This window comes from Streptomyces scopuliridis (assembly GCF_042790125.1).
In the GTDB taxonomy this organism is placed as follows: domain Bacteria; phylum Actinomycetota; class Actinomycetes; order Streptomycetales; family Streptomycetaceae; genus Streptomyces; species Streptomyces scopuliridis_A.
Genome location: NZ_JBHTZS010000018.1, coordinates 14,071 through 71,741 on the forward strand (window position 1 = coordinate 14,071; position 57,671 = coordinate 71,741).

Sequence of the window (57,671 nt, forward strand, 5' to 3'; positions counted from 1 at the left end):
GCGCGCTGCCTGTCTGGGGGCCCCCCCCCGGCCGGCGGGGGGTGTTGGCGCCCTACCCCCCCGCGGGGGGGGGGCCCCCGGGGGGGGCCCCCCCCCCCCCCGCTCGTGAATGTGAAGGTCCGTGAACTCCGTCGCCGCTGAGATCGTCTCCGTCGGGCTGCTGCTCGCCGTGCTGGCGTTCGCCGTCGTCCGGCCGCGCGGACTGCCCGAGGCCGTCGCGGCCGTGCCCGCGGCGCTGCTGGTCATCGTCCTCGGCGTGGTCTCGCCGGAAGAGGCCCGGACGCAGACGTACACGCTGCTGCCCGTCGTCGTCTTCCTCGCGGCGGTGCTGGTGCTGGCTCAGCTCTGTGACGAGGAAGGGCTGTTCACGGCGGCGGGCGATCTGGTGGCGCGGTTCTGCGGCGGCCGGCCGCGGCGGCTGCTGGGCGGGGTGTTCGCCGTCGCCGCCGTCATCACCGCCGTACTGAGCCTGGACGCCACGGTGGTGCTGCTCACCCCGGTCGTCTTCGCGACCGCCGCCCGGGTCGGTGCCCGGCCCCGGCCGCATGTCTACGCCTGTACGCATCTGGCGAACTCCGCGTCCCTGCTGCTGCCGGTCTCCAACCTCACCAATCTGCTGGCGTTCACGGCGAGCGGGCTCTCCTTCACCCGGTTCGCCGCGCTGATGGCGCTGCCGTGGCTGGCCGCGATCGCCGTCGAGTACGCCGTCTTCCGCCGCTTCTTCGCCGCCGACCTGGCCGCCGGGGCGCACCCGCCGAGGACCGAGGAGCGGCGCGAGGTTCCGGTGTTCACACTGGTGGTGCTGGGGCTGACCCTGGCCGGGTTCGTGGTCACCTCGTTCGCCGGGATCGAGCCGCTGTGGGCGGCCGTCGCCGGTGCGGCCGTCCTCGCGGCCCGCGCCCTGCGACAGCGGCGGACGACCCTCATGGGGCTGGTCAGGGCCGCCTCCCCGCTGTTCTGTCTCTTCGTCCTCGCGCTCGGCGTGGTCGTCAAGGCGGTCGTCGACAACGGCCTGGACACCGGGATCAGCCGGCTGCTGCCGGAGGGCTCGTCGCTCGCCTCGCTGCTGGCGATCGCCGCGATCGCCGCCGTACTGTCCAACCTGATCAACAATCTGCCGGCGATCCTGGCGCTGCTGCCGGTCGTCGCGCCCGCGGGGCCCGGTCCGGTGCTCGCCGCGCTGATCGGCGTCAACCTCGGGCCGAATCTCACCTATGTCGGTTCGCTCGCCACCCTGCTGTGGCGGCGCATCCTGCACGAGCACGACACGGAGCCCGCGCTGGGCCACTTCACCCGGCTCGGGCTGCTGACCGTCCCCGCCACGCTCGTCGTCTCGACCGTGGCGCTCTGGGGCACGCTGCAATTGATCGGAGGCTGACCGCTGTGACCGTACCCCCGACCGGTCCACCGAGGAACGATCCCGAGAAGGCCGTTCCCGAGAGGGCCGTTTCCTCGACGCCCGTTCCCGCGAGGACCGTTCTCGTCTGGATCACCGAATCCACCTGGCCCGCCTGTGTCGACGCGGCGCGCGAACGCGCCCCGCACGACGACGTGGTGCTGCTCCATGTCAGCGACGACGAGATCGCCGCCGCCGCCCACCAGGCCTATACGGGGCTGCTCGGCCGTGGCCACCGCCCGGACCGCGACCCCGGCGCCCGGCTCGAAGCCCTCTCGGGAACGGCCGCGGCCGACCTGCTGGAGGCCGCCGCGCACCGGCTCGGCCGGCCCTGCGAACTGCTCGACCACCACGGGCGCGTGGAGCACGAGGTGGTACGCGCGGCGGCCGGCGCGGCGCTGCTGATCTGCGCGCGCGACGGGGAGCGCGACCACCCGGGGCCGCACAGCCTGGGCCGGGCGACCCGGTTCGTGGTCGACCACGCGGAGTGCCCGGTGCTGCTGGTGTGGCCGTACGGGGAGCGGGGCGGGCGGGACTTCTGAACAGGGCCGGGCCCGGTGACGTTCTCAGGCCCCCGGTCACTTCCGCAGGGTGGGAGTGCCCAGCGCGACCGTGCCCGCGTCGCACGCCTCCGTGTCCGTCGCGGTGTACGAAATGACCAGCCGCAGCCCGTTCTCGACGGTGAGGGACGGCTTCCGCGGCTTGCCCAGCTCGATCTTCTCGTCGAAGAGGGACGTTCCGTCGAGCGTGATACGCAGCCGGGCGGTGTAATCGGCGCTGTTGTCGTCGATGCCCGCGACCAGATCGAGGGTCGACCAGGCGCGGCCGATATTGAACTCCATGTACCCGTCGCAGCCGGAGTCCGAGACGAACGCGTCGCTGTGGCCCTGGCTGTTGATCACCGTCTCTTTGACCGAGAACGCGTCGTCGTCGTCGATCTGCTGGAAACCGGTGAGCGATACCGAGTCGGCGCCGGCCACGCTCCCGGGGTCGGCCGACGCGTCGGGGCTGCCGCTCGCGGAGGGGTCCGGGACCGCGGGGTCGGCGGTCTCCGTCTCGGTGGCTGTCGCCGTGACGGTCTCGGTGACCGACGGCGCCCCGTTCCTCTGGTCGTCTCCCCCCGCCGACAGCGCCTGGACGCCGATCACGGCGAGCGCGACCGCCAGCGCGACCGTGAGCACGGCGACGGCCGGACGGCGCTTTCGGGGCGGGGCGGGGGTGATGACCAGCGGGCCCGGCCGGAGCTCGGGGGTGACCCGGCGGGGCGGTACGGCGTCCTGCACGGAGTGGACAGGGGGCGGCGCCGGGGTGGGCGGCGGCGCGGGGGCCGGCGCGGGCTTCGCGGGCGGTGCGAGTGGCGGCGGTGGTAGGGGTGGTGCCGGGGGTGGGGGAGCGGAGGTCACGGTAGGAGCGGAGGGCGTGGCCGAGGCGGAGGGCGTGGCGGGGCCGAGGGCGGAGGGCGTGGCGGGGCCGGGGGCGGAGGGTGTGGCGGGGGCGGAGGACGTGGACACCACCGCGTCCCGTACGTCCTTCAGCCACCCCGCCAGACTCTCCGGCCGCTGCTCCGGAGCCGTCGCGCAGACGGCGAGCACGCGCTCCTTGCGCTCCGGAGGGAGCGACGAGAGCTGCGGCAGCGCGCGTATCGCGTGGCGCAACTGCTCCGGGGTGTTCGGCGGCGCCTGGCCGCTCAGCAGGAAGTACGCGATCGCCCCGAACGCGTACCGGTCCGTCGCGGGCGTACGCCTGCCGTCGAAGACCTCGGGGGCGGCGTACCCCGGCGTGAACCAGACCTCCGCCGTCTCGTGGTCCGCCGTCAGCTTGCTCAGGCCGAAGTCGACGAGGGTGGCCTGACCGTGGGCGTCGACCATGACATTGCCGGGGGACAGATCGCCGTGCACGACCACACGACCCGAGGTCGTGGCCCGGCCGGAGTGCAGCCAGTCCAGTACGTCGGCGAGCTGGGCGAGCGTCGCCATCACCTCGCGCCGCTCGGCGGGCGTCGTGAGGGTCCGCTCGAACCGCCAGTCGCGCAGATCGACGCCCTCGACATGGTTCATCACCAGCGCGAGCGCCCGGCCCGACACGGTGGAGGCGCCACCGGGCCGGTGGATCGGCGCCCCCTCGAAGTGCTCCCGCACCCCCACGACGCCCGGCCGGTTCGCGAAGCGCAGCAGCTCCGCCTGCTCGTTCCACTTCGTGCTCAGCCGGGCGAACTGCCCGGGACTGAGCGCCGCCTTGGAGTCGAGCACCTTGACGACCACCGTCTCCGGCGCCCCGTCCAGCTCGAACTGCGCCCGGTACAGCACGGCTTCGCCCCCGCGCCCGATGGAGCTGAGCAGTCGGTAGCGGTCCGGCGCCGTGTCCGGTCCGATGTGGTGTGCCGCACTGTTCACCTGTCCCCCAGTCAGCGCGAGTTGCCCGGTAACCGGACGTATCCGGCGTTACGGCCGACCGCCAGCATGTCCAGCCCCGGACATCCCGGTCAACGAAGAGCCCGCGCCCGCTCTGCTTCCGCCCGGCAATCGCCCAGATCCCGCCCTGACGGGGTCCTTCGCCGCCTCTCGCCGTGCGTGGGAGGCGTCCTACTCAAAGTCCCGCGGGCCGCGGGACTTTGAAGACAGGCCCTAGACGAGGGCGTCTCCCCGACCCGTTGCGAGCCATGGCCGGATGGCGGCCGCGCGGGCGGGCCCGAGCCCGGCGGCGCCGTCGGCCCGCGCCCGCGGCTCCCCACCGACGTTCACTCCTCGGCCGACGCCGGGTCTTCTCGCGGACACCGGGCTTCATTACCGTCCCCGGCATGTCTCCGGAGATATCGCGCAGAAGAATGCTCGCCCTCGGCACCGGCGCCCTGGGTGCGGCGGCGGTGGGGTCCGTGCTGCCGCCGTCCCTTCAGGCCGCCCTGGCCGCCGAGCCGGCCGACGGCGGGATGCGGGCGATCAAGCATGTGGTGATCCTCATGCAGGAGAACCGCTCCTTCGACCACTACTTCGGCACGCTGCGCGGCGTGCGGGGCTTCGGGGACCGTAACGCCGTCGAGCTGCCGTCCGGGAAGCCCGTCTTCGAGCAGCCGGGGCCGCTCGGGACCGTGCTGCCCTTCCCCATCCGGGACGCGGCCGAGACGCAGAAGAAGGACCTCCAGTACATCGGGGACCTGGACCACTCCTGGAACGGCGGGGCCGCGGCCTGGAACAACGGGTGGATGGACCGGTGGGTCTCCGCCAAGACCGCCGCCACCATGGCGTACTACGACCGTCACGACCTCCCGCTGCACTACGAGCTGGCGGACACGTTCACGATCTGCGACGCGTACCACTCCTCCGTCCACACGTCGACGAGCCCCAACCGCAACCATCTGTGGAGCGGCTGGACCGGGTACGAGGCCGACGGGCGGCGGGCCGTGGGGAACGACGCCTACGACGAGGCCACCCACCCCGGCTATCCGTGGCCGACCTACGCCGAGCGGCTGGAGAAGGCCGGGCGGAGCTGGCAGACGTACACGGAGTGGGAGAACTTCACCGACAACAACATCGAGTTCTTCACCACCTTCAAGGACATCGCCCGCAAGGCGCTCACCAAGGCCCGCGCGCTGCCGGGTCAGCCGGGCGCGGCCGGCTTCACGTACATGGAGGCCTTCTACGCCGCCGTGCGCGACACCGAGGACACCGCCGAGCGCGAGCGGCTGCTCGCCGCGCTGGAGGAGGGCGTCGCCGCGCTGTCCCCGTACGAGCGGTCGCTCTTCGAGCGCGGGCTGCGGCGGGTCGAGAGCGGCACCCTGGCCGAGCGGTTCCGGGCCGACGTGGCCGCCGGGACGCTGCCCGAGGTGTCCTATCTGGTGCCGTCGGCCGTCGACTCCGAGCACCCCGGCTCGTCCTCGCCGATCGCCAGCGCCACGCTCGTCTACAAGGTGCTCGACGCGCTCGGCGCGCACCCCGACGTCTGGCGGCACACCGTCGTACTGATCAACTACGACGAGAACGACGGCTTCTTCGACCACGTGCCGCCGCCGGTGCCGCCCGCCGAGGGACCCTCCGGCTCCGCCGAGCGCTGGCAGGGCCGGCCGACCGGGCTCGGTATGCGGGTGCCGCTGCTGGTCGTCTCGCCCTGGACCGTCGGCGGCTATGTCTGCTCGCAGGTCTTCGACCACACCTCCGTGGTCCGCTTCCTGGAGAAGTGGACCGGGGTGGACGAGCCCAACATCACCGCGTGGCGGCGCAATGTCACCGGCGATCTGACCTCCGCCTTCGACTTCCAGCGCGGTCGCAGGCTGCCCGAGGTCGAACAGCCGGGCGCGATCCCGCCGTTCACCGGCCGCTGGCGGCCCGTACCGCCCGCCGAGCAGCGGATGCCCGTACAGGAGAAGGGCGTGCGCCCGGCCAGGCCGCTGCCGTACCAGACCGACGCGTACGGCCGGATCGAGGACGAGCGCGCGGGGCGGGTGCTCAACGTCGCGCTCAGCAACACCGGGCGCGCGAGCGCGCACTTCGCGCTGTATCCGTACGCCGGTGAGTTCGCGATTCCGCAGCACCGCGATGTAAGGGGCACGGCGCAATGGACGGTACCCCTTACCGGGCTGACCGGTGACGCGTACCGCTTCACGATCACCGGGCCGAACGGCTTCCGCCGCGAGTTCGCCGGACCGGTGGCCGGACACGGCGCGGAGGTCTCCTCGACCGTCGACCACCACGACCGCGATCTCCATCTCGAACTGCGCAACAGGGGCGATCAGTCGATCACGTTCACGGTGCGGCCCCTGGGCTACGTCGACGAGGCCGATCTCGACGGCTGGACGCGGCAGATCACGGTGAAGCCCGGCCGCAGCCGGACCGTCGTGCACTCGGCGGCGGACGCGCACGGCTGGTACGACATCGAGATCACCGCCGACGGCGACACCGGTAACACCGGTACCGACAACACGGGTACCGGGTTCCGCCGCCGGCTGATGGGCCACATCGAGAACGGGCGGGTGAGCGTCTCCGGTTGAGCGGCCGGAGCCGCTCTGAGCAGCGGCGACCGCCCCGAGTTCCCGTGCGCGGGGCACTGTGAGTAAGCCCACCAAACGGACAATCGATCACTATTCGCTGCGACAGTGAATCTCCCACGAGTGACCCAGGGAGCGATCCGTTGGCAGCCATCGCACGGTGGTGCATCAGGCACCGTCTCCTCGCCGTTCTCCTCTGGCTGCTCGCTTTCGGTGGTGTCTCGACCGCCGCGGGCGTGCTGGGCTCCTCGTACTCCAACGACTACGAGGCCCCCGGCACCGAGTCGGGCCGCGCCGCCCAGCTGCTCAACGACGGCTTCCGGGGGCTCGGCGGCGACGACAACACCATCGTCTGGCACGCCGACCGCGCCTCCGGCACCGGTCCCGGCTATGGATCCGTCCGTACGCCGGAGGTCAAGCAGCGCATGGGGGAGATGCTCGACAAGGTCGGGAAGCTGCCCGGTGTCTCCTCCGTGGCCGGTCCCTACGCGGCCGACGGCGCCGCGCAGATCAGCGCGGACGGGCGGACCGCCTACGCGCGGATCACCTTCGCGCAGCCGACCGACGAGATCCCCGTGTCGCAGGCCGAAGCGGTGGTCGACACCGCGAAGGCCGCCGCCGACGACGGGCTGGACGTACAGCTCGGCGGCAGCGCCGTCGCGCTCACCGAATCCACCACCGCGCACATCGCCGAGATCGTGGGCGTGGCCGTGGCCGCCGTCGTCCTCTTCCTCGCCTTCGGCTCGCTCGCGGCCAGCATGCTGCCCCTGGCCACCGCGCTGGTCTCGGTCGGCACCGCGTACGGGGGCATCGCGCTGCTCGGCCATGTGATGACGGTCGCCGACTTCGCGCCGATGCTCGGTCTGCTGATCGGCCTCGGCGTCGGCATCGACTACGCGCTGTTCATCGTGACCCGGCACCGTACGGGTCTCAAACGCGGCCTGAGCGTCCACGAGGCGGCGGTCAACGCGGTCGCGACCACCGGCAGAGCCGTCGTCTTCGCCGGGGCCACCGTCTGTATCGCCCTGCTCGGCATGCTGATCCTGGGGCTGAGCTTCCTCAACGGCGTCGCGATCGCCGCCTCGCTCACGGTCGTCCTGACCGTCGCCGCGTCCGTGACCCTGCTGCCCGCCCTGCTCTCGTACATCGGTACGCGGGCGCTGAGCCGGCGCGAACGGGCGCGGCTGGCCGCGCACGGGCCGGAGCCGGAACGGCCCACGACCTTCGCCGCCCGCTGGTCCCTCTTCGTCGAACGCCATCCCAAGCTGCTCGGCGCCGTGGCCGCCGCGGTGATGCTGATCCTCGCCCTGCCCACGCTCTCGCTGCATCTGGGCACCTCGGACCAGGGCAACAACCCCGCCTCCACCACCACCCGGCAGGCGTACGACCGGCTCGCGGAAGGGTTCGGCCCCGGCGTCAATGGCCCATTGACACTGGTCGCGCACCTGGACGGCGCCGACGACCGGCTCGCCATGGACCAGCTGCCCAGCACGCTGCGTACGACGGAGGGCGTCGCCTCCGTCGGCCCGATCACGTTCAACGGCAGCGGCGACACGGCCGCGCTCACCGTCGTACCCGACTCGTCGCCCCAGTCGCAGGACACCAGCGCGCTGGTCGACCGGCTGCGTACGGACGTGCTGCCCGAGGCCGCGGCCGGCACCTCCCTGGACGTGCACGTGGGCGGGCTCACCGCGAGCTATGACGACTTCGCGGACATCATCATCGGCAAACTGCCGCTCTTCGTCGGGGTGGTCATCACCCTCGGCTGTCTGCTTCTGCTGCTCGCCTTCCGGTCCGTGGGCATCCCGGTCAAGGCCGCCCTGATGAATGTGGCCGCCGTCGCCTCGTCCTTCGGGGTCGTCGTCGCGATCTTCCAGTGGGGGTGGGGGAGCGAGCTGCTGGGGCTCGGCAGCGCGGGCCCCATCGAACCCTTCCTGCCCGTGATCATGGTCTCGGTGCTTTTCGGGCTCTCCATGGACTACCAGGTCTTCCTGGTGAGCCGGATGTACGAGGAGTGGCTGGAGACGGGGGACAACCGGCGGGCGGTCCGCGTCGGCCTCGCCGAGACCGGGCGGGTGATCAACTCCGCTGCGGTCATCATGATCTCGGTCTTCCTCGCGTTCGTGCTGAGCGGCGAGCGGGTCATCGCCATGTTCGGGATCGCGCTGGCGGCGGCGGTCGCGCTGGACGCCTTCGTCCTCCGTACGCTGCTGGTCCCGGCCCTGATGCATATGCTCGGCGGCGCCAACTGGTGGCTGCCGCGGCGGCTCGACCGCTGGCTGCCGCGGATCAGTATCGAAGCGCCCGAACGGCACGGACATGCGAAGATCCCTGAGCCGCACGAGACCGAGGCCGACGAGACAGAGGACAGCGCGACCGAGGACCGCGTGCTCGTGCGGTGAACACCCGTAAACCTGTTCACTCGCACATAAGGGGCCCGATGTTCGCGATACCACTGGGGGACGGGGCGGAGCTGCGCCCGCTGGAACCATGGCGGGCCGAGGAGTTCCTCGCCCATATGGACCGCGCCAGGGATCTGGTCGACGAACACATCAAGCTGGCCGACGCCGTCACCGATCCCGTGTCCGCCCGCGCGCTGCTCACCTCGTACGCGGAGAAGCAGGCGGCCGACGGCGGGCGGATCTACGGGATCTGGCTCGACTCCACCCTCGTCGGCGGTGTGCTCTTCCGGATCTTCGACGCGGGGACCGGCAACTGCGAGGTCGGCTGCTGGCTCGAGCCCGCCGCGACGGGGCGCGGTCTGGTCACGCGCGCGGCCCGGGTACTGATCGACTGGGCGGTGGAGGAGCGCGGGATGCACCGCGTGGAGTGGCTGGTGTCGTCCGCCAACACCCCGAGCATCAAGGTCGCGCGACGGCTCGGCATGACACGGGACGGGGTGCTGCGGGAGAGCTATCCGCACCGCGGCGTACGGCAGAACACCGAGATCTGGTCGGTCCTGGCGTCCGAGTGGCGCGAGCGGGCGGACAGCGCCGGCTGACCTCGCGGCCCCTCGGCCCGGCCTCGCTGATCCCCTCTCCGATCCCCCGGCCCGGCCTCGAAACGGTTTTCGGCGGCGAGTTTCGGCGTTCTCAGGAAGTTCTCAGACGGGGCCCCTAGCGTGCGCCGTATGAACCCGACCCCCGAGACCGAGACCGCCACCCCCACCCCCACCACCGACCCGGAGACGGCCGGGACCGCCGCCTCCGGCGCCGAGGCGACGGCGGAGACCAAGACCGGCCCCAAGGCCGACCTCACGAAGGGGTCCGTCGCCGAGCACACCGACACGGACGCCACCCCGGCCGCCGGGACGGACGAGGAAGCCGACGACGTCGAGGACCTGGACGAGGAGCTCGCCGCGGCGAGCCGCCCGTCCGGTCTCGGTTCCGCGGCCGCCGCCGTCCTCGCCGTATGCCTCGGCATCGTCGCCCTCACCGGCACCTGGACCAGCCGGGTCCTCGCCGAGCGCCAGGGCCTGGTGGGACAGCTCAAGACCGGCCAGTCCGGCACCGCGGAGCAGCAGATCTCCGCGATCTACGGCGACGCCTGGCATGTCACCGCCGCGATCAACGGCGGCGTGGCCTTCGTGGCGCTGCTCATCGGAGTGATCGTGCTGGCCCTGCCGCAGCGCACCGGCTGGGTGCGGCCCGTCGCGCTGGCCGGAGCGATCCTCGGCCTCCTGGGGCTGCTGGTCTCCTTCGGCATGTACTTCGACCTGTTCGCGGCCCTGCCGACCGCCGCGTCCTGAGCCCGCTGGACGAGTACGTCCGACGTAGGTCCTGAGGCCCGCGCGGTGTCCCACCGCCGGGGCCTTAGGCCTCACGTAAGTCCCCACCGCTGTTTCTAAGGCATGCGGGCCCGTCAAGATGCGGCACTCTCCCGATGTGGCCGTACCCCCTGGGAGACGAAGGTAGAGGCATCACCAGACGCCAGAAACCTTCATCAGGGGGACCCGATGTTCGAGTACGAACTCCAGAAGATCAACGCGGCCGAGCTCATCCGCAAGGCCGAACAGCAGCGGCTCGTACGGGAGATCCGCACCGCCCGCCGGCAGGCGCGGCGAGCCGCCGGGAAGGACCGGGAGGGGCGGGTGAGCACCCGTCACGACCGGTTCGCGCGCGCGGCGTGACCCGATGGCCCTCCGCCCGATAAACAGTGCCGCGCTGTCAGACCCCTGTGCGATGCTCGGGCTCGTGGAGAACAGGTCAGTCAGCCCCGTGTTCGTCGGAAGATCCGCCGAGTTCACCGCCCTCACCGAAGCGCTCGCCCGCGCCACCGCGGGCGAGCCGCAGGCGTTGCTCATCGGCGGCGAGGCCGGGGTCGGCAAGACGCGGCTCATCGAGGAGCTGCACGCCGCGGCCTGTGCGGAGAAGGCGGTCGTGGCGGTCGGCGGCTGCGTCGAAATAGGCGCGGACGGACTGCCGTTCGCGCCCTTCTCCACCGCGCTGCGCTCCCTGCGCCGCCAGTTGCCCGAGGAGCTGAGGGCGGCGGCCGAGGGCCAGGAGGACGAGCTGGCCCGCATCCTGCCCGAGCTGGGCCAGTCGGACCGCGGCGCGCTCGGAGAGGACGGCACCGCCCGGCTCTTCGAGCTCACCGCGCGCCTGCTGGAGCGGCTGGCCGTGGACCGTACGGTCGTGCTCGTCCTGGAGGATCTGCACTGGGCGGACGCCTCCACCCGCCATCTCCTCGCCTATCTCTTCCGCGCGCTGCGCCGTGGCCGGCTCGTCGTGCTCGCCACGTACCGCGCGGACGACATCCACCGCCGCCACCCGCTGCGCCCGCTCCTGGCCGAGCTGGACCGGCTGCGCTCCGTCCGCCGTATCGAGCTCTCCCGCTTCAACCGCGCCGAGGTGCGGAGCCAGCTCACGGGCATCCTCGCGGCAGAACCGGACCCGGCCGTGCTGGAGCAGATCTTCGAACGCTCCGACGGCAACGCGTTCTTCGTGGAGGAGCTGGCCTGCTCCATCGGGTCGGGGTGCAGCACCGGTCTGAGCGACTCCCTGCGCGATCTGCTGCTCGTCAGGGTGGAGGCGCTGCCCGAGGACGCCCAGCGGGTCGCCAGGATCGTCGCCGAGGGCGGCACGACCGTCGAATACCGGCTGCTGGCGGCCGTCGGCCGGCTCGCGGAGGACGAGCTGATCGAGGCGCTGCGGGCCGCCGTCGGCGCCAATATCCTGCTGCCCACGGCGGACGGCGACGGCTACCGCTTCCGGCACTCCCTGGTGCGCGAGGCGGTCAGCGACGATCTGCTCCCGGGCGAGCGCTCCCGGATCAACCGCCGCTACGCCGAGGTGCTGGAGGCCGATCCCTCGCTCGTACGGGCCGATGAGCGCACCCCCCGCCTTGCCAGCCACTGGTACCACGCGCATGACGCGGCCAAGGCCCTCCCCGCGGTGCTGAGCGCCGCCGTGGAGGCGCGCCAGCGCTACGCGTACTCCGAGCAACTGAGGCTGCTCGAACGGGCCATGGAGCTGTGGGACGACGCCCCCGAAGAGGTACGCGGCACGCTCCGGCCGCCGGACGACGTCGAGGTCTATCCGGCCTGCGGCGGCGATCCGACATCCCCGCCGCTGCGCTATCTGGATCTGATGGCGGAGGCGACGGTCGCCGCCCGCTTCGGCGGTGAGCGCGAGCGCGCCCTGGCCATCTCCAAGAAGGCCCTGCGGATCCTGGAGGGCGAGGGCGGCGGGAAGGATCCGCTGCGCGCCGCCTGGTTCTGGATCCAGCGCTCCCGGCTGACGCAGGACCTGACGCGCGGTGACGGCTGGCAGGAACTGGCCACCGCCCAGGAGCTGGTGCGCGGCATGCGGCCGTCCGCCGTGCACGCGGAGGTGCTCGCCATGGTCGCGAGCTGGGGCGCGCTGCACCAGCCGGGCCCCGACAGCCTGGCCGCCGCCGACCGGGCCGTGGAGTACGCCAGGCTGGTCGGCGCCGAGCTCACCGAGCTGCACGCCCGCCTCACCCGCGGCTGGCTCACCGCCGACGCGGGCGGCGTCGAAGAGGGCATCGCCGAGATCTACGCGGCCCGTGACCGGGCCGTCGAGCTGGGCGCCGCCGGGATCCTGGGCCGGGCCAGCATCAATCTGCCGTCCACCCTGGAGAGCATGGGCCGCTCCGGGGAAGCGGTGACCGCCGCCGAGCAGGGCATCGCCTTCAGCCATCAGCGGGGGCTCGCCGATACGGAGGCGTGGGTACGGCACAACCTGGCCCACTCCCTCTTCTCCCTCGGCCGCTGGACCGAGGCGGACGCCGTCCTCGACAGCACGGTGGAGCTCGCCCAGTCCCACAAGGCGCGCGGTCTGATCGCCGGGCGCCGCGCCGAACTGGCCCTGGTCCGGGGAGACTTCGAGGAGGCGCAGCGCCAGGTGGGGCTGACCCGGAGCTTCTTCGGCACCCATGACTTCCAGCCACAGCACCTCATACCGCCGGCCCGGCTCGCGATGTGTATCGCCGCGCGGCGCGGCGCGCTGGCCGACGCGCGGGCCGAGTTCGAGCGGATCACCGAGCACGGCTTCCCGCCGGGGACGCGGCAGTACGCGCTGCCGTTGCTGTGCGCGGCTGCCTCGATCGAGGCGGACGCCAGAGGGCTGCCGGACGCGGACGCCGGACGGGCGGCGGTGCTCACGGCCATACGCCTCCACGCCAAGCGGATGCCCACGCTCGTGCCCGTCTGGCACGCGTACGGCCTCATGCTGGAGGCCGAGCTGGCGCGGGCGGAGGGCAGAGCGGCGCCGGAGCTGTGGGCGCGTGCCGTCGCCGCTTTCGAAGCGACGGAGCGGCCCTTCGAGCTGGCGCTCGCCCGGCTGCGCGGGGCCGCCGCGCTGCTGGACGACCACGCCGACCGCGCCGGAGCCGCCGACCTGCTCGTCCTCGCCCACACCGCGGCCCGCGGCCTGGGCGCGCGCCCGCTGACCGAGGAGATCGAACTGCTCGCCGGCCGGGCCCGGATCAGCCTCGCGCCGACGTCCGCCGGTATGGGTACGGCCGCCGGCTCCGACCCGGACCCGGCGCGCTCACTGGGTCTGACCCCGCGGGAACAGGACGTGCTGCGGCTGGTCGCCGCCGGTCACAGCAATCGCAGGATCGCCGAGGAGCTGTATATCTCGCCCAAGACGGCGAGCGTCCATGTCTCCAACATCCTGGCCAAGTTGGGAGTGTCGGGCCGTACGGAAGCGGCGGCCCTTTCCCACCGGCTCCGCCTTTTCCCCGACCAGGCGGCGTAAGGCCCGCGATCGCGCGCCGCGGGTCCCCGTTCCGTCACTCCTCGTGCTGGGCCGGCAGCCTTATCGTGACCTTTCCGGAGGCGAGATCTATCGGTCCCCGGCCCGGATCGCTGTCATCGGCATCGACCCGGGTCAGCTCCAGTCTCTTCCGTTCCTCGTCGGTGTGCTTGCGGCCCGGGGCGAAAAGCTCCTCGATCAGGTTGAACACGGACTGCTCACCCTCTTCACCACGCGTCGGCGCGTATCGCTACGCGACCTCCAGCAGGAGGATCCTGTCGTCCCCCGGCTTCGGTGTGCCCCGGCCATCCGTATTGCTGGTCGCCAGCCACACCTTGTCGCCGCCCGCCGAAAGCACTGTGCGCAGGCGACCGTACTGACCCTTCAGGAACGCCTGAGGGGCAGCCGCGGATTCCCGGCCCGCCAGGGGAATCCGCCACAGCCGCTCGCCGCGCAGCGCCGCCATCCAGATCGAGCCCTCCGCGTACGCGATACCGCTCGGCGACGCCTCGGCCGGCCGCCACTCGACGACCGGGTCGACGAAGCCCGGCTTATGGGCCTTTCCCTCCACCTCGGGCCAGCCGTAATTCCTGCCCGGCTCGATGAGATTCAGCTCGTCCCAGGTGTCCTGGCCGAACTCCGAGGCCCACAGCCGGTTCCCGGAATCCCAGGCGAGTCCCTGCACATCGCGGTGGCCCAGCGAATAGACGACCGAATCCGCCTCCGGATTGCCGTGCGCGGGCTCGCCGTCCGGAGTCATCCGGAGGATCTTGCCGGCCAGCGACTTCTTGTCCTGCGCGAGCGCCTTGTCACCGGCGTCGCCGGTGCTCGCGTACAGCATCTTGTCCGGGCCGAAAGCGATCCGTCCGCCGTCGTGGATACGGCCCTTCGGAATGCCGCGCAGCACCGTGTCGGGCGCCCCCAGCTGCTGCCCGGCCGGCTTCCTCTCGTCGTAGTACATCCGCGCGATGCGATTGTCCGACGTGGTCGTGAAATACGCGTACACCTGATGGTCCGAGGCGAACGAAGGGGAGAGCGCGATGCCCAGCAGCCCGCTCTCGCCCGCCGGGGAGACCCCGGGCACCGAGCCGATCACGGACTTCTCGCCGGTCTCCGCGTCCACCCGGGTGATCGTCCCCTTGTCGCGCGAGGACACCAGCAGATCACCCTCCGGCAGAGCGGCCAGGCCCCAGGGGGTGTTGAGCCCTTCCGTGACTGTGGACACCACCTTCACCGAGCCCTTGGCGGGCGCGGCCGACGGGCTCGGCGACGCGTCCTGCGGCGTCGCGGCGGCCGGGGCCGTCGTGGCGCTCCGGCCGGGCGCGGGCCCCGTACCGTCGCCGGAGGAGCACCCCGTCAACACGAGGAGGGCGACAGCGGCCCCAACGGCCGTCACTGCTGAACGTTGCACGGTTCGATCCCTTCGAAGGCTGCGATTCCCTGCGCTGATTCCCGTGTGCCGCACCGTTGCCTGTGCTCCACCGTTACCGCATCCGCCGCACCCGCCGCATCTGCCGCACCGTGGCTGTTCCTACCCCACGGCCGCGCTCAGTCCCATGATTCCCGTACCGGCGGCAGCTCCGCGATCTCGGCCAGATCGCGCGCCGTCAGCGTCAGCTCCGCCGCCCGCGCGTTCTCCACCGCCCACCGCTCCCGCTTCGTCCCCGGCAGCGGCACCACATGCCGCCCCCGGCTCAGCACCCACGCCAGCGCCACCTGCGCCGGGGTCGCGCCCTGCCGCGCCGCGATCCGCCGCAGCCCCACCACCAGTGGCTGGTTCGCCGCCATCATCTCCGCTGTGAACCGCGGATGCCGCGCCCGTACGTCATCCGGCTCGAAACCCTGCCCCGGCGTGAGCGTGCCGGTCAGGAAACCGTTGCCCAGCGGCATCGCCGCCAGGAACCCGATGCCGCGCGCCTCGCACCACGGCAGCAGCCGCTCCAGCGCCTCCGGCGACCACACCGAGAGCTCCGCCTCCACCGCGCTCACCGGAAAGACCTGCTGCACCCGCTCCAGCTGCCGGATCGTCGACTCGTGCAGATGCGCCCCCGATCTGCGCCGGGACGCGCGCGCCCCCACCGCGCACAACCCGAGCGCCCGCACCTTCCCCGCGGTCACCAGCTCCGCCATCGCGCCCCAGGTCTCCTCGACCGGTATCTCGGGATCGGCGCGGTGCAGCTGGTAGAGGTCGATCACATCGGTCTGGAGCCGCCGCAGCGAGGCATCACAGGCCCGCCGCACATAGCCGGGGCGGCCGTTGGCGACGATGTGCTGATCACCCACGAGCAGCCCGCACTTGGTCGAGACGAAGACGTCCGCCCGCCGCTGCCCGAGCACCCGCCCCAGCAGCAGCTCATTGGTGAAGGGGCCGTACATGTCGGCCGTGTCGAGCAGGCTCGTACCGGCGTCGAGCGCCGCGTGCACCGTACGGAGCGAACGGTCGCCGTGCTGCTGCGAGCCGGTGTAGGCCCAGTGCATCGGCATACAGCCGAGGCCGATCGCGCCCACTTCGAGCGCCGCCGCACCGATTGTCCTGCGCTCCAACGCCGTACCCCTCCTCGTGCCGCCCTCAAGCTAACCCCATCGCTCCGACACGCATCGCATAGCCTCCTGGCCATGACTTCTGACATATGGCTCCCCCTGCCGGCCGACGGGATCGAGGGACTCCCGGAGGGACCGCGCTACCTCTTCTGGGACGGCGGCGAGGAGTACCCCGCCGACCCGGCCGAGTGCGCCTTCTATGTCGTCCCGTACATGAAGGGACCCGAGATCGCGGTACGGCCGCTCGCCGCCATGACCTCCGTACGCGTCATCCAGACCCTGTCGGCGGGCACAGACCATGTGACCCCCGCGCTCGGCGCGCTTCCCGCCGGCGTACGCCTGTGCAACGCCAAGGGCGTCCACGAGGCCAGCACCGCCGAACTCACCCTGGCCCTGATCCTCGCCTCCCTGCGCGGCATCCCCGGCTTCGTCACGGGCCAGCGGCAGGAGGAGTGGCGCTCCGGCTTCTACCCGGCGCTCGCCGACAAGTCCGTACTGATCGTCGGGTACGGATCGATCGGCGAGGCCATCGAGGATCGGCTCACGCCCTTCGAGTGCGCGCGGGTGGTGCGCGTCGCCCGCTCCGCCCGCACCACGGAGCGCGGCGCCGTCCACGCGTTCACCGAACTTCCCCAACTGCTCCCCGACGCCGATGTGGTGATCCTCTCCACCCCGCTCACCGAGGGGACGAGGGGCCTGGCCGGAGCGGAGTTCCTGGCCGGGATGAAGGACGGCGCGCTGCTGGTCAATGTCGCGCGCGGAGCCGTCGTCGACACCAAGGCCCTGCTGGCCGAGACCGGGAGCGGACGGATCACGGCCGCCCTGGACGTCACCGATCCGGAACCGCTGCCCGCCGGCCATCCGCTCTGGCACGCCCCGGGCGTTCTCATCAGCCCCCATGTCGGCGGCTCCACCTCGGCGTTCCTGCCGCGCGCCAAGCGGCTGCTGGCCGGCCAGCTCACCCGGTTCGCCGCCGGGGAGGAGCCGCGCAACCTCGTCCTCACCACGGGCTGACTCCGAGCCCACGGACCGACCCCGAGCCCACGGACCGACCCCTGGCCAGCGGACCCACCCCGAGTCGCAGCACCCCGCGTCAAGATCCGGAAGACAACCGGCCACTCTCCGCAGCCGCCCGGACACCCTCGTGGCCGACAACTCCCCTGGTCGTCACAGAGAGTAGAAGAACTATGTCCCTGAGTGACGAGACTGGTGTATCGTCCCGATCTGGGGGCTGCGGCGCGCCTGGGGCGGCGCAGCGGAGCGAGTCAGATTGCGAGGGGGGCGACGGGCGATGTACGGCCAATGGACGAACGATCCGACGCGGCAGGGACGACGGCGGCGACCCCCGGACATCAGGGTCAACAAGCAGGTTCCCCCGGCGTTGACAGCGACACCCCCCGGGGTGCTCCGGTGAGCGCCGACGGTGTGCTCATCGGCAGGCGGACGGTCTCCGGCAGCGGCTCGGGGCTGGTCGCGCAGCTCCTGCTCGCCCTGATCTGCGGGGGCTACGCGGCCGGCGCGGCGCTGGGCTGGGGTTCGCCCGAACTGGCCCTGTTCATGGGCGACTTCGGGCTGAGCCTGGCGGCAGCGATCGCCGCGGTCTCCTGCTTCTTCTACGCACGCGGCCGGGGCAGCCGCTTCCGGCCCGCCTGGCTGCTGTTCTCGTTCTCCTCCGCGATGGCCTCCGGAGGGAACGCCGTCTGGGGCTGGTACGAGGTCATCCTCGACGAGCCGGTGCCCAGCCCCTCACTCGCCGATCTCTTCTTCCTCTGCTTCGCGCCACCCGCCATCGTAGGGCTGCTCGTGCTCGCCAAGCGCCCGGTCAGCAGGGCCGGCTGGCTCTGTCTGGCGCTCGACTCCTGGCTGATCGGCGGCTCACTGCTCACCCTCTCCTGGAGCCTCGCCCTCGCGCGGACGGCGCATTTCCAGGGTGAGAGCGTGACCCAGGCGGCGCTCTCCCTCGCCTATCCACTGCTCGACATCGTGCTGGTCAGCATGGTGCTCGCGCTGCACTTCCGGCGGGCCACGGGCAGCCGCTCCGCCGTCAACACCGCGATCGCCGCCCTCGCCCTGACGGTGCTGTGCGACGCCCTGTTCACCTCCCCGCTGCTGCGGGAGACCTATCGCTCGGGACAGTTGCTGGACGCGGGCTGGTTCGCCGGCTCGCTGCTCCTCGCGTACGCGCCGTGGGGCATGCGCCGTATCCCGGAGAGCCCGCCGCAGCCACGTCAGCCCCGTACCCCCAGCCGTCCGATCGCCGGCTCGCTCGCGGCGCTCACGCCGTATCTGGCCGCCGCCGTCTGCACACTGGGCATTCTCTACAACGTGATCGAGGGCCGCCGGGTCGACCGGGTGGTGGTGCTCACCGGCTGCGCGGTCGTGCTCGCGCTGGTCGTACGGCAGGGCATCATGCTCGTCGACAACATCGCGCTCACCCATGAACTGGCCCAGAAGGAGAACCACTTCCGGTCCCTGGTGCAGGGCTCCAGCGATGTGATCATGATCGCCGCGCCCTCCGGCATACTCCGCTACGTCAGCCCCGCCGCCACGGGCGTGTACGGCCGCGAGGCCGAGGATCTCGTCGGCGCGGAACTGGCCTCGATCATCCACCCCGACGACCTCGGCCGGGTGGTCCACGAAGTACGGCGCTTCCTGGCCGCGCCCCCCTCCGAGGAGCCCACGACCCGCATCGAGTGCCGGTTCAGATCAGGGACCGGCGACTGGCTCAATGTGGAGTCCACCGTCAACCGCCACCAGGGCGGGCTGATCTTCAACAGCAGGGACGTCACCGAACGGGTCCGCCTCCAGGCGCAGCTCCAGCACAACGCCGAGCACGACCCGCTCACCGACCTGCCCAACCGCGCCCTGTTCACCGAGCGCGTGCGACAGGCCCTCTCCGGCCGCCGTACGACCGATCCGGGCACGGCCGTGCTCTTCATCGACCTCGACGGCTTCAAGGGCGTCAACGACCGGCTGGGCCACCAGGTCGGGGACGAGCTGCTGATCCTCGCCGCCCACCGGCTCCAGGACTCCGTACGGGCCGGGGACACCGCGGCCCGGCTCGGCGGCGACGAGTTCGCGGCCATCGTCCTCGGCGACGGAAACGACGACAGGACCGCCCGGGAGCACCAGGTCCACGAGATCGCCGACCGGCTGCGCCTCAGGCTCTCGCAGCCGTACCGCATCGACGGCAACGATGTCCGGGTCGCCGCCTCCATCGGTATCGCCTTCGCGGAACCGGGCATAACCCCCACCGAACTCATGCGCAACGCGGACCTCGCCATGTACCGCGCCAAGGCCGCCGGGAAGAACCGCGTCGAGCTGTACGCGCCCCAGATGCAGGCCGACGTCGTCCGCAGGACGGAGCTGGCGACCCGGCTGCGCACCGCCCTGCACGACGGCGAATTCGCCCTGCTCCACCAGCCGGTGGTGCATCTCACCACCGGCCGGGTCTCCGCCGTCGCCGCCCAGGCCCGCTGGCGCTCCGCCCAGGGCATCCTGTTCACCCCCGCGGAGTTCCTGCGCGTCGGCGACGACAGCGACCGCACCGCGGAGCTCGGCCGCTGGCTGCTGGAGGAAGCCGTCTCCCATGCCGCGGAACGGGCGAGAATCGGCCATCCTGTGCCCGTCACCGTACGGCTCCCGGCCCGCCGGCTGCTCGACAAGTCCCTGCCGCCCGGCTCCATCGAGGCCCTGCTCACCCGCCACGGGCTGCCCTCGGGGGCCCTGACGATCGAGCTCTCCGACAGCGATCCGCGCGCCTCCCTCGACGAGCTGGAGCACCGGCTCGTCGCGCTGCGCCGGCTGGGGGTACGGATCGCCCTCGACGGCTTCGGCAGTGGTTACGCCGCGATCAGCGCCCTGCGCAGGCTCCCCGTGGACGTACTGAAACTGGACCGCGGTCTGGTGGAGGGCGTCGTGGAGTCCGCGCGGCTGCACAAGATCACGGCGGGTCTGCTGCGGATCGCCGGCGATCTGGGCATGCAGTCCGTGGCCGACGGGGTCGACGTCCCCGAGCAGGTACTCGCGCTGCGCGCCATGGGGTGTACGCACGGCCAGGGAATGGCCTTCTCCGGGCCGCTGGACGAGTACCGGCTGCGCCGTGCCCTGCTGGCGGGTACGTACCCCCTGCCGGGCAGCGCGGCCCTCCCCGTACTGACCGGAAGCGCACTGCCAGGAAGCTCACTGCCCGGAAGCGCACTGCCTGCCAGGCCTTCCCGGCCCTCCTCGGGTGACCGGATTCCGCACCCTTCGATGCCCCTCGATCCGCTCAAATAGTGAGACTCCCGTCCCACCCACTTGACAGCCATGGCGGGACGGAGGGAGGGTCAGTGCCATGCGCACCCGAATCCTCGTACTTGGAAAGCGCGTCGGCTGAAGCAGAGCCCGAACCGCTCTGCGAACCAACACCGACGCGCTCCCCTCGCCTGCCTCACGGCACGAGGGGTTTTTTGTTGCACCGGCACACCCCAAACCCTCGCAAAAACCCTCAGCCTCATCGAGAAGAGAATGCCGATGACCGAGCAGGCCACCGGGGCCCACCATCCGCAGCCGCGGGCCCGTAACGGCGGACCGTCCACCGCCTCCGTCGAGCACGTCACGGGCGCGCAGTCCCTCATCCGCTCGCTCGAGGAAGTGGGCGCCGACACGGTATTCGGCATCCCCGGCGGCGCCATCCTCCCCGCGTACGACCCGATGATGGACTCCACCCGGGTCCGCCACATCCTCGTCCGCCACGAGCAGGGCGCGGGCCACGCCGCCGAGGGCTACGCCCAGGCCACCGGCAAGGTGGGCGTCTGCATGGCCACCTCCGGCCCCGGCGCCACCAACCTGGTCACCCCGATCGCCGACGCGCACATGGACTCGGTGCCGCTGGTCGCGATCACCGGCCAGGTGGCGAGCAAGGCCATCGGGACGGACGCCTTCCAGGAGGCGGACATCTGCGGCATCACCATGCCGATCACCAAGCACAACTTCCTGGTCACCAAGGCCGAGGACATCCCGCGCACCATCGCGGAGGCCTTCCACATCGCCTCCACCGGCCGCCCGGGACCGGTCCTGGTGGACATCGCCAAGGACGCGCTCCAGGCCGAGACGACCTTCAGCTGGCCGCCCGCCCAGGACCTGCCCGGCTACCGCCCGGTGACCAAGCCGCACGCCAAGCAGATCCGCGAGGCCGCGAAGCTGATCACCCAGGCCAGGCGCCCGGTGCTGTACGTCGGCGGCGGCGTCCTCAAGGCCGGCGCCACCGCCGAGCTGAAGGTCCTCGCCGAGCTCACCGGCGCCCCCGTCACCACCACCCTGATGGCGCTGGGCGCGTTCCCCGACAGCCACCCGCTGCACGTGGGAATGCCGGGCATGCACGGATCGGTCACCGCCGTCACCGCGCTGCAGAAGGCCGACCTGATCGTCGCCCTCGGAGCCCGTTTCGACGACCGCGTCACCGGCAAGCTGGACAGCTTCGCGCCGTACGCCAAGATCGTCCACGCCGATATCGACCCGGCGGAGATCGGCAAGAACCGCACCGCGGACGTGCCGATCGTCGGCGACGCCCGCGAGGTCCTGGCCGATCTGGTCCAGGCCGTGCAGGCCGAGCACACCGACGGTCACGTCGGCGACTACACCGCCTGGTGGCAGGACCTCAACCGCTGGCGCGAGACCTACCCCCTCGGCTACGACCAGCCCGCGGACGGCACCCTCTCGCCGCAACAGGTCATCCAGCGCATCGGCCGGCTCGCCCCCGAGGACACGATCTACGCGGCGGGCGTCGGCCAGCACCAGATGTGGGCCGCGCACTTCATCGAGTACGAGAAGCCCGCCACCTGGCTGAACTCCGGCGGCGCCGGGACCATGGGATACGCCGTGCCGGCCGCCATGGGCGCCAAGGCGGGGCAGCCGGACCGTACCGTCTGGGCGATCGACGGCGACGGCTGCTTCCAGATGACCAACCAGGAACTCACCACCTGCGCGCTCAACAACATCCCGATCAAGGTCGCGATCATCAACAACGGCGCGCTGGGCATGGTCCGCCAGTGGCAGACCCTCTTCTACAACCAGCGCTACTCCAACACCGTCCTGCACTCCGGCCAGGACGCCGCCGAAGGACCCAACGGCGGCACCCGCGTCCCGGACTTCGTCAAGCTCTCCGAGGCCATGGGCTGCGTCGCGCTGCGCTGCGAGTCCCCGGACGAGCTGGACGCCGTGATCGCCAAGGCCAACGCCATCAACGACCGCCCCGTCGTGGTCGACTTCATCGTCCACGAGGACGCCCAGGTGTGGCCGATGGTCGCCGCAGGCACCTCCAACGACGAGGTCATGGCCGCTCTGGGCGTCCGCCCCGACTTCGGCGACAGCGCAGACGACTGAGCCGCGGAACGAGAGCCCGAGAGACCGAGAGAAGAGACCGACACATGACCAGGCACACGCTCTCCGTTCTGGTGGAGAACACCCCCGGCATCCTCGCCAGGATCGCCGCGCTGTTCTCCCGCCGCGGCTTCAACATCGACTCGCTCGCCGTCGGTGTCACCGAGCACCCCGACATCTCCCGCATCACCATCGTGGTCAATGTCGAGGAACTGCCCCTGGAGCAGGTGACGAAGCAGCTCAACAAGCTGGTGAACGTCCTGAAGATCGTCGAACTCGAGCCCGGCGCCGCGATCCAGCGCGAGCTCGTCCTGGTGAAGGTCCGCGCCGACAACGAGACCCGCTCCCAGATCGTCGAGATCGTCCAGCTGTTCCGCGCCAAGACCGTGGACGTCTCGCCCGAGGCCGTCACGATCGAGGCCACCGGATCGAGCGACAAGCTCGACGCCATGCTGAAGATGCTGGAGCAGTACGGCATCAAGGAGCTGGTGCAGTCCGGCACGATCGCCATAGGACGTGGCGCGCGGTCCATCACGGACCGCAGCCTGCGGGCACTCGACCGCAGCGCGTAGGCCCTGTCCGGCCTCGCCCGTCCCTCCCCGCCAGTCAGTACGCCCACCCCCTCCCGTTCCGTTCGTATGGCGAGACCGGGAGACCAGCTTCGACCGTCCCGCCGTACGGTGGAACGAGAGCTGCGACATTTTCGAAGCCGCCTGCACCCCAAGCAGCGCACACCAAGGAGAAGACCCAGTGGCCGAGCTGTTCTACGACGCCGACGCCGACCTGTCCATCATCCAGAACCGCAAGGTCGCGGTCATCGGTTACGGCAGCCAGGGCCACGCCCACGCGCTGTCGCTCCGTGACTCGGGTGTCGATGTCCGGGTCGGTCTGCACGAGGGCTCCAAGTCCAAGACCAAGGCCGAGGAGCAGGGCCTGCGCGTGGTGACGCCCGCCGAGGCCGCCGCCGAGGCCGACGTCATCATGATCCTGGTGCCGGACCCGATCCAGAGCCAGGTCTACGAGGAGTCCATCAAGGACAACCTGAAGGACGGCGACGCGCTGTTCTTCGGTCACGGCCTCAACATCCGCTACGGCTTCATCAAGCCGCCGGCCAATGTCGATGTCGCGATGGTCGCCCCCAAGGGCCCCGGCCACCTGGTCCGCCGCCAGTACGAGGAAGGCCGTGGCGTGCCGTGCATCGCGGCCGTCGAGCAGGACTTCTCCGGCAGCGCCTTCGCGCTGGCCCTCTCGTACGCGAAGGGCATCGGCGGCACCCGCGCCGGTGTCATCAAGACGACCTTCACCGAGGAGACCGAGACCGACCTGTTCGGTGAGCAGGCCGTGCTCTGCGGCGGCACCGCCGCGCTGGTCAAGGCGGGCTTCGAGACGCTGACCGAGGCCGGCTACCAGCCGGAGATCGCGTACTTCGAGTGCCTCCACGAGCTGAAGCTGATCGTGGACCTGATGTACGAGGGCGGCCTGGAGAAGATGCGCTGGTCGGTCTCCGAGACCGCCGAGTGGGGCGACTACGTCAGCGGCCCGCGCGTCATCACCGACCAGACCAAGGTCGAGATGAAGAAGATCCTGGCCGAGATCCAGGACGGCACCTTCGCCAAGAACTGGATGGAGGAGTACCACGGCGGTCTGAAGAAGTACAACGAGTACAAGAAGGCCGACAGCGACAGCCTGCTCGCGACCACCGGCGCGGAGCTGCGCAAGCTCATGAGCTGGGTCGACAACGAGGACGCGTAACACCGCGCGCGGACGGCCCCGGCCAGGGATGAGCCGGGGCCGTCCGGACGGAACGCCGACGCGGGACCGCACGTACGGGTGATCCTGCCGCCGGGGCGGAAAACGGCCCGGTGACAGCACTACACTGCACAACACATACGCGTCAGGCCCACAGCGTCGTGCGTCTTCCACGCGGCCAGAACCCTCCACCGCATGCGGCCGTCGGGACGGCCGTCCGCTATGGGACTTGTGAGGACTCACGTGAGCTCGAAACCTGTCGTACTCATCGCTGAAGAGCTTTCGCCCGCCACCGTCGACGCGCTCGGTCCGGACTTCGAGATCCGGCACTGCAACGGCGCCGACCGCGCGGAGCTGCTGCCCGCCATCGCCGACGTGGACGCGATCCTGGTCCGCTCCGCGACCAAGGTCGACGCGGAGGCCATCGCCGCCGCGGGCAAGCTGAGGGTGGTCGCCCGCGCGGGCGTCGGCCTCGACAACGTGGATGTCTCCGCCGCCACCAAGGCCGGCGTGATGGTCGTCAACGCACCGACCTCGAACATCGTCACCGCCGCCGAGCTGGCCTGCGGTCTGCTGGTCGCCACCGCGCGCCATATCCCGCAGGCGAACACCGCCCTCAAGAACGGCGAGTGGAAGCGGTCCAAGTACACGGGCGTCGAGCTGAGCGAGAAGACGCTCGGCGTCGTCGGCCTCGGCCGCATCGGTGTGCTGGTCGCCCAGCGTATGTCCGCCTTCGGCATGAAGATCGTCGCGTACGACCCCTATGTGCAGCCGGCCCGCGCCGCGCAGATGGGCGTCAAGCTGCTGACGCTCGACGAGCTGCTGGAGGTGTCGGACTTCATCACCGTGCACCTGCCGAAGACCCCCGAGACGCTGGGGCTGATCGGCGACGAGGCGCTGCACAAGGTCAAGCCGACGGTGCGGATCGTCAACGCCGCGCGCGGCGGGATCGTGGACGAGGAGGCGCTGGCCTCCGCGCTCAAGGAGGGCCGGGTCGCCGGCGCCGGTCTGGACGTGTACTCCAAGGAGCCGTGCACGGACTCCCCGCTGTTCCAGTTCGACCAGGTCGTCTGCACCCCGCACCTCGGCGCGTCCACCGACGAGGCGCAGGAGAAGGCGGGCATCGCGGTCGCCAGGTCCGTACGGCTCGCGCTCGCGGGCGAGCTGGTGCCGGACGCGGTCAACGTCCAGGGCGGGGTCATCGCCGAGGACGTACGCCCGGGGCTGCCGCTCGCCGAGAAGCTCGGCCGGATCTTCACCGCCCTCGCGGGCGAGGTCGCGGTCAGGCTCGATGTCGAGGTGTACGGCGAGATCACCCAGCACGATGTGAAGGTGCTCGAACTCTCCGCGCTCAAGGGCGTGTTCGAGGATGTCGTCGCCGAGACCGTGTCGTATGTCAACGCCCCGCTGTTCGCGCAGGAGCGTGGCGTCGAGGTCCGGCTGACCACCTCCAGCGAGTCCCCGAACCACCGCAATGTGGTGACCGTGCGCGGCACGCTCTCCGGTGGCGAGGAGGTCTCGGTCTCGGGCACGCTGGCCGGGCCCAAGCACCTCCAGAAGATCGTCGGGATCGGTGAGTACGACGTGGAGCTGGCGCTGGCCGAGCACATGATCGTGCTGCGCTACGAGGACCGCCCCGGTGTGGTCGGCACGGTCGGCCGGATCCTCGGCGAGGCCGGGCTCAATATCGCGGGGATGCAGGTCTCGCGGGCGGAGGAGGGCGGCGAGGCGCTGGTCGTGCTCACCGTCGACGACAACGTACCGCCGGCCGTGCTGGCGGAGATCTCGGAGGAGATCGGCGCGGCCTCGGCGCGCTCGGTGGATCTGACGGACTAGATCCCCAGCGGGCCCGGCCCGGTGGTCAGAGCCGGGCCGCCTTCAGGGCCATATGGAGAAGCAGCCGGTCCTCGCCGTCGTCCAGCTCCAGGCCCGTCAGCTGCTCGATCCGGGAGAGCCGGTAGTAGAGCGTCTGGCGGTGGATGCCGAGAGCCGAGGCCGTACGCCCCGCCTGGCCCGCATGGTCGAGGAACACCTCGGCGGTGTGGGCCAGTTCGGCGTGTACGGGGTCGAGCAGCGGCCGGATCACGGGGTCGGGCTCGGTGGGGAGCGCGGTCAGCAGACGGTACGGGCCGATCGACGTCCACCGCGCCACCGGTCCGAGCCGGGGCTGGGCGACCGACGCGCGGGCCGCCGACACCGCCTCGTGCCAGGCCGCGGGCAGCTCGGCCAGGCCGCGGCGCGGCGCAGAGGAGCCGGCGGCGGCCCCCGGGACCGCGTCCTCGCGCAGCCGGGCGACGGCCGCGAGGACGGGCGCGAGCGCGTCCGGTGAGCGGAGCCGTACGAGCAGGGCCAGGGTGTCCGCCCCGCCCGCGCCGTTCACCGGGCCCGTGGTCGAGCCGTTCGGACGCCCGCTCTCCGGAACGGTCGCCGGCCGGGTCTTCGGGATCGCACCGTACGGCAGTACACACAGCGCCGCCGTCCCCGGCACCGCCCGTACCCGTGGTTCCTCACCGCGCCAGGGCGCCACACACAGCACCACATGCGATCCGTCCGCGCTCGGCCCCAGCGCCGCGCGCAGCGCCGCCAGCGCCATGTCCCGCTGCCAGCCCGGCTCCGCCGTCAGCACGGCGCGCAGCTCGCGGGCCAGATCCGCGCCCGCCCGCACCTCGTCGGCGAGCAGATCGCCGATCCGTGAGGTCACCTCCATGGCCGCCGCGAGCCGGGAGGCGCTCGGTCCCGGATCGGAGTCGTCGAGCAGCCAGACATAGCCGAGCACCGTGCCCCGGTGCCGTACGGGCAGACAGATCCGGCCGCGGAAGACGCCCGCGTCCGGGGCGGCGGGGATCCGGACCGGTTCCGTCGCGCGCGTGATGCCGAAGCCCTCGAACCAGGCGCGGACCGCCGGGGTGGACTTCCTGGTCAGGATCGAGCGCGTCCTGACCGGGTCCATCGCCGTGTCGTCCTCGCTGTCGTGCGCGCCGAAGGCGATCAGTCCGAAGTCCCGGTTCTCCAGCGTCGCGGGGACACCGAGCAGCGCCGAGATCTCGTCGACCAGCTCCTGGTAATCGTCCTTCACTCGGACATTCTCCCACTGCTTTCAGACAGATGTCTGAGATCCGGGCCACGGATGCGTGACAGCTGTCGATGGCAGAGGGTCGGGCCGATCTTTAGGTTTCACAGTGGTTCTCCTCGCCGTACCGAACTGATCGCTTCTGTTTCGCGGATGTTCGGTCGCGGCTCTCTCGATCTCACCGTGGAGGTGCCCCGTGCTGGGTCCCGTGATCCTTGCCGCGTCGCGGAGCGACAGAATGCGCCGTGTCGTCTCGGCCGCGCCGGTCACCAAGCCCGTGGTGAACCGTTTCATCGCCGGTGAGTCGGTCGAGGAGACGGTCCCGGTGGTCGAGAGCATGGCCGGCCGTGGCCTGGAGGTCACCCTCGACGTCCTCGGCGAGGACATCACCGACCCGACCGAGGCGCTGGCCGCCCGGGACGCGTATCTGCGGCTGATCGAAGCCCTCGCCCCGCTGGAGCTGGGTGTCCGCGCCGAGATGTCGGTCAAGCTCTCCTCCTTCGGGCAGGCGCTGCCCGGCGGACACGACCTCGCGCTGAAGAACGTCACCGCCGTCGTCGAGGCCGCCGCGGAGATCGGCACCACGGTCACCCTCGACATGGAGGACCACACCACCGTCGACTCGACGCTCGCCATCCACGCCGAGCTGCGCGAGCGCTTCCCGCAGACCGGCGCGGTCGTCCAGTCGTACCTCTTCCGCACCGAGGAGGACTGCCGGGCGCTCGCCGAGGCCGGCTCGCGCGTACGGCTCGTCAAGGGCGCCTACAAGGAGCCCGCGTCCGTGGCGTACCAGGACAAGAGGGAGGTCGACCGGGCGTATGTCCGCTGCCTCAAGATCCTGATGAAGGGCCCCGGCTACCCGATGATCGGCTCCCACGACCCCCGCCTCATCGCGATCACCCAGCACCTCGCCCTCCGCGCCGGACGTAAGCTCGATGAGTACGAGTTCCAGATGCTGTACGGCATCCGGGAAGCCGAGCAGGACCGGCTGGCCGCCGAGGGACACCGGATGCGTGTCTACATCGCGTACGGCACCGACTGGTACGGATACTTCATGCGCCGCCTCGCCGAGCGCCCCGCCAACCTCGCGTTCTTCCTGCGTTCGCTGGTCAGCCGCGGCTGAGCCGCCGGCACCGAAACCGACCGCCCCTGACCTACTGATGAAGGAGACACGGCACCCATGGACGCTGTGACCCAGGTTCCCGCGCCGGTCAACGAGCCGGTGCACGGCTACGCCCCGGGCTCCCCGGAGCTGGCCCGTCTTGAGGTCAAGCTCAAGGAGCTGGCCGAGAACCCCGTCGATCTGCCGATGACGATCGGCGGCGAGAAGCGGATGGGCGGGGGCGAGCGCGTCGACGTCGTACAGCCGCACAACCACCGGGCCGTGCTCGGTACGTTCGCCGGTGCCACCCAGCAGGACGCCCGTGACGCGATCGACGCCGCCCTGGCCGCCGCTCCCGGCTGGCGCGCGATGTCCTTCGACGACCGTGCCGCGATCATCCTGCGCGCCGCCGAACTGCTCGCGGGACCGTGGCGCGAGACGCTGGCCGCCGCGACCATGCTCGGCCAGTCGAAGACGGCCCAGCAGGCCGAGATCGACACCCCCTGTGAGCTGGTCGACTTCTGGCGCTTCAATGTCAAGTACGCCCGTGACCTGCTCGCCGAGCAGCCGCCGGCCAACTCGCCCGGCGTCTGGAACCGGCTCGACCACCGGCCGCTCGAAGGCTTCGTCTACGCGATCACGCCGTTCAACTTCACGGCGATCGCGGGCAACCTGCCGACCGCGCCCGCGCTCATGGGCAATGTCGTGGTCTGGAAGCCGTCGCCGACGCAGACCCTCGCGGCCGTGCTGCTGATGGAGCTGCTGGAGGAGGCCGGCCTGCCCAAGGGCGTCATCAACCTGGTGACGGGCGACGGCATCGCCGTCTCCGAGGTGGCCCTGCACCACCGTGAGCTGGCGGGCATCCACTTCACCGGTTCGACCAGGACCTTCCAGCACCTGTGGAAGACGGTCGGCGGCAATATCGAGAAGTACCGCTCCTACCCGCGGATCGTCGGTGAGACCGGCGGCAAGGACTTCGTCGTCGCCCACCCGAGCGCCGACCGCGCGGTTCTCAAGACGGCGCTGACCAGGGGCTCCTTCGAGTACCAGGGCCAGAAGTGCTCCGCCTCCTCGCGCGCGTATGTCCCGGCGTCGATCTGGAACGACGGGTTCAAGGAGGAGTTCGCGGCCGAGGTCGACGGGATCGCCATGGGCGATGTCACCGATCTGTCGAACTTCATCGGCGCCGTCATCGACGAGCGCGCCTTCGCCAAGAACAAGGCCGCCATCGACCGCGCCGCCGCCGACCCGACGTGCACGATCGTCGCGGGCGGTACGTACGACGACTCCGTCGGCTACTTCGTCCGGCCGACCGTCATCGTCTGTACGGACCCGGAGAACGAGGTCTTCACGACCGAGTACTTCGGCCCGATCCTCGCGGTGCATGTCTACGACGACGCCGACTACGAGACGGTGCTCGCCCAGATGGAGTCCGTCTCGGCGTACGCCCTGACCGGCTCGGTCATCGCCGGTGACCGCGCCGCGGCGGCCGACGCGATGGAGAAGCTGCGCTACGCGGCGGGCAACTTCTACATCAACGACAAGTCGACCGGCGCCGTCGTCGGCCAGCAGCCCTTCGGCGGCGGCCGCGCGTCCGGCACCAACGACAAGGCGGGCGCCCCGCAGAACCTGATGCGCTGGACGCTGACCCGCGCCATCAAGGAGACGCTCGTCCCGCCGACGGACTACCGCTACCCGCACATGGGCTGACGGTCCGTCACGTCCCGCAGACTCCGCCCCCGTACCGGCCGCCCCCCTTCGCCGGCACGGGGGCGGCTCCATACCCGTGGGCACCGGTCTCCTGACAGAGTGGCGCCCATGACGGAATTCCTGCGCACCGCCCACACCTTCGAGCTCTCCCCGGCCGAACTCACCGAGATCCGGGCCCTGTTGGACGCCGCCTTCCGGGGCGGCTTCTCCGACGAGGACTGGGACCACGGGCTCGGCGGTGTGCACGCCCTCGTGCAGGACGCGGACGGCGCGATCCTCGCCCACGGCAGTGTGGTCCAGCGCCGGGTGCTGCACGACGGCCGCTCCTACCGCATCGGCTATGTCGAGGCCGTGGGCGTACGGCCCGACCAGCACAGACGCGGGCTGGGCGGCCGGGTGATGGCGGCGCTGGAGCGGGTGATCGACGGCGCGTACGCCGCCGGGGCGCTCTCCGCCTCGGCCGCCGGGGCGCCGCTCTACCGGGCGCGCGGCTGGCAGCCCTGGCCGCACCGGATCGAGGCGCTGGGGCCCGCGGGAGTGGTACGGCTGCCGGACGAGGAGGGCTCCACGTATCTGCGTCCGGCGGCGGGGCGGCCCCTGCCCGGATCCGCGTCGCCCGATGGCGGCGGAGCGCTGATCTTCGACTGGCGCGACGGTGATGTGCTGTAGGGCCTGTCCGGCGGGGGATTTCCGCAGGTCGGAGTGATCACCGTCTCAGATAGTAGGAAGTCCGAGTAATCGTGGAGACAGAGCGGTGATCCTCGCTTAGCTTGGAATGAGCCGAACGTCTCGCTCCATCGAGCGAATGGCGGTCGATGGCACGCGCCCCCACGCAGGCAACCCCTGCCGCGTATGCCCCCGCCCCTTCCGGCCGTGCCCCTCCCGGCAGTGCGCCACGCCGCCACGCCGCGTGGCTCAGCTATCTCAAGGAGTCGATCACCATGGCCGAGACGACTGTCCGCCGCCGTGTCCGTCACACCCCCCGTACCAGCGAATCCGACCGCAAGAACGCCGCCGCCGCCCTGCAGCGCGCTCTCGACCGCAGGGACAACGGCGGCTCGACCGGTCACTGAACCCGCGCGGGTCAGCGAATCCGCGCCGGCCACCGACGCGGGTCAGCGAATCCGCGCCGGCCACCGACCGACCGGCGGCGCGGACGTCAGCGCGTGATCGTGAAGTGGTCCACGCGCTCGCCGCTCTCGGCGAGCGCGGAGACCTTGAGCGCCGGGCGGTGCCCCGTCGTCACCTCGACGGCGAGGAAAGAGAACCCGGTGTAGCGCACGCGCGACCACTCCACGGTCTCGGTGGCCTTCGTGCCGCCCCGCTCCCAGTGGTACGAGGGCACGCTCTCGACATCGGCGACATGGCCCTCGTAACTGTCCGGCACCGGGAAGTCGTACAGCGCCTTGCCCGCGCCGCCCGCCGTGACGTACACGATGCCGTCGCGCACCGAACTGACCGACTCGCCGACCGGCACCCGGCGCGTGACACCGCCGGCGCGCAGCGCGTCGGTCCGCTCGTACACATGGTTGTGGCCGTTGACGACCAGATCGACGCGGTGCTTGTCGAAGAGCGGCACCCATGCCTCGCGCACCCCGCCGTCCGAGGCGTGCGCGTTCGTGGTCGAGAAGGCGCAGTGGTGGAAGAACACCACGATGAAGTCGATGTCCCGGTGCGCGCGCAGCTCACCGAGCCGCCGGTCCAGCCAGCGGGTCTGGGCGCCGTCGGTGTAGCCGGTGTTGGCGCGGATCTCGTGGGAGACATCGTTCGCGTCGAGGGCGACCACCCCGACATTGCCGTACGTGAACGAGTAGACGCCCGGCGACTTCACCGGATCGAGCCCGCCGCCCGGCAGGGACCAGCGCGCGTTCTGGCCGCCGTAGCCGTCGGGGGAGTACCACGCCTCCATGTCGTGGTTGCCGGTGGTCACCATCCACGGCACCCGCGAGGCCACCGACTCGGTCTGCGCCAGGAACTGGTCCCAGACCCGCGCGTCATAGGTGTCCGCGGGCAGCCCCTGGCCGCTGCTGTCCGCGTAGCAGATGTCCCCCGCGTGCAGATGGAAGGCCGGGTTCTGGCCCAGGATCACCTGGTCGTTGGCGAGGGCGTCGTACGAGACGCCCTGGTCGCCGAAGGCGGTGAAGACGAATGACTCGGCGCGCGCGGGAGCGGTGCGGAAGGTGGAGACCGTGCCCAGGTTGCGCGCGTCGGCCGGGTCGAAGCCGTCGTGCCCCACGCCGTAGTAGTACGTGGTCCCGGGGCGCAGCCGCTCCAGCGAGACATGCAGGTAGTACTGGTCCACCGCGGGCAGCTTGGCCGACAGCGAGGGGGTGTGCAGCGAGCGCACCTCCGCCTTGATCCGCCGGCTCAGGTCCCAGGGCTTCAGACCGACCCGGACGTAGGGGTTCCTGACCGCGAACGGCACCTGCCAGGAGACCGACATCATGGTCTTCGGGTCGGCCCCGAAGGCCAGATGGCGGCCGAACGGGGCCACCAGCGACCCGTCGACGCGGGCGGCGGCCGACGACGGCAGGAAGGCGGGGGCGGCGGCCGTGGTGGCGCCCGCGGTGGCGGAGCTGGAGCCGAGCAGACCGGCGCCCGCCACCGTCCCGGCGGCGAGCGTGCCCGCCCGCAACAGGCCGCGTCGGCCGATCTTCTCGCGCAGATACGCGTGCTGCTCCGGCATGGTCATACGGGAGGCGAGATGGTCGGGAATCCCGACGCGGGGAGTTTCCATGTGCCGACCGTGACACCGGTGGGTGTCACATGAATGTATCCCGGGCGTCCTGTCGACGACTGATTCGCAATGTGTCCACAGAATGGACACGCGATGTCATGCACTGGGACGGGGGGTAGGGTGCCCCCATGTCTCGCAGCCTCAATCTCGCAGTGATCCCCGGTGACGGCATCGGCCAGGAGGTCGTGGCCCAGGGCCTGAAGGTCCTGAGCGCCGTCCTTCCCCAGGATGTGAAGCTGGAGACCAAGGAGTACGACCTCGGCGCGAGCCGCTGGCACCGCACCGGGGAGACCCTCCCGGACGCGGAGCTGGAAGCCCTCAAGGGGCATGACGCGATCCTGCTCGGCGCGATCGGCGACCCGACCGTACCGTCCGGCGTCCTGGAGCGCGGGCTGCTGCTCAAGCTGCGCTTCGCCTTCGACCACTATGTGAACCTGCGGCCGTCGAAGCTCTTCCCCAACACGGCCACCCCGCTGGCGGGCCGCCCGGACATCGACTTCGTCGTCGTCCGCGAGGGCACCGAGGGTCCGTACACCGGCAACGGAGGTTCGCTGCGCACGGGTACGCCCGCCGAGGTGGCCACCGAAGTGAGCCTCAATACGGCGTACGGCGTGGAGCGGGTCGTCCGTGACGCGTACGAGCGCGCCAACTCCCGTCCGCGCAAGAAGCTGACGCTGGTCCACAAGAACAACGTCCTCGTCTACGCCGGCCACATGTGGAAGAACATCTTCGACCGCGTGGGCCAGGAGTACCCCGACGTCGCCACCGACTATCTGCATGTCGACGCCGCGACGATCTTCTTCGTCACCCAGCCCGACCGCTTCGACGTGATCGTCACCGACAACCTCTTCGGTGACATCCTCACCGACCTGGCCGCCGCCGTGACCGGCGGAATCGGCCTGGCCGCGTCCGCGAACATCAACCCGGACCGTACGTTCCCGTCCATGTTCGAGCCGGTCCACGGGTCGGCGCCGGACATCGCGGGCCAGGGGAAGGCCGACCCCACGGCCACGATCCTCTCCGTCGCCCTGCTGCTGCGACACCTCGGGTTCGACGCCGAGGCCGTCCGGGTCGAGGAGGCCGTCGCGGCCGATCTCGCCGGGCGCGACGGTACGGCGGCCACCGCGCGTACGACCGACCAGATCGGTGACGCGCTCGCCGTACGCGTAGCGAGCTGACCCGTCGACTCCTCACAGCCGCCGGGTCTTCGGAGCCCGGCGGCTGTTCTTTTGCGGCCTCCGGGTGCCACCATCATCCAAGGGCCGCTTTCACCCCGTTTCATGCACCCGTCCCACCCGCGCGATAATCGGCGTGGGCCGCGGCATGCGGGAATGCTCGGACGTCCTAGTAGCAGTAGCGGCGTGAACGCGGTCCGTCACATCAACCGGTGAAGGACGAGTATTCATGACCACGCCCACGATCGAACTCAAGCCCTCCTCGAACCCGCTGTCCGACGCGGAGCGCGAGGCGATCCTGGCCAACCCGGGGTTCGGCCGCCACTTCACCGACAACATGGTGACGATCCGGTGGACGGAGGGACGCGGCTGGCACGACGCCCAGCTCGTGCCGTACGGGCCGCTCTCGCTCGACCCGGCGAACATGACCCTGCACTACGCGCAGGAGATCTTCGAGGGGCTCAAGGCCTACCGCCGCCCCGACGGCTCGGTCGCCACCTTCCGTCCCGAGTCCAACGCCGAGCGCTTCCGGGCCTCGGCCCGCCGGCTCGCCATGCCGGAGCTGCCCGTCGAGACCTTCATCGCCGCCTGTGACGCGCTCGTCCAGCAGGACAAGGCATGGGTGCCCGCGCACGGCGGGGAGGCGTCCCTCTATCTGCGCCCGTTCATGATCGCGGCCGAGGTCGGGCTCGGGGTGCGGCCGGCGAACGAGTATCTGTTCCTGGTCATCGCCTCGCCCGCGGGCGCGTACTTCCCCGGCGGGGTGAAGCCCGTCTCGGTCTGGCTCTCGGAGAACTACGTCCGCGCGGTGCCGGGCGGCATCGGCTTCGCCAAGACCGGCGGCAACTACGCGGCGTCCCTGCTCGCCCAGGCCGAGGCGGCCGAGAAGGGCTGCGAGCAGGTCGTCTACCTGGACGCGCTGGAGCACCGCTGGGTCGAGGAACTGGGCGGGATGAACCTGTACTTCGTGTACGGCGACCGCATCGTCACCCCCGAACTGACCGGCTCCCTGCTGGCGGGCGTCACCCGTGACTCGCTGCTGAGCCTGGCGGCCGACCTCGGCTACACCTCCGAGGAGGGCCGGATCTCCAAGGAGGACTGGCGCCGCGACACCGAGAACGGCACCCTCACCGAGGTCTTCGCCTGCGGTACGGCCGCGGTGATCACCCCGGTCGGTGTGGTCAAGTCGACGGGCGGCGAGTGGACCCAGTCGGGCGGCGAGCCGGGCGAGGTCACGCTGAAGCTGCGCGAGGCCCTGCTGGACATCCAGACGGGCCGGACGGCCGACACCCACGGCTGGATGCACGAGCTGGGCTGACGGGGCCCTGTGCGGAGAACGGGGCCTGAGAACGGGGCCTGAGAACGGGGCCTGAGAACGAGGCGTGAGAGCGGGGCCCGAGAGCGGGGCCCGGCAACGACCGCGGCGGAGGCCCGTGCCCGGAGCGAACCCGGGGCGCGGGCCTCCGCCGGGCCTCTCCCGGGCCCGTTTTCGTCCGTTCCGCGGTGCGCTTCCGTCACGCACCGCTCACGCGTCCCGACCGCATCGTGAGACGGGACTACCTCAGAGCGCCAGACATGCGAAAATCGCCGTGTGCTCTCGTTCGCCATGATTATCGGCAGCAAGCGCGCCGGTCCGCAGTGACCGCCTCGTACCACCCCGTACGGCGCGGCCACCGTGCCTCAGACCCGCGCGCAGACCTCTCGCACCCGCGAGGGGTTTTTTCATTTTCCGGCCCACCCTCGCCGGAGATGGGACGCGAGCGATGATGGGGGCAAGTGGAGCCAGTCCTTCCACTCGACAGGAGCTACACACCATGACCACTGAGTCCACAGGGCCCACGGCGAAAACAGACGACAGCTTTCATGTCTTCGACACCACGCTGCGCGATGGCGCCCAGCGTGAGGGCATCAATCTGACCGTCGCCGACAAGCTGGCCATCGCCCGGTACCTGGACGACTTCGGCGTGGGCTTCATCGAGGGCGGCTGGCCCGGCGCCAACCCGCGCGACACCGAGTTCTTCGCCCGCGCCCAGCAGGAGATCGACTTCAAGAACGCCCAGCTCGTCGCGTTCGGCTCCACCCGCAGGCCGGGGGCCAGGGCGGCGGAGGACCCCCAGGTCAGGGCGTTGGTCGAGTCCGGCGCGCCGGTGGTCACGCTGGTCGCCAAGTCACATGACCGCCATGTCGAGCTGGCGCTGCGCACCACCCTCGACGAGAACGTCGAGATGGTCCGCGACACCGTCGCCCACCTGCGCGAACAGGGCCGCCGGGTCTTCGTGGACTGCGAGCACTTCTTCGACGGCTACCGCGCCAACCCCGAGTACGCCAAGTCCGTCGTACGGGCCGCCACCGAAGCGGGCGCCGATGTCGTCGTCCTCTGCGACACCAATGGCGGCATGCTGCCCGCGCAGATCCAGGCCGTCGTCACCACCGTGCTCGCCGACACCGGCGCCCGGCTCGGTATCCACGCCCAGGACGACACCGGCTGCGCCGTGGCCAACACCCTCGCCGCCGTCGACGCCGGCGCCACCCATGTCCAGTGCACGGCCAACGGCTACGGCGAGCGTGTCGGCAACGCCAACCTGTTCCCGGTCGTCGCCGCGCTGGAGCTGAAGTACGACAAGCGCGTCCTGCCCGAGGGCGCGCTCGCCGAGATGACCCGGATCTCGCACGCCATCGCGGAGATCGTCAATCTCGCGCCCTCCACCCATCAGCCCTATGTCGGTGTCTCCGCCTTCGCCCACAAGGGCGGACTCCACGCCTCCGCGATCAAGGTCGACCCCGATCTGTACCAGCACATCGACCCCCAGCAGGTCGGCAACAGCATGCGGATGCTCGTCTCCGACATGGCCGGCCGCGCCTCCATCGAGCTGAAGGGCCGGGAGCTGGGCATCGACCTCGGCGGCGACCGCGATCTGGTCGGCCGCGTCGTCGGCCGGGTCAAGGAGCGCGAACTCAAGGGGTACACCTACGAGGCGGCCGACGCGTCCTTCGAGCTGATGCTGCGCGAAGAGGTCGAGGGCCGGCCCCGCAGCTACTTCCGTACGGAGTCCTGGCGCGCGATCGTCGAGGACCGGCCCGACGGTACGCACGCCAACGAGGCCACCGTGAAGCTGTGGGCCAAGGGCGAGCGGATCGTCGCCACCGCCGAGGGAAACGGCCCGGTCAACGCCCTGGACCGGGCCATGCGGGTCGGTCTGGAGCGGATCTATCCGCAGCTCGCCAAGCTGGAGCTGGTGGACTACAAGGTCCGCATCCTGGAAGGCAGGCACGGTACGGAGTCCACCACCCGCGTGCTGATCACCACCGGGGACGGGGCCGGCGACTGGTCCACGGTCGGGGTCGCCGAGAATGTGATCGCGGCCTCCTGGCAGGCGCTGGAGGACGCGTACACCTACGGACTGCTGCGGGCCGGGGTCGAACCCGCGGAGTAGCCGGCCACCACGCGCGGTCCGCCCCCGGCCCCTGGACAGCCTCTAGTGCCGGTCGCGGCACTAGCTCTGGAGCCGCCACTTCTGGTTGGCGGCTCCGGTGCAGGTCCAGATCTGGGCGCGGGCGCCGTTGGCCGGGGAATTGTCCGTCACATCCAGGCACTTGTCCGCCGGGATGTTGACGATGTCACCGGTCCCGGCGTTGTACGTCCACTGCTGGGCACCGCTCCCGTTGCAGTCGTACAACTGCACCTTGGCGCCGTTCGCCGTCGACGCCGAGGTCACGTCCAGGCACTTGCCGAGGGACCTGATCGTGGAGTCCGTACCGACCGTCCAGCGCTGGGCCGTCGAGCCGTTGCAGTCGTAGAGCTGGACAGGCGTCCCGTTGGCGCTCGCGCCGCCCGCCACGTCCAGGCACTTGCCGGCGAGCCCGGTGAAGGTGCCCGAGGTGCCGGTGCCGCCACCGCCGGACTGGGTGCCCGACCAGGTGAAGGTCGCCGAGGTCTTGCCGGGCAGGGAGTAACTGAAGTTCTGCCCGCCCCAGTTGACCCGCAGCTCACGGGCGGCCGACGCGTCGTTGTACGCGATCAGCGCCTTGGAGCCGTCCGGGTTGCGCCAGGCCACATTGGGCACGGCGGTGCTGGCGGTGGAGGCGATGCGCTCCGCGCCCGGCCTCACGAACTTCGTGAGGTGCCCCATCGTGTAGTACTCGATGGTGTAGTCGACCTGGCCGTGGCGCCCGTCACCGTTGTGGACCGTGACCAGCCCGTCGCAGGTGCCGCAGCCGCCGTTGTGCGGGCCGCGGTTCTGGTCCACCGCCAGCGACCACTTGGTCACCGACTTCGCCCAGTTGCGGGTGTAGTCAATGATGTTCGCCATGTCCTCGCGCTGCTGGTTGGCGATCCAGGTGCCGCCCGAGTGCTCGGTCTGGAAGGCGTCCAGCTGCGGGTACTGGTTGTGGACGTCCGTCTGCTTCTGGACGTTGCCGCCATAGCCGTGCCAGGCGACGCCGCCGAAGTTGGGGTGGCTGCGGACGGCCGCGTCGTTCACGGTATCGGCCGCGTACGCGTCGTACGTGTCCCAGTTCCAGTCGTGCGCGAGCACCTTGGAGGACAGCCCCGCGCCCTGGAGCTTGGGCAGCAGTTCGTTCTTGGTGAAGTACGCGAGACCCGAGGCGTTCCAGCTCATCGACGGGTAACCGGCACAGCAGGTCGGCTCGTTCTGCACCGAGACATAGTCGACCGGGACGCCCTGGTCGCGGTAGGCCTGGAGATACTTCACGAAGTAGTTGGCGTAGGTGCCGTAGTTCTCCGCCTTCAGCCAGCCGCCGTTGAGCTGGCCGCTGTCCTTCATCCAGGCCGGCGCCGTCCACGGCGAGGCCATGGTCGTCAGCGCCGGGTTGAGCTGCTTGGCCTGCTTGGTCAGCGGCAGCACATCGGCCAGATCGTGCGCGATGGAGAACCGAGCGAGGTTCGGATCGGTCTGGCCCGCCGGCATGTCGTCGTACGTGTAGCCGAAGCGGGCCAGGTCGGAGCCGCCCATGGGGTTGCGGACGAAGGAGAGCCCGATGCCCTCGGTGGGCGAGAAGAGCTTCTTCATCGTGTCGTCACGGGTCGCCTGGGAGAGCGCGCCGCTGCCCTTCATCAGCCAGGCCGCGGTGTCGGTGAAGGAGGCGCCGCCGCCCGTGAAGGTCTGATAGCGGGTGCCCTCGTCGACACTGACGTTCGTACCGCTGCCGCCGTTGCCCGGCTGGAAGGTGACGGGGGTCTGCTGCTGGAGTCCGCGGGTGACATGGCGCCCCCCGCTGTCGTCGGTCGTCGTCAGCCAGATACTGACCTGCTCGCCCGCGGCCTGCGCCGTGCCGGCGGAGAGGCCGGTGAGTCCGGCGGTGGCCAGGGCGCCCGCGAGGAGCGCCCTCGTCAGCCGCCGCCCGGTGCCTGTCGGTCTCGACATAAGTCTGCTGCCCTTCATCGGCAGTGCTGTGGGGGGTGGACCGTGCGGCGTGAGTGAACTGCCGTTACGAACTCCCGTCAAGGGGTCGCGTATTCAGAAACTGAACGCACAACACCCCTGTGTCGTACCTGACCTGCGGCCCGCCTGGTACGCAACAGAGGTGCGGACCAATCTCGGCGTGAAGTGTTGACGGCGCTCCGGCACGCCGGTTAACTCACCGCCGAGCACCGGTACCGGTTCCGGGACCGGTACCGGCCTGTGCGGGCGTGACCGGTTACCCACCTCTTCGGGGAGGCCACGATGCGTGTCACCATCGCCGATGTGGCCCGTGAGGCCGGCGTCAGCAAGACGACCGTGTCGCGGGTGATCAATACCAAAGGTGAAGTCGACCGGTGTACGGCCGCCCGCGTCCGGGCCGTGATCACACGGCTCGGGTACGTACCCAGCTCGGGCGCCGTCGGGCTGGCCCGGGGCAGCAGCCATACGATCGGCATGCTGGTGCCCGCGCTCAGCTGGCCATGGATGGGCGAGGTCCTTCAGGGGGTCGTGGACACCGTCGAGGCGGCCGGCTACGGGCTGTTGCTGTTCACCTGCAACCGCGGCCCCGAATCGGTGGAGCACTTCGTCACCCAGGTCTCGGCCCGCGCCTTCGACGGACTGCTCGTCGTGGAGCCGGAGAACACCCTCGACACCATCGTCGGACTGCACCGCAAGGGGCTGCCCGTCGTGCTGATCGACGACCGGGGCAGCCGCCCCGAGGGCTTTCCTTCCGTGGTGACCACCAACCACGAGGGCGGCGCCTCCGCCGCCCGCCATCTGCTGGCCGGCGGGCGGAGCAGACCGCTGGTGATCACCGGGCCGGCGCACTTCGGCTGCGTACGCGACCGGCTCAAGGGCTTCCGTGAGGTCCTGCCCACCGATCTCGTCATGGTGGGCGACTTCACCGAACTGTCGGGACGGATCGCGGTGGAGAAGCTCCTCAACAGCCGGGTCCGCTTCGACTCCGTGTTCGCGCACAACGACCTCAGCGCGGCCGGCGCGCTACGGGCCCTGCGGGCGGCGGGGCGCAAGGTCCCCGACGATGTCGCGGTGGTCGGCTTCGACAACGTCCCGCTGGCCCGGCACACGGAGCCACCGCTGACCACTGTCCGCCAGCCCACCCAGCAGATGGGCGAGACGGCGGCGCGGCTGCTGCTCGGACATCTCTCCGGGACGTCGCCCGGTCCCGGTGAGCCGGTCGTCCTGCCCACCGAGATCGTCGTCCGTGAATCGGCGCCGTAAGCCCTGCTTGGCCGCCTTTCCCGGTTCCCGCCGTCCTCGCCCGTCCGGTTTGGCCGTACTTCGGGTAGCGTCAATGGGTATGAGGACGAGGCTGATCTCCGTACTGTCCGGGCTGCTTCTCGCCTTCCTCGCCACGGCCTTCCTGGGGGCGCCGGGCGCGTGGGCGGCCACCGACGCGCCGGCGGCCACCGGCCCCCGCGCGGTGGCCGAGGGCCTCAAGAAGGGTCCTGTCTATGTGGACCCACGGGCCGCGGGGCAGCTCTCGGCGTCCGAGGCGGACGCCCTGGCGAAGAAGATCAAGGACGCGGACAAACCGGTCTTCGTGGCCGTCCTGCCGGCCACCGCGGAGTTCCCCGCCTCGTCCGTGCTGAGGACCGTACGGGCCGAGACCGGTGTGACGGGGCTGTACGCCATCCGTCTCGGCGACCGGTTCGACGCGGGCGCCGATCCGGTGGTGATGCCGAGCCAGGCCGTCCGGAATCTCACGGACGCGGTGAAGGCGGGCGGTCCCGTCGACGCCGCGACCGAGCTGAACAACTTCGTCGACCAGGCCCTCCCGCAGGCCCGGGGCCAGGCCCCGGCCTCCTGGGACACGGGCTCGGGATCGGATGGCGCCGGCAGCTCGTCCACCGGGCTGATCGTGCTCGGCTCCGTGGTCGTGCTGGGAGGCGCGGGCGCGTACGCCGTGGCGCGGGTGAACCGGCGCAAGCGCGACGAGCGCGCCCGCGAGGCGCTGGAGAAGCTGCGGGTCGTCGTGGACGAGGACATCACCGCGTTCGGCGAGGAGCTGGACCGGCTGGACTTCCACCCCGGCGAGCCCGGCGCAGATGACGCGATGCGGGCGGAGTACGAACGTTCCCTGGACTCGTACGAGAAGGCCAAGTCCCTGATGGGCGCGGCACGACGGCCCGAGGACGTACGGGGGGTGACCGAAGCGCTGGAGGACGGCCGGTTCGCGCTGGCCACGCTGGCCGCGCGCCGGACGGGCGCCCCGCTGCCGGAGCGGCGTTCGCCGTGCTTCTTCGACCCGCGGCACGGCCCTTCGACGACCGACGCGGAGTGGTCCCCGCCCGCCGGTGTCCGGCGTACGGTCCCGGTCTGCGCGGCCGACGCCGCCCGGCTGGCGGACGGTACGGACCCGCAGACCCGCACGGTCCAGACCGAGCACGGCCCCCGCCCGTACTGGGAGGCAGGACCGGCGTACGGGCCGTGGGCCGGCGGCTACTTCGGCGGCGGGCTGCTGCCGGGGCTGCTGGTGGGCACGATGCTCGGCTCGATGATGGCGACCCCCGCCTATGCCGCGGACTTCGGCGGCGGCGACCCGTCCGGCTTCAGCGGCGGCGACTACTCGGGCTCGGACTTCGACCCGGGCGATTTCGGTGGCGGCGGCTTCGGCGGGGGAGGGGACTTCGGCGGGGGTGGCGGGTTCGACGGCGGCGGCTTCTAGGGGCCCTTGTGGTGACGGTCCCCAGTGCCTGTACGGCGGACCGGCCCTAGGCCTTCTTGATCGCGGAGATGTCGAAGCTCAGCTTGACCTTGTCGCTGACCATCACGCCACCGGTCTCCAGCGCGGCGTTCCAGGTCAGGCCCCACTCGGAGCGCAGGATCGTGGCGCTGCCCTCGAAGCCGACGCGCTCGTTGCCGTACACATCGGTGGCCGAACCGTTGAACTCCAGGTCGATGGTGAGCGGCCGGGTGACGTCCTTGATGGAGAGATCACCGGTGAGCCGGTAGGTCTCCGCGTCCAGCTGCTCGACCTTGGTGGAGCGGAAGGACATCTTCGGGAACGTCTCGGCGTCGAAGAAGTCGGCGCTGCGCAGATGACCGTCGCGGTCGGCCATCCCGGTGTCGACACTGGCGATGGAGACCTCGATGGACGCCGAGGAGTCCGCCGGGTTCGTGCCGTCCAGGCTCAGCGTGCCCTCGTGCTCGGTGAACGTGCCCCGGACGTTGGTGACCATCGCGTGCCGGACGGTGAAGCTGATCGTGCTGTGCGCGGGGTCGATGGTGTATTCGCCGGTCAGCGCGGCGAGCGCCGGGTCCACCGTGGCGGTGGCGGTGCCGGCGGAGGTGGTGTTCTGTGCCGAGTCGTCCTTGCGGCCGAAGAGTCCCATGGTTGCTCCTGAGGAAGTGGTGCCCGGTTGTTGTTTAACGTTCAACGACCATCACCTTAGCCCTACCTGGTTCAGATTTCAACAATGTCACCCGATCGAGTTCGAATGAATCGGACGCCCTCTGGCGGACGCGCGTAGACATCGGGCACCATCTCCCTGTTCCACCTGCCCCACCGCCCCATTGGCCCCATCGCCCATCGGCACCAATCGGCCCCACGGTCTTCAGCAGGAGAGGGAATCCCCCCAATGAGAATCCGCTCGGTCATCAGCGCGCTCGCCCTCGTGCTCGGCGCGCTCTTCGCCCCCGGCTTCGGTGTCCTGAGCACGGCCACCGACGCCCAGGCCGCCACCAAGATCACCCACGCCACCGCCACCTCGATGTTCCGGTCGTCCGGGATCACCTGGTCCTCGTCGGGTGGCTGCTCCGACCGCAACAACCCGACCTGTACGTCGTTCGACCAGCTCAACCTGGACACGGCCAAGGGCGCGCAGACCCTGAGGAGTGCCAGCGGCTGCGGCCTCAACATCACCGGTGGCACGGAGACCGGCCACGCGAGCGGCACGTACTCGCACTGGAACGGCTACAAGCTCGACTTCGGCAAGGCCACCTGCGTCACCAACTACGTCAAGAACACCTTCACGTACATCGGGGTGCGCGGTGACGGCGCTCCGCAGTGGCAGTCCGGCGCCGGCAACGTCTACGCCGACGAGGGCAACCACTGGGACGTGACGTTCTACAACTGCGGCGGCTGCTGACGCCGTTGGCGGTCCGTGCGTACCCGACGGTGCCCCGTCCTCCCGGTCTTGGGAGGGCGGGGCACCGTCCTGTGTGCGTCCGGGTCAGGAACCGACCGACACCGTCCAGCGGCGCGGGTTGCCGTCGTGCGCCGCGCCCGAGACATCCGGCTGGCCGTCCGGCCGCACGTCGTCGTACGGGAAGGCGTAGCCGATCGGGGTGTTGGCGTGCACCACGCGGGCGAAGTGGTTGGTGACCGGGTCCCTGTAGTAGTCCGCCGCCGTGGCGCCGTTCGGCTGGTCCGGGTGGCTGAGCACCGTGGAGCGGTTGAACGCGGCCCCGAGCCGGGCGAGCAGGCCCTTCTTGTCGTCCGAGTCGGCGGGGTTGTTGGCGAACGGCCCGCTGTTGCAGGTGAAGATGTCCATCGAGGTCGGCTTGGCGAAGGTGTGGCCCCCGTTGAAGGTCAGCGTGTCGCCGCTGACCCGGCCCGTGAACACGCCCCGGCCGCCCTGGAGATCGATCCGCAGATCCGTGGAGCGGTACTTCTCCCAGACCTGGTCGACATAGCTGTCGAAGACCTGCGCGAAGGGTGTCTGGCCGGCCAGGTTCTGCGGCGAGATGACCCGCAGGACCCGTCCGTCGCCGCCGCGCAGGACCAACTGGTCCCAGGGATGTCCGTCCACGCCCGCCTGGGCGGTGAGCCCGTCCGCGATCCGCTCCAGCGCGCCTTCGGGCAGCGGGGCGACCGTATGGGTGGCATCGCCCTCCAGCGTGATGCCGATGGGCAGGGCCGTCACCAGGTCGACATAGCTGATGTTGGAGAACAGCTGGTCCTGGTTGAAGGTGAACTCGCAGAACGACCAGGTACGGCCGTAGTTGGGGTCGGCCGGGGTCGCGAAGGCGGGCTCGACCAGGGCGGGGCCCGGGTTGAGGAAGAAGTCCAGCGTGTCGTCGCGTACGAAGTAGACGCGGGCGCCGAACATCCGGGGCAGCGTCAGGACGACCGGTGCGCCGCCCGCCGCGTTCAGCGGGATCGCGCAGTCGACCGGCAGCGGGGTCTGCGGCGCCCCGGGCGACTCCGGCCGGTAGACGCTGCCGTCGGCGCGCAGCAGCACCCAGCTGTTGGTGGCCTGGTCGTGGCCGGTGACATACGCGTTGACCGCGCCCGGCAGCGAGGTGTTCCGCAGGGCGAGTTCGCAGGTCTCCGGGGCGGCCGACGCGTGGGGGCTGAGGGCGCTTCCCCAGGCGGGGTAGGTGAGCGCTGTCGCGGCTGCGGCCGTACCGGTGAGGAACAGTCGGCGGGATATCACGAGTGATCTCCTGGAATGTGGGGGAACGCAGGGGAACGCGCGGTATGTGGGGGGCCGCGCCTGCGTGGGCACCCACTCTTGCGACGCGTGGGGAACGCGTCAAGAGTTGAGCCTGAGAGCGCTCTCAGAAAATCATGGTCCTCGCAACATGGCGGCTACGGGCGGCCGTTGGGGACGCGAGGTGGTGTCCGCACCGTTGAAAGCGGCCGGGCTGGGTGCTAGACCAGCGGGCAGCCGGTCTACACCACTTCCCATCGCGGGGGTTTCCGTGTCGCTGTCCGCCTGGTCCCGTCGTGCCTTTCTGACCGTCACCGGAGCGGGCGCCCTCTCGCTCCCCCTCTCCCGCCCCGCCGCCGCCGGACAGCGCGCCGCCGCCGACGAGTTCGGGGAACTGCGGCTGCGCTGGGTGGATCTCCAGCTCGGCACCGGCTACGACCCGGCCGTCGAGCCGTACGCCTCCCGGCTGGCGCGGACCGGTGAACTGGCCGCGCGTTTCCGGCAGTCGATGGCCCCGGCCGCCGGCTCCCTCTGGCCGGACCGTCCCTTCGACCCGCCGTCCGGCATCACCCAGAGCTACAGCAGACTGTGGACCATGGCCCACGCGTACGCCCAGCCGGGCACCGGCCTCACCGGCGACGCCGCGCTGCTCGCCGATGTCCTCCGCGGCCTCGGCCATCTCTCCGCCACCGTCTACCGCCCCGGGACCACTCCGTACGGCAACTGGTGGGAGTGGCAGATCGGCTCTCCCCGGCTGCTCATGGATCTGGTGGCCGTCCTGTACGACCACCTCACCGAGGACCAGCGGGCCGCGGCCTGCGCCGCCGTCGACCACTTCATCCCCGACGCGCTGCTCGCGGACTACTCCGGCACCAGCACCGGCGCCAACCGGGTCGACCTCTGCCGCTCCGTCGCCCTGCGCGGGGTGCTGGGCCGGGCCCCCGCCAAGCTCGCCCTCGCCCGTGACGCGCTCTCGCCCGTCTTCCCGTATGTCACGAAGGGCGACGGCCTCTACGCCGACGGCTCCTTCATCCAGCACACCTGGGTCGCCTACTCCGGTACGTACGGACAGGTCATGCTGGACGGCCTCGGCCGGCTGTTCACCCTGCTCGCCGGCTCCACCTGGGCCGTCATCGATCCCCGTCGGCAGATCATCCTCGACAGCGTGGAGCGCGCCTATGCCCCGCTGATCTACAACGGACTGATGATGGACGGCGTCAACGGCCGGGCCATCAGCCGCGGTTACCTCAGGAGCGACGACAACGGGGTGATGCGCAGCGATCACTTCCACGGCCAGGGGTTGATCGCGGCCATCCCGCTGCTCGCCGGCGGCGCGGCCCCGGCCGAGCGGGACCGCTGGACCGCCCTGGTCAAGGGGTGGATCGAGCGGGACACCGTCTCACCGGTCCTCACCGCACGCCAGTTGGACGTCGCCGATCTCGCCCGGCTGCACGCCGTCGCCGCCTCGGCCGTCCCCGCCGCCCCCGAGCCCGTCGGCCACACGCTCTTCACCGCGATGGACCGCGCCGTGCACCGGCGGCCCGGCTGGGCCGCCGCGCTCTCCATGGCCTCGGACCGGATCACGCACTACGAGTGCGGCAACGGCGAGAATCCGCGCGGCTGGCACACCGGCGCCGGAATGCTCTACTGGTGGGGCGCCGACCGGGGCAACGACCAGTACACCGACTGGTTCTGGCCCACGGTCGACCCGTACCGGCTGCCGGGCACGACGGTCTCCACCAAGCGGCTCGCGGACCGGTCCGGCGGCGAGTGGGGCGCCCCCAAACCGGACGTACGGTGGGTCGGCGGCGCCACCGACGGGGAGTTCGCCGCCGTCGGCCAGCACCTCAAGGGCCTCGGCTCCACTCTCGAAGCCCGCAAGTCCTGGTTCTTCGCGGCCGACGCCGTCGTCTGTCTGGGCGCGGGGATCAGCGCCACGGACGGGGTGCCGGCCGAGACGGTCGTGGACAACCGCAATCTCGGCGAGAACGGCGCCGACGCGTTCACGCTCGACGACGGGCCGCGCCCCTGCTGGGCACATCTGGAAGGCCACGGGGGCTGGGTCTTCCCCGGTGGCGCCGGCGTACGCACCCTCGCGGAGGCGCGCACCGGCGCCTGGAGCGACATCAACACGACCAGTTCCACCGAACGGCGTACCCGCCGCTACCGCACTCTCTGGCTGGACCACGGCACCGATCCGGTCGACGCCTCCTACGCGTATCTGTTACTGCCCGGCGCCTCCCGGCGTACCGTGGCCGGCCGCGCCGCCGACCGCCAGTGGCTCCGGATCCTCGCCAATACGGCGGCCCTCCAGGCGGTCGAGATCCGCTCGCTCGGCTGTACCGCCGCGAACTTCTGGCAGCCGGGGACGGCGGGGCCGCTGACCGCGTCCGCTCCCGCGAGCGTGCTCGTCGTGGTGCGCGGCCGTACGGCGGTGCTCCTCGCCGGCGGGCCCACCCGCACGGGCGAGCCGCTGGAGATCGTCTGGGACCGGCCGGTACGGCGGGTCACCGGGCGGGACCCGGCCGTCGAGGTGCTCGCGGCGGGCCGTACCGTACGGCTGAGGGTCACTCCGGGAACGGCGGGCGCGAGTCATCGCTGCGAGTTCGCCGTCCGTTGACATCTACGTGCCGTCTGCTGACATCTAGGGGAATCCCACAAGAGCCGGGGGTACCTTCCTGTTCAGGAACCCCGCATCGGGCCGGGTTCTGTCCAGGCCCACCAGGAATACCGCCACGAGACTGTGTGGAGTCGACGGCGCGATTCCTTGGTGCTCTTCGTAGGGTTGGGACATGACCGTAGTGGACGAGACGCCGGGCGAGCCCGCAGACGCCCGGGGCCGTGTGGCCGAATTGCACGCCCTGCGCGAGCAGGCCCGCCGAGGGCCCAGCGACCGCGCGACCGAGGCCCAGCGCGCGAAGGGCAAGCTGACCGCCCGTGAGCGCATCGAGCTGCTGCTCGACGAGGGGTCGTTCAAGGAGGTCGAGCAGCTGCGCAGGCACCGCGCCAGCGGCTTCGGCCTGGAGGCCAAGAAGCCGTACACCGACGGCGTCATCACCGGCTGGGGCACGGTCGAGGGCCGTACGGTCTTCGTGTACGCGCACGACTTCCGGATCTTCGGCGGCGCCCTGGGCGAGGCCCACGCCACCAAGATCCACAAGATCATGGACATGGCCATCTCGGCCGGCGCGCCCCTGGTCTCGCTCAACGACGGCGCGGGCGCCCGGATCCAGGAGGGCGTCTCCGCGCTCGCCGGTTACGGCGGGATCTTCCAGCGCAACACCCGCGCCTCCGGTGTCATCCCGCAGATCAGCGTGATGCTCGGGCCGTGCGCGGGCGGCGCCGCCTACAGCCCGGCGCTCACCGACTTCGTCTTCATGGTCCGTGAGACCTCGCAGATGTTCATCACGGGCCCCGATGTGGTCAAGGCCGTCACCGGCGAGGAGATCACCCAGAACGGCCTCGGCGGCGCCGATGTGCACGCCGAGACCTCGGGCGTCGCGCACTTCGCGTACGACGACGAGGAGACCTGCATCGCCGAGGTGCGCTACCTCCTGTCGATGCTTCCGCAGAACAACCGGGAGAACCCGCCCACGGTCGTCTCCGAGGACCCGGCGGACCGCCGCTCCGACGTGCTGCTCGATCTGGTGCCCGCGGACGGCAACCGCCCGTACGACATGCACAAGGTCATCGAGGAACTCGTCGACGAGGGCGACTTCCTGGAGATCCACGAGCGCTGGGCCCGTAACATCATCTGCGCCCTGGCGCGACTCGACGGTCAGGTCATCGGCATCGTCGCCAACCAGCCGCAGTCGCTCGCCGGGGTCCTGGACATCGAGGCATCGGAGAAAGCCGCGCGCTTTGTCCAGATGTGCGACGCTTTCAATATCCCCATCGTCACGCTGCTGGATGTCCCTGGCTTCCTGCCGGGCGTCGACCAGGAGCATGGCGGGATCATCCGGCACGGCGCCAAGCTTCTGTACGCCTACTGCAACGCCACCGTGCCGAGGATCTCCCTGATCCTGCGCAAGGCGTATGGCGGGGCCTACATCGTGATGGACTCCCAGTCCATCGGAGCGGACCTCACCTTCGCCTGGCCGACCAACGAGATCGCGGTGATGGGCGCCGAAGGTGCCGCCAATGTCATCTTCCGCAAGCAGATCGCCGAGGCCGAGGACTCCGAGGCCATGCGAGCCCGCATGGTCAAGGAGTACAAGGCCGAGCTGATGCATCCCTACTACGCGGCGGAGCGCGGACTGGTCGACGACGTCATCGACCCCGCGGAGACCCGTGAGGTGCTCGCGAGCGCGCTCGCGATGCTCCGCACCAAGCACGCCGACCTGCCGTCCCGCAAGCACGGCAACCCCCCGCAGTAACCCTGCGGGCCCGCGCCCTCCCGCCGAGAAGACGGAGACACGACTCCATGAGCGATCCCACGAACGAATCACTGCTGCGCGTCGAGAAGGGCCAGGCCGGCCCCGAGGAGCTGGCCGCCATCACGGCGGTGCTGATGGCCCGTGCCGCCGCACAGCCCGAGGCCCCCGCCCACCGGGGCCGCTCCACCGCCGGCTGGCGCCGGCTGGAGCGCACGCCCGGCTTCCGCGCCCCGCACAGCTGGCAGGGCTGAGCACACCCCGTACGGCACCACCTCGTACGGCGCCACCTCGTACGGCGCCACTCCGTACGGCACCGACGAAGGCCCCCGCACTCCTGCCGAGTGCGGGGGCCTTCGTATGACTGCCACGGTTACCTGAGTCGGGCCATGAGGGCGTGTTCGACGAGGGTGATGAGTCCGCTTTTGGCGTCGGCGCGGTGGCGGGCGTCGGTGGTGATGATGGGGGTGTCGGGGCCGATCTGGAGTGCTTCGCGTACTTCGTCGGGGGTGTAGGGCTGGTGTCCGTCGAAGCCGTTGAGGGCGATGACGAAGGGGAGTCCTGAGTTTTCGAAGTAGTCGACGGCGGGGAAGCAGTCGGCGAGGCGGCGGGTGTCGACGAGGACGACGGCGCCGATGGCGCCGCGGACGAGGTCGTCCCACATGAACCAGAAGCGGTCCTGTCCGGGGGTGCCGAAGAGGTAGAGGATGAGGTCTTGGTCGAGGGTGATGCGGCCGAAGTCCATGGCCACGGTGGTGGTGGTCTTGTCTCCGGTGTGGGTGAGGTCGTCGATGCCGGCGGATGCGCTGGTCATGACGGCTTCGGTACGCAGCGGGTTGATCTCCGAGACGGCGCCGACGAACGTGGTCTTGCCCACGCCGAAGCCGCCCGCCACCACGATCTTCGCGCTGGTGGTTGAGCGGGCTGCACCGCCGCTAGAGCTTGCGAAGTCCACTGAGCACCCTTTCGAGCAGTGTCACGTCTGGCTGGCCCCCGACGGCCTCGTCGCCGCCGGGCTGATGGATGGCGACAAGTCCCGCCTCCGCCAGGTCGGCTACGAGGATCCGGGCCACGCCGAGGGGGATGGAGAGGAGCGCCGAAATCTCGGCGACCGATTTGATCTCGAAACACAGCCGGCAGATCCGCTGATGCTCGGGCAACTGCCCGTGCAGCTGGGACGGATCGGCCGTCGTACTGACCAGCGCCTCGATGGCGAGCTGGTACCGCGGCCTGGTCCGGCCGCCGGTCATGGCGTACGGACGCACCAACGGGTTGTGCGTGCCCATGGGTTCGGGCTCCGGCGAGTGCCGCGGCTGCACCGGCTGGATGCGGGGCCGCCGCGGCTGCTCGTACGGTTGTTGCGGTTGTTGCGGTTCTCGCGGTTGGTGCAGCTGAGGTGGGGGAAAGGGCTGCTGCCGTGGTGCGCGCTGTGGTGGGCGCGTACCGTCCTGGCCCCCCTGGCCGACCTGACTGCTCGGCGTGGAGGGAAAGTTGAAGCGGTTCCGGGCATGGTCACCCGGGGCCCGCGCGCCATCGTCATAGGGATGTCCGCCTGGGGGTGTAGCCACGTTTCCTCCTCCGACTGCCGGTCGCCGGGCCCTATGTTGACGGACCTGTGGAATCCGCGCCACCGAACCTTAATGGTGCGGCGGCGGGCAGCGCACTGTCTGTCAGTTGAGCAGACTTCCCTGGAGCTCGGCGCGGAGGTCCGGGGTGAGGACCGTGCCCGCGCGGTCGACCAGCAGGGCCATCTCGTAGCCCACCAGGCCGATATCGGCCTCCGGGTGGGCGAGGACGGCCAGTGAGGAACCGTCCGAGATGGACATCAGGAAGAGGAAGCCGCGCTCCATCTCGACCACGGTCTGGTTGACGGCGCCCCCCTCGAAGATCCGGGAAGCCCCCGCGGTGAGCGAGGTCAGACCGGACGCCACGGCCGCGAGCTGATCGGCGCGGTCGCGGGGGAAACCTTCGGACATGGCCAGCAGGAGTCCGTCGGCGGAGACCACCACGGTGTGGGACACCCCAGGGGTGTTGTCCACAAAGTTGGTGATCAACCAGTTCAGATTCTGCGCCGCCTGGCTCATCGGGCTCACACTAACGCTCCTGGTTGTAGGTACTGCCCGAGCCGAAGCCCGGTCCGTTCGTGTCCGCTCCCGCGTTGCGTCCCCGCTGGACACCGCGTCGCAGGTTGCTCAACCTGCCACGGATGTCCTCAGGGGCGCGGGAAACCTGGGTACCGCCCTGCGGGGTCTGCTCCGCCGATCCCTCGACCAGATTGGCCTTGGGCACGCGGCGGGGAAGACCGGACGAGGTGACTCCGCCGGCTTTGGGCTCGCGCAGCTTCTCGGCCCGCTGCCAGCGGTTGTCGTTCGTGGAACGCCAGTCCTCGGCGTCGGCCGCCTCGCTCGGGCCGCCGCTGCCGCTGCTGCCGTCGCCACTCCCGCCACCGCTGACCGCGCTGTTGCCCTCGCCGTGCCCGTTGCTCAGGGGCTGGCTGCTCCCCCGGCGCGGCAGGCCCGCATCCGTCAGCGCGTGGCTCGCGCTCGGGGAAGGGCCCGGACGGTCGAAGCCTACGCGTTCCCGGGCCGTGCCGGGAGCGCCCCCGGCAGATTCCGCTTCGGTCCGCGACTCGGGTTCGTAGGCACCCTGGTAGCCGCCCTGAGCGGGCCACTCTTCCTGGTGGGGCTGGGCGCCGAGGGCGTTCTCGTATGTTCCCTCGGAGTTCTGCGGAGGTTGGTACGGCGCCTCCGTATAAGACTGCTGCCCCTGGTACGCGGCGGGCGCGCGGTACTCCTCGTAACCGCCGTTCCCGTACGCCGTCCCGCTCTCCGCGGGCCGGGCCGCGTAGCCGGGGTCGTACGACGCCTCCTGGGGCGCGTACCGGCCGTCGGTCTCCTCGCGGTACCCGCCGTCGGCCTGGTCGGTGAAGAGCGGCTGCGGGGCGTCCTGGGCGCCGTCCGGCGCGGCCCGCCGCTCCTCGCGCCGCAGCGTGCGGTTGACCGGGTCCAGCGTGCGGGGAGAGTCGCCCGCCGGCGGCTGCTCCTCGTAGCGGGAGTCGTCGAAGCCCAGTTCCGCGGCGGTCAGCATGGGAGCGGTCGGGAAGGCCCGCTCCTCCAGCGGCGCCGCCGGCTGGTCGGGGATGATCTGCGAGACGGTGAAGTCCTCGGCCGCGGCCGGTTCGCCGCCACCGCCGCCGTGGGTGATCGCGTCGGGGAGCATGACCAGCGAGGTCGTCCCCGCCTGCTCGCCCGAGGGGCGCAACTGGACACGGATACCGTGCCGGTCGGCGAGCCTGCCGACCACGAAGAGCCCCATGCGCTGGGAGACGGCGGCGTCCACGGTCGGCGGGTTGGCCAGCTTGTGATTGATGTCCGCGAAGTCCTCGGCGGTCAGGCCGATGCCCTTGTCGTGGATCTCGATCATCACACGGCCGTCGGGCAGCCGGGTCGCGGTGACCCGCACCTTGGTCTGCGGCGAGGAGAACGTGGTGGCGTTCTCCAGCAGTTCCGCCAGCAGATGCACGAGGTCGGTCACGGACTGGCCGTGGATCTCGGTCTCGGGTACGCCGGACAGCTCGATGCGCGCGTACGACTCCACCTCGGAGGAGGCGGCGCGGAGCACGTCCACCAGCGGCACCGGCTGGTTCCAGCGGCGGCCCGGCTCCTCGCCCGCGAGGACGAGCAGGTTCTCGCCGTTGCGCCGCATCCGGGTCGCCAGATGGTCCAGCTTGAAGAGGTTCTCCAGCTGGTCCGGGTCGCCCTCGTTGTTCTCCAGATCGGAGATCAGCGACAACTGGCCCTCGATCAGCGACTGGTTGCGGCGCGAGAGGTTCGTGAAGATCGCGTTGACGTTGCCGCGGAGCATGGCCTGCTCGGCGGCGAGCCTGACCGCCTCGCGGTGGACCTGGTCGAAGGCGCGGGCGACCTCGCCGATCTCGTCGCGCGAATCGACCGGGATGGGCTGGACCCGGGTGTCGACCCGGCCGGGCTCGGCCCGGGAGAGCTGGTCGACCAGCATCGGCAGCCGCTGCTCGGCGACCCCGAACGCGGCCGTACGCAGCGACTGCATCGAGCGGCTCATCTGCCGGGCCATCATGCCCGCCAGGATGAACGCTGCCAGCAGCGCGACGACCACGATGGCGCCGTTGATGATGGCGTCGTTCCTGGCGTTGTCCGAGATCTGCGCGGCCTCGGTGACGGCCTTGTCGACGAGGTCCTTCTCGATCACCGTGTAGCCGTCGAACGTGGCCGTGGAGGCGGCCATCCAGGTCTCGGGCGTGACCCCGCGCGACGCGAGCCGCTCCGGGCTGTCCCCGGTGGCGATGGCCGCGACCATGCCGTCCAGGACCGAACCGTCCTTGCTCGGCGGCGTCTTGAAGTCCTGGCCGGCGGCCATGGCCTGCTGCTGCGCGGCGGCGAGCTTCCGCGCCCCGTCCGCCGCCTGCTCCCTCATCACTTCCTGGAGCTTGACGGTGTCCTCGGCGGTGCCACCGGAGACGTACTCGCCGATGGCGATGTCCTCCAGGTACGCGTACGAGGAGAACGCGATCGACTGGCCGTCCCTGACGTCGTCCTTCTGGCTCGGCCTGACCAGCAGATGCATCCCGATGGAGCGCTGGAGCGACTCGGCGGCCTTGGCGAGCTGGATCGCGTAGACGGTACGGCCGTAGCTGGTGATGTTGCCGGTGCCGAGCCCCAGTTCGTTGGAGAACTCCATGAGGGAGTGCTGAACCAGCACATAGCCCTCCTCGGTCGCCACGGGACCGCCGTTGTCGCCGTTCTTGTCCGGGGTCTCGACGCCCGCGGTGTACGCGGTCTTGCGGATGTTCTCCAGCTTGGGCTCTTCGCCGCGGAAGAGACTGAGACGGCGCTCCAGGCCCTGCTTCGCGGGCATGTCCCGCACCGCCAGGTCGAACTTCTTCTTCGCCGCGTCCGTGGCCGCGCGGGCCCGGATGACGCTCGGGGCGTCCCGCTTGTTGGTCAGCAGCGGCTGCGCGGTGAGGTCGCGCTCATTGAGCAGTGCCTGGCCGTACTCCGAGGCGGCCCGTACGACGAGCGCCGTCCGCTCGGCGTCCTGCGCTTCCTGCCAGGTGTCGATGGACCCCTTGACCTGGAAGCCGCCCATCACGAGGCCGACCAGTACGGGGACGAGCAGAATGGCGTTCAGCCGCGTGCGGACACGCCAGTTGCGCGGCGAGAACCGGCTGGAGCTGCCCGTCACCGGCGGAGAGCCGGTCGCGACCGCAGGCGGCACCGCAGCGCGCGGCGGCGGGGTGAAGTTGCCCCGCGCCTGCTGCTCCGCGGAGCTCGTCTTGCTTCGCCTCACTCGACCAACAACCTCTCGGCGTCGGCACCTACGTTTGTGCCGTGTTCTGTTCAGGGCCGTACTACTCGGGAGTTGTCGAATTCCAGCACGGGGAAGGGTCCCATTCCAAACAGCAGGAATCAGCCATTCCGAGTGGTACAAGCCTCACATAAAACGGGCATAAAGAGCGAGCCCCGTCAAAAGGCGGGGCTGATGTGAGCGCAGCGGCACCGGATGAGTGCGTCGGGTGTCCGGGGACCGTGAATTCTCTGTCGAAATGTTATGAACATGGAGGCGGGCCGTGTCGAACGACATAGCCCGCCTCTTGCATCTCCTACGCCAACTACCGTAGTGGACCGTCTACTTGAGTCGGGCCATGAGGGCGTGTTCGACGAGGGTGATGAGTCCGCTTTTGGCGTCGGCGCGGTGGCGGGCGTCGGTGGTGATGATGGGGGTGTCGGGGCCGATCTGGAGTGCTTCGCGTACTTCGTCGGGGGTGTAGGGCTGGTGTCCGTCGAAGCCGTTGAGGGCGATGACGAAGGGGAGTCCTGAGTTTTCGAAGTAGTCGACGGCGGGGAAGCAGTCGGCGAGGCGGCGGGTGTCGACGAGGACGACGGCGCCGATGGCGCCGCGGACGAGGTCGTCCCACATGAACCAGAAGCGGTCCTGTCCGGGGGTGCCGAAGAGGTAGAGGATGAGGTCTTGGTCGAGGGTGATGCGGCCGAAGTCCATGGCCACGGTGGTGGTGGTCTTGTCTCCGGTGTGGGTGAGGTCGTCGATGCCGGCGGATGCGCTGGTCATGACGGCTTCGGTACGCAGCGGGTTGATCTCCGAGACGGCGCCGACGAACGTGGTCTTGCCCACGCCGAAGCCGCCCGCCACCACGATCTTCGCGCTGGTGGTCGACCGGGCCGCTCCGCCGCTAGAGCTTGCGAAGTCCACTGAGCACCCTTTCGAGCAGTGTCACATCCGGCGTGCCGCCGGCCTCTCCGTTACCCGGCTGGTGGATCGCCACCATCCCCGCTTCCGCCAGGTCGGCCACGAGAATGCGCGCGACGCCCAGCGGCATCGTCAGCAGCGCCGACACCTCGGCCACCGACTTGACCTCGCGGCACAGGTGGCAGATCCGCTGGTGCTCGGGGAGCAGGGTGGCGAGATGCGCCGGGTCTGCTGTCGTACTGACCAGCGCCTCGATGGCGAGCTGGTACCGCGGCCTCGTCCGGCCGCCGGTCATGGCGTACGGACGTACCAGCGGCTGATCGCCTTCAGGACCGTACGACGCGTCGACCGAGGCGCCGTACGGATCGTGAGAGGCGGGTGGCGGGGTCATGAATCCTCCGGGCGTGACAGCAGGATGTCTGCGTGCCGTCTGACTTGGCCGGTGGGGGGCCGGTTGGGCGGCCTGACGGTGATGGTACTGGGGGCGGTCCTGGGGAGCCTCAGTGCAACAGACTTCCCTGGAGCTCGGCGCGCAGGTCCGGGGTGAGGACCGTACCTGCGCGGTCGACCAGGAGGGCCATCTCGTACCCCACCAGACCGATGTCGCACTCGGGGTGTGCGAGCACGGCCAGGGAGGAACCGTCGGAGACGGACATGAGGAAGAGGAAGCCGCGCTCCATCTCCACCACGGTCTGGTTGACCGGGCCGCCTTCGAAGATCCGGGAAGCCCCCGCGGTGAGCGAGGTCAGACCGGACGCCACGGCCGCGAGCTGATCGGCGCGGTCGCGGGGGAAGCCCTCGGACATGGCCAGCAGAAGTCCGTCGGCGGAGACCACCACGGTGTGGGACACCCCAGGGGTGTTGTCCACGAAGTTGGTGATCAACCAGTTCAGATTCTGCGCAGCCTGACTCATCGGACTCAACTAACGCTCCTGCTGGTGAGAGGTGCCGAGGTTGAAGCCGCTGTTCGTCGGGCCGGTGTTGCCCGCCTGACGACCCTGCTGGATACCCCGACGGAGATTGGTCAGCCGGCCGCGTACGTCAGCCGGCGCACGCGAGACCTGCGGACCGGCCTGGTTGTTCTGTTCCTGCGCGGTCCCCGGCACCAGATTGGCGCGCGGGACCCGGCGGGGCAGACCGGAGGTGGTGATGCCGCCGGCCTGGGGCTTTTTGACCCGCTCGGCCTGGCGTACCAGCTCGTCGTTGGGCGACGTACGCCAGGAGGAAGTGACGCCGGCGCCGTTGGCGCCGGAACCGTTCGTCCCCGAGGCGCCGAAACCGGAACCGCCCGTACCGGACGGCTGGAAACCGGAGCCGTTGGTGCCCTGACCGCCCGGCCCCGAACCGTTGCCGGGCTCGCGCCGCGGCATCGGCTCGCGCTGCTGCGCGGGCGGTACGGGAGACTGCGCGGCCGGACCGCGGTCCTGCGGCTGCTGGCCGCCGCCCTGCTGCGAACCGTGGAACCAGTTGGTCTCCAGGGTGTCGTACAGCGGGGTACGGCCGTCACCGGGACCGGCCGCCGGGGGCAGCGCCTCGGGCTGCGGCTGCGCCGGCAGGCTCGGCGGGCGGTAGCCGCCCTCGGAACCGGGCGCCGGAGCCGGCGCCGGGGGCCGCGGGGCGTTGAAGCCCTGCTGCGGAGCGCTGTACTCCGACGGCGGGTACTCCGCCGGCGGCCGGAAGTCGGACTGCGCGTTCTGGCCCTGCGGGACGCCGTACTCGCCGGAGCCGTAGCCCGCGGGGGCCGGCGCGTTGAAGTCCGGACGCTGGAACGCGGCCGTGGACGCCACGTCCTGCGGGCCACCGCGCTGCGCCGGACCCTGGTCGGGCCGGGGCCCGTTGAAGTCCGGGCGCTGGAACTCCGAGGTGGCACCGGGGCCCTGCTGCTCGGCCGTCGGCCGGGCGAACTGGCCCGTGGACTCGTGCTCCTCGTGACCGCGCGGGGCGTCCAGCGACGGACGCAGCGGAACGGCCGGCCGCTCGCTGCCCCAGCTCGTCGTCTGCGGGCGCTGGGGCTGCGGGTTGCCGCCCGGCAGTTCGGCACGCGGTCCGCCGGGCGGCGGAAGCTGCCGGCCGCGGTCGGGGGCGCCGCCCTGCTGGCCCTGCTGGAAGGCGTTCTGGGCGTGGCCGCTGAAGCCGTTCTGACCGGCCTGGCCGGCCCGGACACCCTGGTCCTGCCTGCTGTTCGGCCCGCT

At 70.8% G+C, this 57,671-nt stretch carries 43 protein-coding genes and 1 pseudogene (1 of these 44 running past the window's edge); 27 read left to right on the top strand and 17 right to left on the bottom strand.

Translation table 11 applies throughout. The features are described from left to right. The first annotated feature begins 121 nt into the window (after positions 1-121). Complete coding sequence (locus tag ACFRKB_RS25165) at positions 122-1,378, top strand: SLC13 family permease (RefSeq protein WP_383108684.1); 1,257 nt, start codon at positions 122-124, stop codon at positions 1,376-1,378. Between the two features lie 110 nt (positions 1,379-1,488). After that, the gene (locus tag ACFRKB_RS25170; protein WP_383108795.1) at positions 1,489-1,938 is read left to right on the top strand and encodes a universal stress protein; all 450 of its coding nucleotides are present in this window, start codon (positions 1,489-1,491) and stop codon (positions 1,936-1,938) included. 36 nt (positions 1,939-1,974) lie between these two features. Here the strand turns inward: ACFRKB_RS25170 and ACFRKB_RS25175 are convergent, their stop codons facing one another. Continuing rightward, complete coding sequence (locus ACFRKB_RS25175) at positions 1,975-3,789, bottom strand: protein kinase domain-containing protein (RefSeq protein WP_383108685.1); 1,815 nt, start codon at positions 3,787-3,789, stop codon at positions 1,975-1,977. Positions 3,790-4,193: 404 nt separating this feature from the next. Here ACFRKB_RS25175 and ACFRKB_RS25180 point away from each other — a divergent pair, with 404 nt between their 5' ends. The 6 genes from ACFRKB_RS25180 to ACFRKB_RS25205 all read left to right on the top strand — a co-directional run bounded on the left by ACFRKB_RS25180 (position 4,194) and on the right by ACFRKB_RS25205 (position 13,597). Further along, positions 4,194-6,377, top strand: coding sequence for a phosphocholine-specific phospholipase C (locus tag ACFRKB_RS25180; protein WP_383108686.1), 2,184 nt, complete (start codon positions 4,194-4,196; stop codon positions 6,375-6,377). Positions 6,378-6,517: 140 nt separating this feature from the next. Next, on the top strand, positions 6,518-8,776 hold the full coding sequence (locus ACFRKB_RS25185) for an MMPL family transporter (protein WP_383108688.1): 2,259 nt from the start codon (positions 6,518-6,520) through the stop codon (positions 8,774-8,776). 38 nt (positions 8,777-8,814) lie between these two features. Continuing rightward, positions 8,815-9,375, top strand: a complete 561-nt coding sequence (locus ACFRKB_RS25190) for a GNAT family N-acetyltransferase (RefSeq protein WP_383108689.1) — start codon at positions 8,815-8,817, stop codon at positions 9,373-9,375. A gap of 129 nt (positions 9,376-9,504) precedes the next feature. Then, on the top strand, positions 9,505-10,122 hold the full coding sequence (locus tag ACFRKB_RS25195) for a hypothetical protein (RefSeq protein WP_383108690.1): 618 nt from the start codon (positions 9,505-9,507) through the stop codon (positions 10,120-10,122). A 207-nt stretch (positions 10,123-10,329) separates the two neighbouring features. Further along, positions 10,330-10,503, top strand: a complete 174-nt coding sequence (locus ACFRKB_RS25200) for a hypothetical protein (protein ID WP_383108692.1) — start codon at positions 10,330-10,332, stop codon at positions 10,501-10,503. A gap of 52 nt (positions 10,504-10,555) precedes the next feature. Next, the gene (locus ACFRKB_RS25205; protein ID WP_383108693.1) at positions 10,556-13,597 is read left to right on the top strand and encodes a helix-turn-helix transcriptional regulator; all 3,042 of its coding nucleotides are present in this window, start codon (positions 10,556-10,558) and stop codon (positions 13,595-13,597) included. Positions 13,598-13,631: 34 nt separating this feature from the next. Here the strand turns inward: ACFRKB_RS25205 and ACFRKB_RS25210 are convergent, their stop codons facing one another. The 3 genes from ACFRKB_RS25210 to ACFRKB_RS25220 all read right to left on the bottom strand — a co-directional run bounded on the left by ACFRKB_RS25210 (position 13,632) and on the right by ACFRKB_RS25220 (position 16,138). Beyond that, positions 13,632-13,805: a DUF6191 domain-containing protein gene (locus tag ACFRKB_RS25210; RefSeq protein WP_383108694.1), complete on the bottom strand. Its 174-nt coding sequence runs from the start codon at positions 13,803-13,805 to the stop codon at positions 13,632-13,634. Between the two features lie 39 nt (positions 13,806-13,844). After that, complete coding sequence (locus ACFRKB_RS25215) at positions 13,845-14,990, bottom strand: PQQ-dependent sugar dehydrogenase (protein ID WP_383108695.1); 1,146 nt, start codon at positions 14,988-14,990, stop codon at positions 13,845-13,847. Between the two features lie 152 nt (positions 14,991-15,142). After that, entirely contained in the window at positions 15,143-16,138 is a 996-nt protein-coding gene (locus ACFRKB_RS25220) for an aldo/keto reductase (RefSeq protein WP_383108697.1), read from the bottom strand. A gap of 72 nt (positions 16,139-16,210) precedes the next feature. On the opposite strand from ACFRKB_RS25220, the gene ACFRKB_RS25225 reads away from it, so the two are divergent. The 6 genes from ACFRKB_RS25225 to serA all read left to right on the top strand — a co-directional run bounded on the left by ACFRKB_RS25225 (position 16,211) and on the right by serA (position 26,083). Beyond that, positions 16,211-17,149, top strand: a complete 939-nt coding sequence (locus ACFRKB_RS25225; protein WP_383108698.1) for a 2-hydroxyacid dehydrogenase — start codon at positions 16,211-16,213, stop codon at positions 17,147-17,149. Positions 17,150-17,545: 396 nt separating this feature from the next. Next, positions 17,546-20,413 carry a putative bifunctional diguanylate cyclase/phosphodiesterase gene (locus ACFRKB_RS25230; RefSeq protein WP_383108699.1) on the top strand — a complete coding sequence of 956 codons (2,868 nt, stop codon included), beginning with the start codon at positions 17,546-17,548 and terminating at the stop codon, positions 20,411-20,413. A gap of 237 nt (positions 20,414-20,650) precedes the next feature. Beyond that, positions 20,651-22,501: an acetolactate synthase large subunit gene (locus ACFRKB_RS25235; protein WP_383108701.1), complete on the top strand. Its 1,851-nt coding sequence runs from the start codon at positions 20,651-20,653 to the stop codon at positions 22,499-22,501. Between the two features lie 44 nt (positions 22,502-22,545). Then, positions 22,546-23,070: an acetolactate synthase small subunit gene (ilvN, locus tag ACFRKB_RS25240; protein ID WP_030351817.1), complete on the top strand. Its 525-nt coding sequence runs from the start codon at positions 22,546-22,548 to the stop codon at positions 23,068-23,070. Between the two features lie 178 nt (positions 23,071-23,248). After that, entirely contained in the window at positions 23,249-24,250 is a 1,002-nt protein-coding gene (gene ilvC, locus ACFRKB_RS25245; RefSeq protein ID WP_365976164.1) for a ketol-acid reductoisomerase, read from the top strand. A gap of 240 nt (positions 24,251-24,490) precedes the next feature. Continuing rightward, positions 24,491-26,083: a phosphoglycerate dehydrogenase gene (gene serA / locus ACFRKB_RS25250; protein WP_365976163.1), complete on the top strand. Its 1,593-nt coding sequence runs from the start codon at positions 24,491-24,493 to the stop codon at positions 26,081-26,083. Positions 26,084-26,108: 25 nt separating this feature from the next. On the opposite strand, the gene ACFRKB_RS25255 is transcribed toward serA, so the two are convergent. Continuing rightward, on the bottom strand, positions 26,109-27,323 hold the full coding sequence (locus ACFRKB_RS25255) for a PucR family transcriptional regulator (protein ID WP_383108702.1): 1,215 nt from the start codon (positions 27,321-27,323) through the stop codon (positions 26,109-26,111). A 190-nt stretch (positions 27,324-27,513) separates the two neighbouring features. Between ACFRKB_RS25255 and ACFRKB_RS25260 the strand changes: the two genes are divergently transcribed. The 4 genes from ACFRKB_RS25260 to ACFRKB_RS25275 all read left to right on the top strand — a co-directional run bounded on the left by ACFRKB_RS25260 (position 27,514) and on the right by ACFRKB_RS25275 (position 31,202). Further along, complete coding sequence (locus tag ACFRKB_RS25260; RefSeq protein WP_383108703.1) at positions 27,514-28,440, top strand: proline dehydrogenase family protein; 927 nt, start codon at positions 27,514-27,516, stop codon at positions 28,438-28,440. Between the two features lie 57 nt (positions 28,441-28,497). Beyond that, positions 28,498-30,129 (top strand): L-glutamate gamma-semialdehyde dehydrogenase, encoded by a 1,632-nt coding sequence (gene pruA / locus ACFRKB_RS25265; RefSeq protein WP_365976309.1) that lies wholly within the window; start codon positions 28,498-28,500, stop codon positions 30,127-30,129. A 108-nt stretch (positions 30,130-30,237) separates the two neighbouring features. Beyond that, positions 30,238-30,798 carry a GNAT family N-acetyltransferase gene (locus ACFRKB_RS25270; protein ID WP_383108704.1) on the top strand — a complete coding sequence of 187 codons (561 nt, stop codon included), beginning with the start codon at positions 30,238-30,240 and terminating at the stop codon, positions 30,796-30,798. A 272-nt stretch (positions 30,799-31,070) separates the two neighbouring features. Continuing rightward, on the top strand, positions 31,071-31,202 hold the full coding sequence (locus tag ACFRKB_RS25275) for a hypothetical protein (protein ID WP_106979167.1): 132 nt from the start codon (positions 31,071-31,073) through the stop codon (positions 31,200-31,202). Between the two features lie 86 nt (positions 31,203-31,288). Here ACFRKB_RS25275 and ACFRKB_RS25280 read toward each other — a convergent pair whose 3' ends face one another. After that, the gene (locus tag ACFRKB_RS25280; protein WP_383108705.1) at positions 31,289-32,866 is read right to left on the bottom strand and encodes a purple acid phosphatase family protein; all 1,578 of its coding nucleotides are present in this window, start codon (positions 32,864-32,866) and stop codon (positions 31,289-31,291) included. 128 nt (positions 32,867-32,994) lie between these two features. On the opposite strand from ACFRKB_RS25280, the gene ACFRKB_RS25285 reads away from it, so the two are divergent. From ACFRKB_RS25285 to cimA, 3 genes are all read left to right on the top strand, one after another. Beyond that, positions 32,995-34,044, top strand: coding sequence for a 3-isopropylmalate dehydrogenase (locus ACFRKB_RS25285; protein WP_326610248.1), 1,050 nt, complete (start codon positions 32,995-32,997; stop codon positions 34,042-34,044). 226 nt (positions 34,045-34,270) lie between these two features. Then, entirely contained in the window at positions 34,271-35,359 is a 1,089-nt protein-coding gene (locus tag ACFRKB_RS25290; RefSeq protein ID WP_383108707.1) for a branched-chain amino acid aminotransferase, read from the top strand. A gap of 496 nt (positions 35,360-35,855) precedes the next feature. After that, a complete protein-coding gene (cimA, locus tag ACFRKB_RS25295; protein WP_383108708.1) occupies positions 35,856-37,475 on the top strand; it encodes a citramalate synthase in 1,620 nt (539 codons plus the stop codon). A 60-nt stretch (positions 37,476-37,535) separates the two neighbouring features. Here the strand turns inward: cimA and ACFRKB_RS25300 are convergent, their stop codons facing one another. Further along, positions 37,536-39,425, bottom strand: coding sequence for a ricin-type beta-trefoil lectin domain protein (locus ACFRKB_RS25300; protein WP_383108709.1), 1,890 nt, complete (start codon positions 39,423-39,425; stop codon positions 37,536-37,538). Positions 39,426-39,725: 300 nt separating this feature from the next. On the opposite strand from ACFRKB_RS25300, the gene ACFRKB_RS25305 reads away from it, so the two are divergent. Both ACFRKB_RS25305 and ACFRKB_RS25310 read left to right on the top strand, forming a co-directional pair. Then, positions 39,726-40,706, top strand: a complete 981-nt coding sequence (locus ACFRKB_RS25305) for a LacI family DNA-binding transcriptional regulator (RefSeq protein WP_383108711.1) — start codon at positions 39,726-39,728, stop codon at positions 40,704-40,706. A 79-nt stretch (positions 40,707-40,785) separates the two neighbouring features. Beyond that, complete coding sequence (locus ACFRKB_RS25310) at positions 40,786-42,153, top strand: hypothetical protein (RefSeq protein ID WP_383108712.1); 1,368 nt, start codon at positions 40,786-40,788, stop codon at positions 42,151-42,153. 46 nt (positions 42,154-42,199) lie between these two features. Here ACFRKB_RS25310 and ACFRKB_RS25315 read toward each other — a convergent pair whose 3' ends face one another. Next, positions 42,200-42,820 (bottom strand): YceI family protein, encoded by a 621-nt coding sequence (locus tag ACFRKB_RS25315; protein ID WP_383108713.1) that lies wholly within the window; start codon positions 42,818-42,820, stop codon positions 42,200-42,202. A gap of 246 nt (positions 42,821-43,066) precedes the next feature. Here ACFRKB_RS25315 and ACFRKB_RS25320 point away from each other — a divergent pair, with 246 nt between their 5' ends. Then, a complete protein-coding gene (locus tag ACFRKB_RS25320; RefSeq protein WP_365976300.1) occupies positions 43,067-43,576 on the top strand; it encodes a hypothetical protein in 510 nt (169 codons plus the stop codon). A gap of 84 nt (positions 43,577-43,660) precedes the next feature. Here the strand turns inward: ACFRKB_RS25320 and ACFRKB_RS25325 are convergent, their stop codons facing one another. Continuing rightward, complete coding sequence (locus ACFRKB_RS25325) at positions 43,661-44,866, bottom strand: glycoside hydrolase family 64 protein (RefSeq protein WP_383108714.1); 1,206 nt, start codon at positions 44,864-44,866, stop codon at positions 43,661-43,663. Positions 44,867-45,140: 274 nt separating this feature from the next. On the opposite strand from ACFRKB_RS25325, the gene ACFRKB_RS25330 reads away from it, so the two are divergent. From ACFRKB_RS25330 to ACFRKB_RS25340, 3 genes are all read left to right on the top strand, one after another. Then, positions 45,141-47,483, top strand: coding sequence for a polysaccharide lyase 8 family protein (locus tag ACFRKB_RS25330; RefSeq protein WP_383108796.1), 2,343 nt, complete (start codon positions 45,141-45,143; stop codon positions 47,481-47,483). A gap of 172 nt (positions 47,484-47,655) precedes the next feature. Next, a complete protein-coding gene (locus tag ACFRKB_RS25335; protein ID WP_365976297.1) occupies positions 47,656-49,239 on the top strand; it encodes an acyl-CoA carboxylase subunit beta in 1,584 nt (527 codons plus the stop codon). A 47-nt stretch (positions 49,240-49,286) separates the two neighbouring features. Continuing rightward, the gene (locus tag ACFRKB_RS25340) at positions 49,287-49,490 is read left to right on the top strand and encodes an acyl-CoA carboxylase subunit epsilon (RefSeq protein ID WP_365976296.1); all 204 of its coding nucleotides are present in this window, start codon (positions 49,287-49,289) and stop codon (positions 49,488-49,490) included. 119 nt (positions 49,491-49,609) lie between these two features. Here ACFRKB_RS25340 and ACFRKB_RS25345 read toward each other — a convergent pair whose 3' ends face one another. The 8 genes and pseudogenes from ACFRKB_RS25345 to ACFRKB_RS25380 all read right to left on the bottom strand — a co-directional run. Then, positions 49,610-50,191, bottom strand: coding sequence for a GTP-binding protein (locus tag ACFRKB_RS25345; protein ID WP_031229389.1), 582 nt, complete (start codon positions 50,189-50,191; stop codon positions 49,610-49,612). Next, positions 50,172-50,804: a DUF742 domain-containing protein gene (locus ACFRKB_RS25350; protein WP_383108716.1), complete on the bottom strand. Its 633-nt coding sequence runs from the start codon at positions 50,802-50,804 to the stop codon at positions 50,172-50,174. The genes ACFRKB_RS25345 and ACFRKB_RS25350 overlap by 20 nt, the downstream gene beginning before the upstream one ends. A gap of 102 nt (positions 50,805-50,906) precedes the next feature. Then, positions 50,907-51,320, bottom strand: a complete 414-nt coding sequence (locus ACFRKB_RS25355) for a roadblock/LC7 domain-containing protein (protein ID WP_010984131.1) — start codon at positions 51,318-51,320, stop codon at positions 50,907-50,909. 10 nt (positions 51,321-51,330) lie between these two features. Next, positions 51,331-54,561, bottom strand: a complete 3,231-nt coding sequence (locus ACFRKB_RS25360) for a sensor histidine kinase (protein WP_383108717.1) — start codon at positions 54,559-54,561, stop codon at positions 51,331-51,333. Between the two features lie 339 nt (positions 54,562-54,900). After that, positions 54,901-55,482: a GTP-binding protein gene (locus ACFRKB_RS25365; protein ID WP_189282429.1), complete on the bottom strand. Its 582-nt coding sequence runs from the start codon at positions 55,480-55,482 to the stop codon at positions 54,901-54,903. Further along, positions 55,463-55,870, bottom strand: coding sequence for a DUF742 domain-containing protein (locus tag ACFRKB_RS25370; protein ID WP_030351795.1), 408 nt, complete (start codon positions 55,868-55,870; stop codon positions 55,463-55,465). The genes ACFRKB_RS25365 and ACFRKB_RS25370 overlap by 20 nt, the downstream gene beginning before the upstream one ends. A gap of 109 nt (positions 55,871-55,979) precedes the next feature. After that, on the bottom strand, positions 55,980-56,393 hold the full coding sequence (locus tag ACFRKB_RS25375; RefSeq protein ID WP_030351794.1) for a roadblock/LC7 domain-containing protein: 414 nt from the start codon (positions 56,391-56,393) through the stop codon (positions 55,980-55,982). Between the two features lie 9 nt (positions 56,394-56,402). Then, positions 56,403-57,671: pseudogene (locus tag ACFRKB_RS25380) on the bottom strand (hypothetical protein); its annotated part runs 235 nt beyond the window's last position; the annotation flags it as partial.

Bases quoted from the DNA above. Each gene is read 5' to 3' on its own strand.
- ACFRKB_RS25180 (WP_383108686.1), top strand. From the start codon at position 4,194: ATGTCTCCGGAGATATCGCGCAGAAGAATGCTCGCCCTCGGCACCGGC.
- ACFRKB_RS25190 (WP_383108689.1), top strand. From the start codon at position 8,815: ATGTTCGCGATACCACTGGGGGACGGGGCGGAGCTGCGCCCGCTGGAA.
- ACFRKB_RS25195 (WP_383108690.1), top strand. From the start codon at position 9,505: ATGAACCCGACCCCCGAGACCGAGACCGCCACCCCCACCCCCACCACC.
- ACFRKB_RS25200 (WP_383108692.1), top strand. From the start codon at position 10,330: ATGTTCGAGTACGAACTCCAGAAGATCAACGCGGCCGAGCTCATCCGC.
- ACFRKB_RS25205 (WP_383108693.1), top strand. From the start codon at position 10,556: ATGCTCGGGCTCGTGGAGAACAGGTCAGTCAGCCCCGTGTTCGTCGGA.
- ACFRKB_RS25225 (WP_383108698.1), top strand. From the start codon at position 16,211: ATGACTTCTGACATATGGCTCCCCCTGCCGGCCGACGGGATCGAGGGA.
- ACFRKB_RS25235 (WP_383108701.1), top strand. From the start codon at position 20,651: ATGACCGAGCAGGCCACCGGGGCCCACCATCCGCAGCCGCGGGCCCGT.
- ilvN (WP_030351817.1), top strand. From the start codon at position 22,546: ATGACCAGGCACACGCTCTCCGTTCTGGTGGAGAACACCCCCGGCATC.
- pruA (WP_365976309.1), top strand. From the start codon at position 28,498: ATGGACGCTGTGACCCAGGTTCCCGCGCCGGTCAACGAGCCGGTGCAC.
- ACFRKB_RS25270 (WP_383108704.1), top strand. From the start codon at position 30,238: ATGACGGAATTCCTGCGCACCGCCCACACCTTCGAGCTCTCCCCGGCC.
- ACFRKB_RS25275 (WP_106979167.1), top strand. From the start codon at position 31,071: ATGGCCGAGACGACTGTCCGCCGCCGTGTCCGTCACACCCCCCGTACC.
- ACFRKB_RS25280 (WP_383108705.1), bottom strand. From the start codon at position 32,866: ATGGAAACTCCCCGCGTCGGGATTCCCGACCATCTCGCCTCCCGTATG.
- ACFRKB_RS25285 (WP_326610248.1), top strand. From the start codon at position 32,995: ATGTCTCGCAGCCTCAATCTCGCAGTGATCCCCGGTGACGGCATCGGC.
- ACFRKB_RS25290 (WP_383108707.1), top strand. From the start codon at position 34,271: ATGACCACGCCCACGATCGAACTCAAGCCCTCCTCGAACCCGCTGTCC.
- cimA (WP_383108708.1), top strand. From the start codon at position 35,856: ATGACCACTGAGTCCACAGGGCCCACGGCGAAAACAGACGACAGCTTT.
- ACFRKB_RS25300 (WP_383108709.1), bottom strand. From the start codon at position 39,425: ATGTCGAGACCGACAGGCACCGGGCGGCGGCTGACGAGGGCGCTCCTC.
- ACFRKB_RS25305 (WP_383108711.1), top strand. From the start codon at position 39,726: ATGCGTGTCACCATCGCCGATGTGGCCCGTGAGGCCGGCGTCAGCAAG.
- ACFRKB_RS25310 (WP_383108712.1), top strand. From the start codon at position 40,786: ATGAGGACGAGGCTGATCTCCGTACTGTCCGGGCTGCTTCTCGCCTTC.
- ACFRKB_RS25315 (WP_383108713.1), bottom strand. From the start codon at position 42,820: ATGGGACTCTTCGGCCGCAAGGACGACTCGGCACAGAACACCACCTCC.
- ACFRKB_RS25320 (WP_365976300.1), top strand. From the start codon at position 43,067: ATGAGAATCCGCTCGGTCATCAGCGCGCTCGCCCTCGTGCTCGGCGCG.
- ACFRKB_RS25335 (WP_365976297.1), top strand. From the start codon at position 47,656: ATGACCGTAGTGGACGAGACGCCGGGCGAGCCCGCAGACGCCCGGGGC.
- ACFRKB_RS25340 (WP_365976296.1), top strand. From the start codon at position 49,287: ATGAGCGATCCCACGAACGAATCACTGCTGCGCGTCGAGAAGGGCCAG.
- ACFRKB_RS25355 (WP_010984131.1), bottom strand. From the start codon at position 51,320: ATGAGCCAGGCGGCGCAGAATCTGAACTGGTTGATCACCAACTTTGTG.
- ACFRKB_RS25370 (WP_030351795.1), bottom strand. From the start codon at position 55,870: ATGACCCCGCCACCCGCCTCTCACGATCCGTACGGCGCCTCGGTCGAC.
- ACFRKB_RS25375 (WP_030351794.1), bottom strand. From the start codon at position 56,393: ATGAGTCAGGCTGCGCAGAATCTGAACTGGTTGATCACCAACTTCGTG.